Source organism: Sporosarcina pasadenensis (assembly GCF_047228845.1).
In the GTDB taxonomy this organism is placed as follows: domain Bacteria; phylum Bacillota; class Bacilli; order Bacillales_A; family Planococcaceae; genus Sporosarcina.
This window is the reverse complement of the sequence record NZ_JBFEGM010000007.1, coordinates 173,015-220,552: the sequence shown is the minus strand read 5'-3', so window position 1 is coordinate 220,552 and position 47,538 is coordinate 173,015. Positions and strand designations below refer to the sequence as shown.

36 protein-coding genes, 12 tRNA genes, 1 rRNA gene, 1 riboswitch and 1 other annotated feature (1 of these 51 running past the window's edge) are annotated in these 47,538 nt (G+C 42.9%); of the genes, 45 read left to right on the top strand and 4 right to left on the bottom strand.

The annotated features are described in order from the left end of the window. Positions 1-39 precede the first annotated feature (39 nt). The 29 genes from rrf (at position 40) to AB1K89_RS11715 (ending at position 22,126) form a co-directional block, all read left to right on the top strand. Positions 40-155, top strand: a 5S ribosomal RNA gene (gene rrf / locus AB1K89_RS11855). 101 nt (positions 156-256) lie between these two features. Continuing rightward, positions 257-332: transfer RNA gene (locus AB1K89_RS11850), tRNA-Val, on the top strand. A 22-nt stretch (positions 333-354) separates the two neighbouring features. Beyond that, a tRNA-Thr gene (locus AB1K89_RS11845) sits at positions 355-430 on the top strand. A 7-nt stretch (positions 431-437) separates the two neighbouring features. Then, positions 438-513, top strand: a tRNA-Lys gene (locus AB1K89_RS11840). A 23-nt stretch (positions 514-536) separates the two neighbouring features. After that, positions 537-629: transfer RNA gene (locus tag AB1K89_RS11835), tRNA-Ser, on the top strand. A gap of 196 nt (positions 630-825) precedes the next feature. Next, positions 826-900 (top strand) — tRNA-Met (locus tag AB1K89_RS11830). A 3-nt stretch (positions 901-903) separates the two neighbouring features. Then, positions 904-979 (top strand) — tRNA-Asp (locus tag AB1K89_RS11825). A gap of 25 nt (positions 980-1,004) precedes the next feature. Then, a tRNA-Phe gene (locus AB1K89_RS11820) sits at positions 1,005-1,080 on the top strand. 6 nt (positions 1,081-1,086) lie between these two features. Next, a tRNA-Gly gene (locus tag AB1K89_RS11815) sits at positions 1,087-1,160 on the top strand. 1 nt (position 1,161) lies between these two features. Further along, positions 1,162-1,238 (top strand) — tRNA-Ile (locus AB1K89_RS11810). A gap of 1 nt (position 1,239) precedes the next feature. Continuing rightward, positions 1,240-1,314, top strand: a tRNA-Asn gene (locus AB1K89_RS11805). A gap of 7 nt (positions 1,315-1,321) precedes the next feature. After that, positions 1,322-1,412: transfer RNA gene (locus tag AB1K89_RS11800), tRNA-Ser, on the top strand. A 7-nt stretch (positions 1,413-1,419) separates the two neighbouring features. After that, positions 1,420-1,491: transfer RNA gene (locus AB1K89_RS11795), tRNA-Glu, on the top strand. A 107-nt stretch (positions 1,492-1,598) separates the two neighbouring features. After that, the gene (locus tag AB1K89_RS11790) at positions 1,599-3,722 is read left to right on the top strand and encodes a transglycosylase domain-containing protein (protein WP_413054925.1); all 2,124 of its coding nucleotides are present in this window, start codon (positions 1,599-1,601) and stop codon (positions 3,720-3,722) included. A gap of 216 nt (positions 3,723-3,938) precedes the next feature. Beyond that, positions 3,939-5,117: an AAA family ATPase gene (locus tag AB1K89_RS11785; protein ID WP_413054919.1), complete on the top strand. Its 1,179-nt coding sequence runs from the start codon at positions 3,939-3,941 to the stop codon at positions 5,115-5,117. 15 nt (positions 5,118-5,132) lie between these two features. Then, positions 5,133-6,572 carry a vWA domain-containing protein gene (locus AB1K89_RS11780; RefSeq protein WP_413054918.1) on the top strand — a complete coding sequence of 480 codons (1,440 nt, stop codon included), beginning with the start codon at positions 5,133-5,135 and terminating at the stop codon, positions 6,570-6,572. Between the two features lie 400 nt (positions 6,573-6,972). Continuing rightward, positions 6,973-8,409 (top strand): M20 family metallopeptidase, encoded by a 1,437-nt coding sequence (locus AB1K89_RS11775; protein WP_413054917.1) that lies wholly within the window; start codon positions 6,973-6,975, stop codon positions 8,407-8,409. Between the two features lie 83 nt (positions 8,410-8,492). Next, complete coding sequence (locus tag AB1K89_RS11770; protein ID WP_413054916.1) at positions 8,493-10,010, top strand: AbgT family transporter; 1,518 nt, start codon at positions 8,493-8,495, stop codon at positions 10,008-10,010. A gap of 70 nt (positions 10,011-10,080) precedes the next feature. Next, entirely contained in the window at positions 10,081-11,379 is a 1,299-nt protein-coding gene (locus AB1K89_RS11765) for an amidohydrolase (RefSeq protein WP_413054915.1), read from the top strand. A 249-nt stretch (positions 11,380-11,628) separates the two neighbouring features. Then, a riboswitch (SAM riboswitch) is annotated at positions 11,629-11,741 on the top strand. A 160-nt stretch (positions 11,742-11,901) separates the two neighbouring features. Then, positions 11,902-12,885 (top strand): aliphatic sulfonate ABC transporter substrate-binding protein, encoded by a 984-nt coding sequence (locus tag AB1K89_RS11760; protein WP_413054914.1) that lies wholly within the window; start codon positions 11,902-11,904, stop codon positions 12,883-12,885. A gap of 16 nt (positions 12,886-12,901) precedes the next feature. Next, entirely contained in the window at positions 12,902-13,741 is an 840-nt protein-coding gene (locus AB1K89_RS11755) for an ABC transporter permease (protein ID WP_413054913.1), read from the top strand. A 13-nt stretch (positions 13,742-13,754) separates the two neighbouring features. Further along, a complete protein-coding gene (locus tag AB1K89_RS11750; RefSeq protein WP_413054912.1) occupies positions 13,755-14,474 on the top strand; it encodes an ABC transporter ATP-binding protein in 720 nt (239 codons plus the stop codon). A gap of 1 nt (position 14,475) precedes the next feature. Beyond that, entirely contained in the window at positions 14,476-16,179 is a 1,704-nt protein-coding gene (acsA, locus tag AB1K89_RS11745) for an acetate--CoA ligase (protein ID WP_413054911.1), read from the top strand. A gap of 45 nt (positions 16,180-16,224) precedes the next feature. Next, a complete protein-coding gene (locus tag AB1K89_RS11740; protein WP_413054910.1) occupies positions 16,225-16,881 on the top strand; it encodes a carboxymuconolactone decarboxylase family protein in 657 nt (218 codons plus the stop codon). A 138-nt stretch (positions 16,882-17,019) separates the two neighbouring features. Beyond that, positions 17,020-18,291: a sensor histidine kinase gene (locus tag AB1K89_RS11735; RefSeq protein ID WP_413054909.1), complete on the top strand. Its 1,272-nt coding sequence runs from the start codon at positions 17,020-17,022 to the stop codon at positions 18,289-18,291. Between the two features lie 6 nt (positions 18,292-18,297). Beyond that, positions 18,298-19,182, top strand: a complete 885-nt coding sequence (locus AB1K89_RS11730) for a response regulator (protein ID WP_413054908.1) — start codon at positions 18,298-18,300, stop codon at positions 19,180-19,182. A 142-nt stretch (positions 19,183-19,324) separates the two neighbouring features. Further along, positions 19,325-20,602 carry a cation:dicarboxylate symporter family transporter gene (locus AB1K89_RS11725; RefSeq protein ID WP_413054907.1) on the top strand — a complete coding sequence of 426 codons (1,278 nt, stop codon included), beginning with the start codon at positions 19,325-19,327 and terminating at the stop codon, positions 20,600-20,602. Between the two features lie 177 nt (positions 20,603-20,779). Then, positions 20,780-21,130, top strand: a complete 351-nt coding sequence (locus AB1K89_RS11720; protein WP_413054906.1) for a VOC family protein — start codon at positions 20,780-20,782, stop codon at positions 21,128-21,130. Positions 21,131-21,286: 156 nt separating this feature from the next. After that, complete coding sequence (locus AB1K89_RS11715) at positions 21,287-22,126, top strand: DUF2935 domain-containing protein (RefSeq protein WP_413054905.1); 840 nt, start codon at positions 21,287-21,289, stop codon at positions 22,124-22,126. Positions 22,127-22,471: 345 nt separating this feature from the next. Here the strand turns inward: AB1K89_RS11715 and AB1K89_RS11710 are convergent, their stop codons facing one another. Further along, positions 22,472-23,317 (bottom strand): carbonic anhydrase, encoded by an 846-nt coding sequence (locus AB1K89_RS11710; protein WP_413054904.1) that lies wholly within the window; start codon positions 23,315-23,317, stop codon positions 22,472-22,474. Between the two features lie 358 nt (positions 23,318-23,675). Between AB1K89_RS11710 and AB1K89_RS11705 the strand changes: the two genes are divergently transcribed. The 12 genes from AB1K89_RS11705 (at position 23,676) to AB1K89_RS11650 (ending at position 37,820) form a co-directional block, all read left to right on the top strand. Continuing rightward, on the top strand, positions 23,676-24,653 hold the full coding sequence (locus AB1K89_RS11705) for a DUF3196 family protein (RefSeq protein ID WP_413054903.1): 978 nt from the start codon (positions 23,676-23,678) through the stop codon (positions 24,651-24,653). A 110-nt stretch (positions 24,654-24,763) separates the two neighbouring features. Further along, complete coding sequence (gene tig / locus AB1K89_RS11700; protein WP_413054902.1) at positions 24,764-26,050, top strand: trigger factor; 1,287 nt, start codon at positions 24,764-24,766, stop codon at positions 26,048-26,050. A gap of 148 nt (positions 26,051-26,198) precedes the next feature. Beyond that, positions 26,199-27,467: an ATP-dependent protease ATP-binding subunit ClpX gene (gene clpX / locus AB1K89_RS11695; RefSeq protein WP_252502802.1), complete on the top strand. Its 1,269-nt coding sequence runs from the start codon at positions 26,199-26,201 to the stop codon at positions 27,465-27,467. A 120-nt stretch (positions 27,468-27,587) separates the two neighbouring features. Continuing rightward, the gene (gene lon / locus AB1K89_RS11690; protein ID WP_413054901.1) at positions 27,588-29,912 is read left to right on the top strand and encodes an endopeptidase La; all 2,325 of its coding nucleotides are present in this window, start codon (positions 27,588-27,590) and stop codon (positions 29,910-29,912) included. Next, complete coding sequence (yihA, locus tag AB1K89_RS11685) at positions 29,909-30,490, top strand: ribosome biogenesis GTP-binding protein YihA/YsxC (RefSeq protein WP_413054900.1); 582 nt, start codon at positions 29,909-29,911, stop codon at positions 30,488-30,490. Before lon ends, yihA begins: the two co-directional genes overlap by 4 nt. A gap of 193 nt (positions 30,491-30,683) precedes the next feature. After that, positions 30,684-32,024, top strand: coding sequence for a glutamyl-tRNA reductase (hemA, locus tag AB1K89_RS11680; RefSeq protein WP_413054899.1), 1,341 nt, complete (start codon positions 30,684-30,686; stop codon positions 32,022-32,024). Positions 32,025-32,064: 40 nt separating this feature from the next. Continuing rightward, positions 32,065-32,895, top strand: coding sequence for a cytochrome c biogenesis protein CcsA (ccsA, locus tag AB1K89_RS11675; protein WP_413054898.1), 831 nt, complete (start codon positions 32,065-32,067; stop codon positions 32,893-32,895). A 36-nt stretch (positions 32,896-32,931) separates the two neighbouring features. After that, positions 32,932-33,861, top strand: coding sequence for a hydroxymethylbilane synthase (gene hemC, locus AB1K89_RS11670; protein WP_413054897.1), 930 nt, complete (start codon positions 32,932-32,934; stop codon positions 33,859-33,861). Beyond that, entirely contained in the window at positions 33,854-34,618 is a 765-nt protein-coding gene (locus AB1K89_RS11665) for a uroporphyrinogen-III synthase (protein ID WP_413054896.1), read from the top strand. The genes hemC and AB1K89_RS11665 overlap by 8 nt, the downstream gene beginning before the upstream one ends. Beyond that, on the top strand, positions 34,615-35,595 hold the full coding sequence (gene hemB, locus AB1K89_RS11660; protein WP_413054895.1) for a porphobilinogen synthase: 981 nt from the start codon (positions 34,615-34,617) through the stop codon (positions 35,593-35,595). The genes AB1K89_RS11665 and hemB overlap by 4 nt, the downstream gene beginning before the upstream one ends. Next, positions 35,596-36,888, top strand: a complete 1,293-nt coding sequence (gene hemL / locus AB1K89_RS11655; RefSeq protein WP_413054894.1) for a glutamate-1-semialdehyde 2,1-aminomutase — start codon at positions 35,596-35,598, stop codon at positions 36,886-36,888. Between the two features lie 107 nt (positions 36,889-36,995). Continuing rightward, positions 36,996-37,820, top strand: a complete 825-nt coding sequence (locus AB1K89_RS11650) for a hypothetical protein (protein WP_413054893.1) — start codon at positions 36,996-36,998, stop codon at positions 37,818-37,820. On the opposite strand, the gene AB1K89_RS11645 is transcribed toward AB1K89_RS11650, so the two are convergent. Then, a complete protein-coding gene (locus AB1K89_RS11645) occupies positions 37,788-37,979 on the bottom strand; it encodes a hypothetical protein (RefSeq protein WP_252502812.1) in 192 nt (63 codons plus the stop codon). The genes AB1K89_RS11650 and AB1K89_RS11645 overlap by 33 nt on opposite strands. A gap of 68 nt (positions 37,980-38,047) precedes the next feature. Continuing rightward, positions 38,048-38,269 (top strand) — a binding site (T-box leader). A gap of 69 nt (positions 38,270-38,338) precedes the next feature. On the opposite strand from AB1K89_RS11645, the gene AB1K89_RS11640 reads away from it, so the two are divergent. Beyond that, positions 38,339-40,984, top strand: a complete 2,646-nt coding sequence (locus AB1K89_RS11640; RefSeq protein ID WP_413054892.1) for a valine--tRNA ligase — start codon at positions 38,339-38,341, stop codon at positions 40,982-40,984. A 214-nt stretch (positions 40,985-41,198) separates the two neighbouring features. Here the strand turns inward: AB1K89_RS11640 and AB1K89_RS11635 are convergent, their stop codons facing one another. Then, entirely contained in the window at positions 41,199-41,993 is a 795-nt protein-coding gene (locus AB1K89_RS11635; RefSeq protein ID WP_413054891.1) for an ATP-grasp domain-containing protein, read from the bottom strand. Beyond that, entirely contained in the window at positions 41,990-42,856 is an 867-nt protein-coding gene (locus AB1K89_RS11630; protein ID WP_413054890.1) for an ATP-grasp domain-containing protein, read from the bottom strand. The genes AB1K89_RS11635 and AB1K89_RS11630 overlap by 4 nt, the downstream gene beginning before the upstream one ends. 62 nt (positions 42,857-42,918) lie before the next feature. On the opposite strand from AB1K89_RS11630, the gene AB1K89_RS11625 reads away from it, so the two are divergent. From AB1K89_RS11625 to AB1K89_RS11615, 3 genes are all read left to right on the top strand, one after another. After that, complete coding sequence (locus tag AB1K89_RS11625) at positions 42,919-44,127, top strand: bifunctional folylpolyglutamate synthase/dihydrofolate synthase (RefSeq protein ID WP_413054889.1); 1,209 nt, start codon at positions 42,919-42,921, stop codon at positions 44,125-44,127. A 91-nt stretch (positions 44,128-44,218) separates the two neighbouring features. Further along, the gene (locus tag AB1K89_RS11620) at positions 44,219-45,922 is read left to right on the top strand and encodes a sensor domain-containing diguanylate cyclase (protein ID WP_413054888.1); all 1,704 of its coding nucleotides are present in this window, start codon (positions 44,219-44,221) and stop codon (positions 45,920-45,922) included. Positions 45,923-45,943: 21 nt separating this feature from the next. Beyond that, positions 45,944-47,538 carry the 5' portion of a sensor domain-containing diguanylate cyclase gene (locus tag AB1K89_RS11615; protein WP_413054887.1) on the top strand. The gene runs 133 nt beyond the window's last position, so 1,595 of the gene's 1,728 nt are visible here — the first part of the coding sequence; its start codon is at positions 45,944-45,946; its stop codon lies beyond the right edge, outside the window.

The window sequence follows — 47,538 nt, the reverse complement described above, 5'->3', positions numbered from 1 at the left end:
TTATCCGGTTTTGAACGAACAAGCATCGTTCATACATAGTCTGGTGACGAAGGCGAAGAGGTCACACCCGTTCCCATACCGAACACGGAAGTTAAGCTCTTCAGCGCCGATGGTAGTAGGGGGCTTCCCCCTGTGAGAGTAGGACGTCGCCGGGCCAGCCATTTTCATTACATAAGAAAGAAGCGTTCAAGCATACGTGACTGACTGAACTAGTGAAGATGACACAGTAGTGCGAAGTCTATTGCATTTTTAACATGGAGGATTAGCTCAGCTGGGAGAGCACCTGCCTTACAAGCAGGGGGTCGGCGGTTCGAACCCGTCATCCTCCACCATACATACTAATACTAATGATTTGCCGGTGTAGCTCAGTTGGTAGAGCAACTGACTTGTAATCAGTAGGTCGTGGGTTCGACTCCTATCGCCGGCACCATTTTTATGAGCCATTAGCTCAGTCGGTAGAGCATCTGACTTTTAATCAGAGGGTCGCAGGTTCGAATCCTGCATGGCTCACCATTACCAGTAACTATGTTTTTCGTGGAGGAATACCCAAGCCTGGCTGAAGGGATCGGTCTTGAAAACCGACAGGGGTGTTAAAGCCCGCGGGGGTTCGAATCCCTCTTCCTCCGCCATTTTTTTGAAAAACAACAATAATGGTATGAAAACTGATTATGTAGGATTTAGAGTTCCTACTACTAACATTATCGCGGGGTGGAGCAAATCACATCACACCGAATGTGATTTGTGTAATTTCCTAAAAGGAAATTACAACAAAGTCCCACAGCAAACTGAATGCGTAGGATTTAAAATTCCTACTACTAACATTATCGCGGGGTGGAGCAGTGGTAGCTCGTCGGGCTCATAACCCGAAGGTCGCAGGTTCAAATCCTGCCCCCGCAACCAAATGGTCCCGTGGTGTAGCGGTTAACATGCCTGCCTGTCACGCAGGAGATCGCCGGTTCGATCCCGGTCGGGACCGCCATTTCTTAACTATTACATATATATGTGGCTCAGTAGCTCAGTCGGTAGAGCAAAGGACTGAAAATCCTTGTGTCGGCGGTTCGATTCCGTCCTGAGCCACCATTCTTTGCGGGTGTAGTTTAGTGGTAAAACCTCAGCCTTCCAAGCTGATGATGAGGGTTCGATTCCCTTCACCCGCTCCATGGGCCTATAGCTCAGCTGGTTAGAGCGCACGCCTGATAAGCGTGAGGTCGGTGGTTCGAGTCCACTTAGGCCCACCATTCCGCAGTAGCTCAGTGGTAGAGCAATCGGCTGTTAACCGATCGGTCGTAGGTTCGAATCCTACCTGCGGAGCCAATAACTTGGGGAAGTACTCAAGTGGCTCAAGAGGTGCCCCTGCTAAGGGCATAGATCGCGTAAGCGGTGCGAGGGTTCGAATCCCTCCTTCTCCGCCATAAGTTCGGCCCCTTGGTCAAGCGGTTAAGACACCGCCCTTTCACGGCGGTAACACGGGTTCGAATCCCGTAGGGGTCATACAAGAAAAAAATCCTATCAAGTTATTTATAAACTTGATAGGATTTTTTCTGTTTTATTAAACTCTGTAATCTGTGATTGAAGAAGGTGGGATTCATTTGAGTAGAATGGAACGTAGGAAGCAGCAAAAACAATTAAATAGAGGGAAGAAATGGTTTGCCTTAAAAAAACCTATCCGAATCCTATTATTCGGAATGGTAGTAGTGGCGATTTGTGGTTTGGTCATGGTGAATTTATTAATTTCCTCAAGTGATGTTAGTAAACTAGAAGAACCTGAACCGAGACCGACGTTAATTTACGATCAAAACGGAGAGATTGTTAGTAAAATTTCGAATTCCAATATTGAAGGTGTACGTTTAGACCAAATCCCAAAAGAGCTAATTGAAGCAGTAATCTCTGTTGAGGATCAACAGTTTTACAAACATGGTGGGATTAATTATTTCGGGATTGCGCGGGCATTTACTCAAAACACGTTAAAAGGTGAAGTTGTTGCTGGGGGAAGTACAATCACTCAACAGCTTTCAAAAAATGTATTTTTAACGCAGGAACGTACATACTCTCGTAAATTCAAGGAATTGCTTATCGCGAAGAAAATTGAGCGAACGTATTCAAAAGATGACATTATGGAACGCTACCTGAATCAAATCTATTTTGGCGAAGGGGCATGGGGTGTTCAACGAGCCGCGGAAGTCTATTTTGGCAAAGATGTAAGTGAATTAACGTTAAGCGAATCTGCTACATTAGCAGGATTGATTAAAGCACCTACTCATTTATCTCCTTATAAAAACTTGGAGAAGTCGGTGGAACGACGCAACATTGTTTTATCATTAATGAAAAATGAAGAGTATATAAGTCAAGCGGAGTTCGAGGAAGCGATCGGACAAGAAATTGTGTTAGCCGATTCAACAATGCCGAATTATAAAGGCAAATATCCATATTATATTGACTACATTATCGACGAGGCTGTCAACAAGTACGATCTAACGAAAAATGAAGTGCTATCTGGGGGACTCCATATTTATACAGAGTTAAATCCCGTCATCCAAGATGCCCTTGAAGAAGTCTATCAAGATGATCGCTATTTTCCAGAGAGTAAGCCCAATCAACTCATTCAAAGCGGTTCGGTCTTCTTGAATCCTAAAACGGGTGGGATTAGTGCCTTGGTTGGGGGCAGGGGAGAATATACGTATGGACGTTTTAATAATGCGACCCAGCTCGTCAGACAACCGGGATCGACCTTGAAACCACTTGTATACACTGCAGCGCTCGAGCAAGGTTATCAAATTTCGGATATGCTCGTTGACGAACCGATTAACATTAATGGATATTCACCGAAAAATTTCGATCATAAATTCAGAGGGCAAGTGACAATGTACGATGCAGTCACTCAATCGTATAATATCCCTCCCGTCTGGCTCTTGAATAACATCGGAATTGAAACTGGAGTGCGTACGGTAGAGCGGTTCGGCATCCAATTGGAAGAACAAGACCATAATCTTGGCCTGGCACTAGGAGGCTTGCACAAAGGTACTTCACCCCTGCGAATGGCTCAAGCTTTTTCCGCATTTGCGAATGATGGGGTCATGATGGAAGCCCATGCTATTGTAGAAATAAAGGATTCAGAAGGCGAAGTCATTGGAAAATGGCGTGAACAATCCGTAGAAGTTACAGAAGCGGAAGTTGCCCAGCAAATGACCTATATGCTGCAAGGTGCAGTCGAAGTTGGTACTGCTCAGAAAGCTCAAATATCAGGGATGGAAGTTGCCGGTAAAACAGGCACCACTCAGCTGCCAATCACTGGTGTCGATGGATCAAAGGATCATTGGTTTGTTGGATATACTCCAGACATCGTGGGGGCAGTTTGGTTAGGCTATGATAAAACGGATTCCGAACATTACTTAACATCGACTAGTAGTTTCACAGTGCCGCCAATTTTCGGGCAAGTCCTATCAAAATCGATCAGTGAATTACCTACGAAGAAATTTGATTTACCATTAATCGCGAAAAAGCAAAAAGAGCTAGAGGAACAGAAAGAAAAGTTGAAGAAGAAAGAGCAAAAACAAGAAAAAGAGAAAAGGAACCAGGAGAAGAAAAAAGAGAAAGAACGGAAAAAAAGAGAGAAGAAAGACGAGAAGGAAAGAGAGAAGAGAGAGAAGAAAAAAGAGAAAGATAAGAAGAAAAGAGAAAAAGAAAAAGAGAAAAAACATAAGTGGAAAGAACATGATGATTGAACGGTCGATTTAAGACTTTCTTAAAGAAAAAGCGCTTAAACGTTATTATACCAACGTTTAAGCGCTTTTTTTATGCTGTCTATGATGAAAATTTTGTCGTCGACAGATTAAAATGACCCAGTATCCTTCAAACTGTAATGTAAAGAAATTATCTTTCTGAGGAGAATAGGAAATTTCCTTTATTTTATTACATTACAAAGTAAGGAGTTATATACAATGACCATTGCTCATTTGACAAAGTTAGAGGAAATTAGACTGGCACTCAATGCGAAGTATTTTGAACGGGAGAACGAGGTTGAGGGGATTCTTGTCGCTCTGCTCTCGAGACAACATATGCTCATGATTGGACCTGCCGGAACTGCGAAATCTGCATTGGCAATTGAGTTAGCTAAAATCGTACAAGGAACAGAATACTTCCAATGGTTATTAACGAGGTTCAGTACACCAGAAGAAGTGTTTGGACCGTTGTCATTAAAAGACCTTGAAAAAGGAATATACAAGCGAAACACAAGAACTAAAATGCCAGAAGCGAATCTTGTTTTCCTGGATGAGATATTTAAAGCGAATTCGGCAATCTTGAATAGTTTACTGACACTTATAAACGAACGGATCTTTTATAATAACGGAACGCCAGTAAAAGCTCCTTTACTATCGGTTATTGGAGCTTCAAACGAATATCCTGAAGAAGGGGAAGGGCTGGAAGCTCTTTTCGACAGGTTCTTACTTCGGTTCGAGCTAGATTACATTGCCGATGAAACAAATTTTATTTCCATGATGAAGGGAACCGCTCAGGGTCTCGTCATGCCTTCCATGACGATGGAAGAATTACTTCAACTTCAGTTTTTAACGGACATTGTACCAATTCCGGACGACGTGTATGAAAAACTTTCGGAAATCCGCAATGAATTACGTGACGAAGGGATACGCCCTTCTGATAGGCGGTTTAAACAGTCTCTATCGATACTACAAGCGAAGGCGTTACTAAGCCAAAGGCAGGATGTGAAGGTATCTGATATTGTCATCCTTGAAAATGTGCTTTGGGAAACGGTGGACCAAAAAGATGCTGTATCTTCCATTATTCGCAATCATGCACAAGATGCTGTTACGCAAATTCTCTCTTCCATACAAAATGAAGCAAATGAAGTGTTCTACTCCATACTGCAGGACCAAACACCTGAGGCTGGAATGGAGGCGACTCAAAAAATGAAAGCCTTAGTGGCTGATTTGAACAAGCTCAAAAGTGACTATCATAGTCGGAATGCTGATATTGACACCTTACTTGATAAAGTGACCTCGATGGAACATGAGATCTTGAATAAAATATTAGAGCCGTGGTATTTTGAATCTCGAACTGAAAAGAAGGGATCCAACACTAGCACCTTTTTTAAAATGTGACAGGGAGTGTTCTTTGTGAAGAGACGTAAAAGTCACAATGCCAATCGATCAGTATTGAATACTGACGCATTCGATAAAAGACGTTTCAGAGAAATTTTTGAAATGTCATCGGGTCTACAAAGATTAAGAGGCGAAGGTGAGCTGCCGATGTTCGAGTCATTGCTCGCTGACATCTGGGCATCCTTATATAAGATGAAACCTGAAATTACCGGACAAGTAGACATTGATCTAGAGGTTAATAAGTCACTGATGGAAAGAATCATGGCGGAAGAAAGCTTTGTAACCTTTCGCAGCTTCACTCGTTTAGATGATTTGTCGTCAGCTATCGGCACGGTGAAGTTCGGAGAGAAGACGAACCAATGGCTCGCTGAGCAAAAAAAGGACGATGAAGACTTACAAAAGCAGTTAGAGGGAATTCTCGAAATGCATAGGCAACTTCGAAGGCACGATTGGCAAGAAGAGACTAGAAGTGAAAGCCACGAAACTGATGAGAATTTTACAGAATTGATGACTAAACTTGATGAGAAATTGCAACAGATACTTCGTATCAACAGTGAGAGTTTTTCGCAAGCAATGGTACAAGCCATTCAGGAAACAAAGCAGGTGAAGGATGGTCTCATATCGTTACTTGGCGGCATTAGATCGGGCAGAGGAGATGGAGACCTGAAAAAGGTTCCTTTACGAGACCAAATCTCATTAGCGGAAAAAATTGCTTCTAATAAAAAGATGAAAGAAATTGCGGAATGGGCAGGTCGGTTCAAACAGGTAGCCCGTAAAAAGCAGAAGACGAAATATAATGAGGCAGTCAATAGAAGTGGAGTCACAATTGGCACCGATATTGAACGGCTGTTGCCAATAGAGCTAGGATTGTACACGCATCCAACAACTAAGAACGACTTTCTCCGTAGGTTTATTGAAGGACAGACAATGATGTATGTACAGGAGGGAAGGGAGGTACTTGGGAAAGGACCAATCATTCTTTGCTTGGATCAGTCAAGTAGTATGCGAAGCCACGATACTCAAGCTAAAGGGTTTACATTAGCCCTTATGTCGATTGCTAGAAGACAGAGAAGGGATTTTTGTTTGATCTTATTTTCAACTCATATACAAGTCTTTAAATATGAAAAAGGAAAAGTAAAGAGCTCGGATTTGGTGAATTTGGCACAAATATTCCTAAGTGGTGGAACGAATTTTGCCCTACCTCTAAGTAGATCACTAAGCGTAATTAATGAAAGCCGTTTTAAAGAAGCGGATGTTATATTTGTTACAGACGGTGAGGACGAGATAAATGATTCATTTCTTGAAGAGTTCAATAAGAAGAAAAAAGAGAAAGCCTTTAATGTCCTGTCCTTTATTTTAGGTGGCCACGTAAATACAGTGGAATTGTTTTCGGATAAAGTTGTCATTATGAAAGATTTCGAAGACGAGAGTAGTTATGCTGCATTTGAAATTTAACTTAGAAGATGACCTTAAATGTTGTAATTCAACGTTTACGGTCATCTTTTTTTGGGGGGTGAAGAGTGTAAACTCTATTCATTCTGAATATAGAATTAAATTAATAATAAATTACTAGGGAAAAAAAGTTATTTTCACCAATATATTATTGTACTAGGCAGTAATAATAAAATCATGTATACTCCTATTATCGTTCTATTCAATGGGTTCACTATAACAAGTTAATATAGAGATATTGGAAGAAAAGTGGAGAAGGATAGAAACAATTATCATCATATTTACAAGAAAATTTATTAGTACTAAATGTAACAACAATTATTAATCAGCCGGTTGGGTTTACACGTTTAAGTTTTTAAACGAGGAAAAGAAAGCGCATACATTGTTTTAGGAGGTAATCATCTTGTCAACGGTAAGTAAATTTACGAAGGATTACTTGGTGAAAAATAAAACGAAATTTGAAGAGGTGAGTGAATATATTTTCAATCACCCGGAAACAAGGTTTGAAGAATACGCCTCATCCGAATTTCTAGCAAATGCATGTGAAAAAGAAGGGTTCACCGTGGAACGTGGCGTTGCTGGTATCGAAACAGCATGTGTGGCTACTTTTGGAAGTGGGAAACCAGTCATTGGTTTCTTAGGAGAATTTGATGCGCTTTCGGGATTAAGTCAAGAACCGAACAAGACAGCTTATGAACCATGGGAAACTAGCAATGGACATGGATGCGGACACAATTTACTTGGAACAGGTGCATTTGCAGCCGCATGTGCAACAAAGCGGTACCTCGAAGAGAACGGAATATCCGGTACTGTAAAGTTTTTCGGCTGTCCTGGAGAAGAGGGCGGCTCAGGGAAAACCTTTATGGTTCGGGAAGGTGTTTTTGAAGGTGTGGATACTGCACTGACTTGGCATCCATCCCCAGGCAACAGTATTATGGGCTTTTCAAGTTTGGCAAACTACCAAGTGTCTTTTCACTTTAAAGGGATATCTTCCCATGCCGCTAATTCTCCACATCTAGGCAGAAGTGCATTGGACGCTGTCGAATTGATGAACGTGGGTGTTAACTACCTTCGGGAACATGTCATTCCGGAAGCAAGGATACATTATGCGGTAACAAACACAGGGGGAACCTCACCTAATGTTGTCCAAGCGGAAGCAGAGGTGCTCTACTTAATTCGCTCGCCAAAAGTTAACGAAGTAGATGATATTTATAAAAGGGTATGCAAAATTGCTAAAGGCGCCGCGATGATGACAGAAACAGAAGTGACGATCAAATTCGATAAAGCATGTTCTAATTATATTCCAAATCGTAGTTTAGAAAAAATACTGCATAAAAATTTACTAGAAGCTGGTATCGAAGCGCCTACAGACGAAGAAGTAGCTTATGCTGAAAAGATCTGGAATTCATTAACACAAGGTGAGAAAGAGAATTATTTAGATCTACTGAAAGGGTTCGGGTATTCCGGAGATGGAAGTGAATTTGAAGGGAAATATTTATCTGAATCAATCTCACCGTACAGCGAAAGAGATGGCTTGCTTTCAGGATCGACGGATGTTTCTGACGTTAGCTGGGTCGTTCCAACTGCTCAGTTGACAGCATCTACATCTGCATTAGGAACACCGTTGCATACATGGCAAATGACGACACAAGGGATTAGCAGCTATGCGCATAAAGGGATGCTTCGTGCGGCGGAAGCGATGGCGTTAACTGCCATACAGCTGATCAATCATCCGGAAGATCTAGAAAAAGTGAAGCAGGAATTTCGAGCATTTCAAGCAAAGAATCCTTATACATGTCCGATTCCAAAGGATGTCAAACCAACAAAACTAAATCAATAAGATACATGCAAGTGGAGAGGGAATCGGCATTGCCGATTTCATTACTCCTTAAAAAATGGAAAGAATAGATTAGGGGGTAAAATATGAATGCACAAACGAAGAAGAAAAGTGTTTTTGGTAAACTTTTAAATGGGATTGAAATCTTAGGGAATAGACTACCTGATCCCTTTATTCTATTTGCAGTTTTAGCGGTTGTTGTTATTGTATTATCATTTATTCTAAGCTCATTTGGTATTTCTGTTGTCCATCCTGGAAGCGGTGAAGTAGTTCCAATTAAAAATCTGGCTTCTGGTGAAGGATTAGAATATATCTTAACTTCCATGCTTAGTAACTTCACTGGATTCGCTCCATTAGGCTTAGTATTAGCTATGATGCTCGGTGTTGGACTAGCTGAAAAAGTAGGGTTGTTGGATTATGCGATTCGTAAAACGATTCTAAAGGCCCCTCGTGCATTAGTAACGTATGCAGTTGTTTTTGTGGGAATCATGGGTAACTTGGCGTCAGATGCAGCGATGATTTTAATTCCCCCATTGGCCGCAATGGTCTTCTACAAAATGGGGCGTAATCCGATTGCAGGTTTAGTGGCTGGATTTGCTTCTGCAGGTGCAGGGTTTACAGCGAACCTATTGATTGTTGGAACTGACGCTCTTTTAGCGGGTATTTCTACTGAAGCTGCTAAAATTATGGATGAAACATTAGTCGTTACACCAGTGGATAACTGGTATTTCAATATCATTTCTGTTTTTGTATTAACGGTAGTTGGTGCATTGATAACAGAAAAAATCATCGAACCAAGGCTTGGTAAATATCAAGGAGAAGCAGTAGTCGTAGATGTCGAAGAAAATCCAAGAGCTGGAAAAGCATTTAGAAATGCCGTCATTGCCGGATTAGTGTATTTAGCAATCCTCATCGTTGCAATTAATGTGCCAAATAGTGCTTTGAGAAGTGAAGATGGTGGATTGATACCATCGCCATTCTTATCAGGTATCGTTCCTATTATTCTGTTTTGGTTCTTAACGATTGGTGTTACGTATGGAATAACATTAGGGAAAATTAAGACGTCAAAAGACGTAAGTAAATATATGGCTGAATCGATCAAAGACTTATCAGGTTATATCGTTTTAATATTTGCAATCTCCCAATTTATCGCTTACTTCAACTGGTCAAATATTGGGATTTGGATAGCAGTGAATGGGGCGGAATTCCTTACTGAAATTAATTTTACAGGAATGTGGCTAATAATCGGCTATATACTTCTAACTGCAATATTAGAGTTTTTTATTACTTCAGGTTCTGCAAAATGGGCACTGGAAGCACCGATATTCGTACCGATGTTTATGAAGCTAGGATATCATCCTGCGTTCACACAATTAGGTTATCGTGTAGCTGACTCATCTTTTAATATCATGACGCCATTAAATCCATATCTTGTCGTGATTCTATCGTTTATGCAAAAATACGATAAAAAGGCTGGCATTGGGACATTGATGTCACTGATGATACCGTATTCACTTATATTTTTAGGTGTTTGGATCATTTTAATTGCAATCTTTTACACTTTCAATTTACCACTCGGACCGGGAGTTACACCATTTCTATAAGATAAATGCTAACATGAATGTAGCAAGTTAGGCAGATGCATGTCTTATAAACGATAAGGGAGATTGATACATGATGGTCTTAGATCTTAATTCCGATTTATCGAAAAAAGTAATTGCTTGGAGACGGGATTTTCACCAATTTCCGGAAACAGGGTTTCTTGAAATGCGAACGGCTTCGATTGTAGCGTCTATCCTAGATGAACTAGGGTTTGAATTATCAATGGGGAAATCTGTAATGTCGGTAGATCATTGCATGGGGAAACCGGATGATCAGGCTACGAATGCACATTATCAATGGGCAATCAAGAATGGAGCTAAGCAAGGCTATGTTGCAAACTTTTCCGATGGATATACTGGTATAGTTGCAACACTGGATACCGGTATAGAAGGACCAACAACCGCCTATCGATTTGATATGGATGCCCTTGATATTAACGAATCGGAGTTGGACAGTCATTTCCCTAAGCAAGAGGGATTCAGATCAAAGCTTCCCCATAAAATGCATGCGTGCGGTCATGATGCCCATACAGCAATTGGATTAGGTTTGGCGACAGTTATTGCTAACAATAAAGAAGCCTTAAAAGGGAGAATCAAATTGATCTTTCAACCTGCTGAGGAGGGAACACGCGGCGCGAAATCAATGGCGAGTGCTGGAATCGTAGATGATGTAGACTATTTCATCGCCTCGCATGTTGGGACAGGGGTCCCCCATCAACATTTCGTTGCTTCGAATAACGGTTTCTTGGCCACATCGAAACTGGATATCACTTTCAAAGGTAAGGCATCCCATGCAGGAGCACAACCTGAAGAAGGAAATAATGCATTGTTAGCTGCTGCCAATGCGGCATTAAATATTCACGCAATCTCTAGGAATTCAAAAGGGATTTCAAGAATTAATGTCGGTGAATTACATGCTGGTTCAGGAAGAAATATAATCGCAGATTATGCGTTTCTAAAAGCAGAAACACGCGGGGAAAATTCTGAAGTGAATCAATTTATAAAAAGTCAGTTAGAAGCGATTATTAAAGGTGCAGCACAAATGTATCAAGTCGATTATCAAATTGATACAGTCGGTGAAGCACTTAGTAGTCAAGGATCGAAAGAGTTGGCAGTGATTCTCCAGGGATGTGCAGAAGAGTCAGCCATGTTAAAAGAAACAGCTTTGGAATCAAATGACGCGGCTGGTTCCGAAGATGCAACTTATTTCATGGAACGAGTGAAACAAAATGGTGGACTCGCAACATATTGTATTTTTGGCACAGACCTTCCTGCCGGACACCATAATGAACAATTTGACATCAATGAAGAAACGATGCTTGCAGCCGTAGATGTCTTATTTAAATCAGCTATACAATTAAACAGTCTTTAAGATCAGTAGTAAAAAAGGGAATCCTCGGGATTCCCTTTTTATGTTCCATCGAAAATTTATAAGTAATTATGAATAAAAATAAATAAATATAATATACTGTGTAATCCCTGTCGTAGCAGTCAATGAAACTGAATTAGCATGCACTATATTTTAAAATAATGAAAATATGAGTTGACAATTTATTTTTATCTGTTTATACTAATTTTCAATCAGTTAGATTTTGAAAATGATTTTGACAATTACATACATCTCTTATTAAGAGTGGCGGAGGGAATAGGCCCGATGAAGCCCGGCAACCAACAGATGAATTGATCTGAAAAGGTGCTACATCCTACAGGTGTTTTTAGCCTGGAAGATAAGAGGAGGAATTTTGCAGCCCTCTTCTTATTGAAGAGGGTTTTTTATAATCATTAAGTTAAAACCGGATTTGTGCATAGATAAATCCGACTATGCCAATAGGAACAGTTAATGATTGGGTTAAATTGATTTTCCATATAAAAATGAGTTTAGGAGGAAATGAACATGAAAAAATGGATTGCATTAATATTAACGGTTATCAGTATAACGATTCTGATGTCAGCTTGCTCATCCAGTGAAGGCAAGGAAAAGGTGGAGTTGAAAAAAGTTGTGTTGGATTATGCATATTACTCGCCAACTAGCCTAGCGTTGAAGGAATTTGGTTGGGCAGAGGAGGCGTTTGTGGAACAAGGGATTGAAGTGGAGTGGGTACTCAGCCACGGAAGCAATAAAGCACTTGAATTTCTAAATTCAAAAAGTGTCGACTTCGGTTCGACAGCTGGGGCTGCAGCATTAATCGCCAAGTCGAATGGTTCACCCATTGAATCGGTCTATATTTATTCGAAGCCGGAATGGACTGCGCTTGTTGCCACAGGCGATTCGGACATCACATCAGTAGAACAATTGAAAGGTAAGAAAGTGGCTGCAACGCTAGGGACGGATCCATATATATTTCTTCTCCGCTCGTTACAAGAAGTTGGGTTGTCGTCCAAAGACTTGGAAATTGTAAATTTACAACACTCAGATGGCGCTAACGCTCTTTTGACAGGTCAAGTAGAAGCGTGGGCAGGGTTAGATCCACATATGGCAAAAGTTGAAGTCGATTCTGGTGCAAAGTTATTTTTACGTGATCATGAAAAAAATACGTACGGAACACTGAATGTCAGATCTGAATTTGCTGAACAACATCCTGAAGTAGTTGAAACAGTGATTGAAGTGTATGAGAAAGCACGGAAGTGGGTTTTGGAAAATCCGGATGAGGCAGCCGACATACTTGCAAAAGAAGCTGAGATGCAATTGGAAGTAGCGAAAAAGAGTTTAGAGCGTAATGACTTCTCGGATCCAATCCCTGGACAGAAACAAATCGATGAACTGACTGCAGCGGGTGAAGTGTTGCAATCAGAAAATGTAATTAAAGGGAATGTGGATATCCGAACGATTGTAGGAGAATTGATTACTGATCAATTTGCAAAAAAAGTTATCGAATGAAATAGGGGGAATAGACATGACGGTCAATATTGACGAAAAAGAATTGTTTAAAGTAAAAGCAAAAAGATCGGTCAAAATTAACTTTGAAAATAAGGTGAGAGGTTTAGCTCTTGGCTTGATCATTCCATTCATTCTATTAGTCGTTTGGGAAGCGGCTGTCCGTTTCAATTGGCTCGATGCCTATGTCTTTCCGGCTCCGACAACTATTTTGCAAAAAATTATTGAGTTAGCCCAAGAAGGGACACTTTGGGGACATGTGGGAATTACGTTCTTTCGGGTTATGATCGGATTTCTAGCAGGAACAATTGCCGCGGTTATATTGGGATCCATCGTCGGTTATTTTAAATGGTTTGAGCAGTTGATGGATCCATTAATTCAAGCGTTTCGCTCAATTCCATCTCTAGCCTGGGTTCCGTTGTTTATCTTATGGATGGGTATTGGAGAGTCGTCAAAAGTGATGTTAATCGCTGTCGGTGTGTTCTTCCCGATCTATCTGAACATCGTCTCAGGTATTCAAGGTGTAGACCGTAAGTTAATTGAAGTCGGTAAGATCTATCATTTTACTCCGTTGCAAATTGTTCGTCGTATCATCTTGCCCGCTTCACTTCCTTCGTTTCTCGTCGGTCTACGTAGTGGTGTCGGATTAGGCTGGATGTTCGTCGTAGCTGCGGAGCTAATGGGAGCAAGTCAAGGGCTTGGGTATTTGCTAGTCGTTGGTCAGAATACGTATTCGCCCGAGCTTATTATCGCAAGCATTATTTTATTTGCATTGTTAGGGAAAGCAACCGATTCGTTGTTGAAGTCATTGGAAGCACGTGCATTGAAGTGGCAAGACAATCTACAAAACCAACTATGATGGAGGGATGACGATGCTGAAGGTGGAACATGCATCAAGGACGTTCAATAACGGACTTGCAGGATTCAAAGATATTTCATTTTCCATTAAGGAAGGGGAGACTGTTGGGATCTTAGGAACGAGTGGATGCGGAAAAAGTACATTATTACGCGTTTTGTCCGGACTCGATCAAAACTATGAGGGGGAAATCGAATTTCTGGGTGAGGGGGAACAGCCAATTGGGATGATCTTTCAAGAACCGAGACTAATGCCTTGGCTTACCGTAAAAGAGAATATTTTATTCGGTGCGAAAGATGAGAAGGAGAAACAGGCAACGGTACATGAGTATTTGAATCTTGTCGGTTTGTCTGATTTTGATGCTCATTATCCGAAAGATTTGTCTGGAGGAATGGCGCAACGAACCGCAATTGCCCGGGCACTAATTGGCGAGCCGGATGTCTTGCTTCTAGATGAACCTTTTAGTGCATTGGACGCTTTCACTAAAATGCAATTGCAGGATTTATTGTTAAAAATTCAACAGAACCGTTTAACAACGATGGTAGTCGTTACGCATGACATCGATGAAGCACTTTACTTATGCGATCGAATATTCATCCTCGGAGGTCAACCCGGCACATTGCAGGCGGAGTTGTCGATTGACGTAGTGAAACCGAGAAATCGGGGCGATTCGTTCTTGGCTGCTAAAAAAGCGGAAATCCTTGAGCTTTTACATATCGAAAAGGAGGTTGTCTAACATGGCTAATGAGGAAGTGATTTATCCATCTGAAGGGAATTACAACATTACAGCTGAACTCCCTTCAAGAAACGATTTCACATGGAAAAGTATCGAATCAAATTTTAGTTGGTCTTCTACTGGAAAGGTGAATATGGCCTATGAATGTGTCGACCGCCATGTCGTGGAAGGGTTTGGAGAGAAAGTCGCTTTACATTATTTTGGTGAAAAAGAAGAGTCTACACTAACGTATCGCGAACTGAAAGAGAAAACAGATCTATGGGCTACTGTATTAAAAAAGAAAGGAGTGAAAAAAGGGGACTTCGTCTTTATCTTTTTACCGAAGCATCCTGATTGTCATATCGCAATGCTTGCTGCAATTAAGCTTGGTGCTATTGTTGGGCCGCTATTTGAAGCGTTTATGGAAGATGCAGTAAAGGAGCGGATTGCAGATTGTGAGGGCGCTTATTTAATCGCTTCGCCTGAGTTGATCAAACGCGTGCCGCGTGCAGAATTGCCATCACTGAAAACGGTGTGGATAACGGCGGAGCCCGAACAATGCAAGGGTGATGAAATTTCATTGTTTGAGGAAGCACGAGCTGTTAAGGCTGAAAAAAACATCATCGAGTGGGTGGATTTGGACCATGCGCTTAATATTCATTATACGAGCGGGTCGACAGGTCGGCCGAAAGGAATTATCCATGCTCACCGAGTGATGATCCAACAATACATTACAGGTAGATGGGTATTGGATTTGAAAGAAGATGATGTTTATTGGTGCACGGCACATCCGGGCTGGGTAACAGGAACGGTGTACGGAGTTTTCGCTCCATTGCTTAACCGGACAACGATTGTCATTCACGGTGGCAGATTTAATGCCGATGAATGGTATTCCGTGTTAGAAAGATCCGGTACAACAGTTTGGTATAGTGCGCCGACAGCTTTCAGAATGTTGATGGCGGAAGGGGATGATAAGACAGCGAATTATGATTTGTCGAAGATCCGGCATATCTTAAGCGTTGGCGAGCCGTTAAATCCGGAAGTGATTCGTTGGGGGATTAAAACATTGTCCAACCGTATTCATGATACATGGTGGATGACAGAAACAGGGGCTCAACTCATTGTGAATCTGCCGTCCGATAAGATTATTCCGGGTTCGATGGGTAGACCTTTTCCGGGGATTGAAGCGGCGATTTTAGGAGATGATGGCGAAACGCTTGCACCTGGCGAAGTGGGTCATTTAGCTTTAAAAGCAAATTGGCCAGCATTAATGAGGGAAGTGTGGAACGACCCTGCTAAGTATTCGACATACTTCCCGTTCGAAGGATGGTATGTATCCGGTGATTTGGCGACAATCGATGACAACGGCTATATCTTCTTCCAAGGCCGGAGCGATGATATGATCAATTCCTCTGGCGAGCGAATTGGACCGTTCGAAGTGGAGAGTAAACTGATCGAACATCCAGCTGTTGCAGAGGTGGGTGTCATTGGGAAACCAGATGCGGTAAGAGGAGAAATCGTCAAAGCGTTTATCGCCTTACGGGATGGATTTGAAGCAAGTGATGCGCTGCTACAAGAATTACGTCTTTTTGTACGAAGTGGGCTTGCTGCTCATGCTGCGCCGAGGGAAATTGAATTTCTTGAGGAATTGCCGAAGACACCGATTAGCGGGAAAATCCTTCGACGGGAATTGAAGGCAAGGGAACTTCAAAAAGTAAATGTCTAACCCGCAAATAACAAACTAAAAGATAGTACTGAGGAGGAAATAATGATGAGTAAAGAAGAATTGTATAGGAAATCATATTTTAATCGTCTTGGAGAATTAAGTGATCTAGCACCTGATGCTTTTAAGGCATTTGTCCAGTTTGACAAACTTGCCTTAGCAGAAGGAAAACTATCTAAGAAATTAAAAGAATTGATTGCCATTGCTGTTGCCCATACAACAGGTTGTCCGTATTGTATCGATATTCATGTGAAAGCAGCGAAAGCAGAAGATGTTACGAAAGAAGAAATGGCGGAAGCGATCTTGGTCGCTACGGCCTTAAAGGCAGGCTCGGCTCTTGCTCACGGAGTGAATGCATTAAATGCATACGATCAAAATGGCGAGGATGAATTATATAAAGCATCTTATTTCAATAGATTAAAGGAATTCTCAACACTAAATGGAGATGTCTTTAAGTCGTTTGTTGATTTTGATGCAAAAACAATGAAAGAAAGTATATTAAGTGTAAAAGAAAAGGAATTGATTGCTGTCGCTGTTGCCCATACAACAGGTTGCCCGTACTGTATTGACATTCATACAAAGGGTGCAAAGAAAGCAAACGCAACGAAGGAAGAACTAGCAGAATCGATACTGGTGGCAACTGCATTAAAAGCGGGTTCAGCTCTGGCTCACAGTGTGAATGCATTAAATGCATATGATGCTTAAAGAAGAGAAAAGCGATACAAACATTGCTACGAATGTTTGTATCGCTTTTTCTGATTGAATGTTACGTTAATCAACGATTAAATACTTGCCATGATATAATTCCCCTAGATGATTATTTCTAATAATAGGAGATATTATATGTTAAACAAGCATTTGACCCAAAAAGAACATAAAATAGACATGACGGTCTTGTTATTGACAGCTTTATTGACGGCGGTTGCGGGAGAGTTTAAAATTATTCCGTTCAATGGAGAGTCGTTTCGTTTTAGTTTAGGGAGCATTACTTTTTTTCTCCTCCTCCTCATCCGTCCGGCTGGATCTCTTCCGTTGACGGGGCTTGTGACGGGCTTGACTGTCGTTATTTTCAGAACTTGTGTTGAAATGATGACAACGTCTGTTTCATTAATGGATAGTTTCCAGCATCATCTGTCTATCTTAATGTATTATGTTGTTTTTGCGATAGGTTTTCATATCATTTGTATTGACAAGTATCGAGCAGCTCCGCTTTTGTTGGGCTCATGGGCAGCTCTATTTGAGTTTGTCGGGAACGGTGCGGAAAACATAATGCGTTTTTTCATGCAAAACAGCTACGACTTGATGTGGAAAGACTGGGCGTTAATCGGCGGTGTGGCGACATTTCGTAGTTTCTTCGTTGTAGGGCTGTATAGTTCAATAATGTTGTCTGAGCAGAAAAAGCGTGTGCAGGAAATGCTTGGGATCGGTTCGAATTTGTATGCGGAGTCACTTTATTTACAGAAGTCGATGAACCATATCGAGCAAGTGACTGCCTCAAGCCATGATTTATACCGGAAGTTAAAACAAGAAAATCTGCATGAATTGAGTGTACAGGCGCTAGCGATCGCCCAAGAAATTCATGAAGTGAAAAAAGACTCCCAGCGTATACTGTCAGGGTTGTCTAATATTACTAAAGAAAAGAGCGCTGATCTCTTTCGATTATCTGATCTGTTTGACTTTGTTATTACGTCGAATAGGAAATATAGTGACATGTTAAACCGGACAGTTGATTTCCGGCTAACGATGACAGTCGATTATGAAACGGATCAGCATATCCCGTTATTGGCTTTATTAAATAATGTGACGGCCAATGCGGTTGAGTCGATTGATCATACAGGCACTGTTTCCATTGAAGTGTCCGAAGAAGCGGATAATCTTTATATCGCAATTCAGGACACAGGCAAAGGCATTCGAAAAGAAGATATCCCCATTTTGTTTGAGCCGGGCTTCACAACGAAGTTTAATGAACAAGGAGTGGCGGCAACAGGCATTGGTCTTTCCCATGTCCAGCAGATTACTGAAATGCTGCAAGGAGAGGTCCATATTGAAACAGAAGAAACGGGAACGGTTTTCCATATTCGGATTCCTTCCTATACTATACGAAAAATTAGGTGATGAATCGTGCGTTATTTTATCGTAGATGATGATTCGGCATGCCGGAAAATGCTTGAACATGTTATAAAAGAGGACGGGCTTGGATATGTGGCCGGTGAGGCTGAGAACGGGGTGAAGGCACTGGCGCCCATATTGTCCTCTCAGCCCGACATTGTACTTATCGACTTTCTTATGCCAGCGCTAGATGGGATCGAAACGATGGAACAATTGAAAAAGCAAGGATTCCAAGGGAAGTTCATTATGATTTCCCAAGTCGTCAATAAGGAAATGGTCGGCGAAGCGTATGAAAAAGGTGTAGAGTTCTTTATTCATAAGCCAATTAATCGCGTGGAAGTGCGAAGCGTTCTAACGAAAACCAAGGAGAGCTATCAACTTCAACAGTCTTTACAAATCATTCGGAAATCGTTGGCAAATATTGATGTATCTGGAGAACAAACAAAGCGACAAAGTGTGAGTGATATTGTCCGATTCATTTTAAATGATATGGGGATTATTGGTGAAGTGGGCAGTGATGACATCGTTGCCATCATCGAGAAGCTTATGAACCGGCAAGATCGGTCGCCGCAATTGCCTCCGTTGAAAGAATTGTACGAGGGAGTTGCTAGGGGAATGGAAGATGTCGATGTAGCGAAAGAGAGTAAAGCGATTGAACAGCGGATTCGCCGTACTATTGCAGCCGCTATAAACAACCTCGCCTCGATGGGTGTGGTCGATTACACTTCCCCTCAATTCGAATATTATGCTCCACGCTATTTCGACTTTCAGGACATTCGTCTTCGCATGAAACAAATCGAATCAGACCTTCCGACACCATCACGTGTAAAAGTTAATATAAAAAAATTCCTTCAAGTGCTTTATATTGAAACGGAAGAAAAATATAAGAATCTTTGAAGAGCACCTGATTTATTTAGAACATTTTTCCTTTAAATTAATTAATTTTATGTTTGTCGGATTTTGTCGGATTTGATAAGTCTCTCTTACACTATTGAAAGTGAGAAAACGCTTTCAATGGCAAAAGAGGGAGGTCATTTTGATGAAAAAGAAATTTAAATTTCCATTAGCATATCAAATACTTGTCGGTTTAATAGCAGGAATCATCGTAGGGGCGATCTTTTATGGAAACCCCGCAATAGAAACTTATTTGCAGCCACTTGGTACAATCTTTATTAATATGATTAAAATGATTGTCGTACCGATCATCGTCTCAACTTTGATTGTCGGTGTTGCAGGAACTGGTGATTTGAAGCAATTAGGTAAACTTGGCGGAAAGACAATGATTTATTTCCAAATCATTTCGTTAGTCGCGATTATCGTTGGGTTGTCCGCAGCGAATATTTTCAAGCCGGGTGAAGGCATTGACATGTCGACTTTGGCAAAAGGCGATATCGACTCATATGTCCAAACGACCGAAAGTGTGCAGAACGAAAACTTCATGGACGTTCTTGTTGGCATCGTGCCGAGCAATGTTATTCAAGCGATGGCTTCAGCCGATATGCTTGCAGTTATTTTCTTCTCCGTATTGTTCGGGCTAGGTGTCGCTTCAATTGGTGAACGCGGAAAACCGGTGCTTGCCTTTTTCCAAGGCACAGCAGACGCCATGTTCTGGGTAACGAACTTAATAATGAAATTTGCACCAATTGGCGTATTCGGTTTGATCGGTGTGACAGTATCGAAATTCGGACTCGAATCGTTAGTGCCGCTCGGTAAATTAATGATTCTTGTTTATGCGACAATGATTTTCTTCGTGATTGTTGTTCTTGGCGGAATAGCGAAGATGATCGGTTCGAGCATCTTCGGCATTATCAAACTATTAAAAGATGAACTCATTTTGGCTTACTCTACGTCGAGCTCTGAAACTGTATTACCGAAGCTTATGGAAAAGATGGAGAAATTCGGCTCTCCGCGAGATATCGTGTCATTTGTAATTCCAACGGGCTATTCCTTTAACTTGGACGGCTCGACGTTGTACCAAGCACTTGCGGCGATCTTCATCGCACAAATGTATGGCATAGACTTGAGTATCATGGAGCAAGTTACATTAGTATTGGTTCTTATGATCACTTCTAACGGGATTGCGGGTGTACCAGGCGTTTCTTTCGTCGTATTACTCGCAACGCTTGGCACTGTCGGTATTCCATTGGAAGGACTTGCGTTCATCGCAGGTGTCGACCGACTGCTCGACATGGGTCGTACGGTCGTCAACGTACTTGGAAATGCTTTGGCTACGGTTGTTATGGCTAAATGGGAAGGCCGCTTCCGAACAGACAATAGCAAACATACACCGGTTAAACCGGTTAGTGAAACAATATAAAATGTAAACGGACAGGCAGTTTTGTTACCCGGAATGGGTAGCAAAGCTGCCTGTTTTAATGATTACTTTAAGAATAAATTCAACTTCTACAATTTCTATAGAAGGTTTAATGTTGGATATGTAGAAGTAATCTATATTGTAATGGAAGTTTGTAAAAAATGACTGGGGGAAAGAATTGTGAAAATTAAAGGTTTTGGTGGAGTTTTTTTAAGATCGAAGGATATTGAAAAACTGAAAAATTGGTATGAAGAAACTTTACGTATTTCAATGGGGGATTGGAATGGTGCAATTATCAAACCGGATGCAGATAATGAGACGGTCTTTTCCCTTTTTAAAGAAGGAAGTAGTTATTTTCCGGTAGAACAGCCTGTTATGTTAAATTTCCAAGTGGAAGACATAGAAGGATGGATAGAGCACTTCGAGAAAATTGGTGTGCCTCTACTAAAAGAACCTGAAAAGACTGAGTATGGGACCTTTGTTTGGATTTCCGATCCAGAAGGAAGATGGATTGAACTTTATGAGAAGTGATGATAAAACGACCCTATTGAGAAGAAATATATTCTCGTAAAAGAATCTTCACTATGTGCATGCTGAAAATTAGTCAATCGAAAGAATTTTGGAATAGGGACAACTTGACTCCGAATAGATTGATTCAGTACGTATGCATACAAGGGGGAGATTCGTATGTATTGGAATGAAGAGTATCAAAATGGTAGTCCGAACATATCACCTACGGAATTTGTGGAAAAGTCATTAGAGGAAATTCGGTTTTGGTCAAGAATCATGAAGGAGCACTCCTTATTTCTGAGGTTAGGGTTTAGATGTGAAGATACACAACTAATCGCAGAAGCGAATCAATTCTATCATATATTTGAACGGATTGAACAACAGTCCCATGCTTTTACGAATCAAACAGACCCGATGACTATTAGAATGTTCAATTCGGAAGTTCAGATGGCAGCAACGAATATTTACGCTTTTAAACGGAAAGTGTTAGGGTTGATCCTAACTTGCCAGTTGCCCGGCGGAAACAATTTCCCTCTATTGGTAGACCATATTAGTAGGGAAGCCAATTATTTCAGAAAGCGACTCATTGAGTTGAATGAAGGTAAATTACAACCGCTTGCAGATGCGATCATTAAAGAGAATGTGTTCTTTTTACGGATCATGGCTGATCATGCCAAGTTCATCGGACATTTGCTGGACCCTTCAGAAAGAAAGTTAGTCGATATGGCAAGGAATTTTAGTAATGACTTTGATGAATTGCTGTTCCAGGCAAGAGATCTGGATGGAATGAGACCGTATTCACAAACAGTTCCGATGTTGGATCAATTCCTTGATCAAAATCGCGTGTCGGTCGTTTCCCTCCGTGACTTTAAAAAGACGGCAAGAGAGCTGATCGAAGAATGCAGGATTAAGAGTATTATCCATCCATTACTAGCAGACCATGTTTATCGCGAAGCGGATCATTTCCTCACGATTATTGATATGTTCGATGCCCATCTAACGGAAGCAAATTCATAAAAGTATAAAAAAGGATGGCATTAAACTTTGAAAAGTCAAAGGTTAGTGCCATCTTTATTTTTGGTCACCAATAAACTTGATTGCGTCCATAAGTAACTGAATATCGGACGATATTGCGGTTCTTAAGCTATCTGGACATCTATTTATCTCATTCTGCAATTTTTGAATTTCGTTCTGAATAAAATATAATTCATTAATTGTACTCACCTCTCCATGACAATTATACCCAGTATTCATAAGGGTCAAACAGACTATAGGGTATAAAGTGAACAGGAAGGCCCTTCATCAATCCAGAGAATTGATGAAGGGCCATTTTTTGTTGCAACACTTGAAAATTCAAGTGAATTAATCTACTTCAATGATTTCACGTTCGTTCAAAGGTTGAACAGGACGTTGGTTTTCAGGGAAAATTTGCTGATAGGCTTGAATTTGTTCTTTTGACATTTCAATCGGTTCTTCAAAAACAATCCATTTCACTTTTTCTGAACAAGGCGGTGTCGTCAGTGAGCCGTTGTAATAGTAAGTTGTTTGATCTGAAGGAAGTAAATCATGTAAATCAATAGTTTTATTTAAGTCATTATCATTTTCTGTTTCATTCAACGGTAATACATCCCAAATAGGTGCAAGTTTTTCGTTTTCTTTTCCTTCTTTAATCATTAGACCAAGTACTGCTAGCCCACCGTCCGCATCTTGGTGTACAAGATGGAGTTCCATATCCATGTTCTGACCGTTGATCTGGTGCTCGCTTGGTGTATGGAAATGGAATTGAGCAAGTTTGTATTCTGTTCCTTCAACGACGATGCTATTGTTTGGTGTTGCTGGATTAGCCTGTACGGAATGTCCGTTATTTACAATTGAAAATTGTGTCGGCTCGTATTGAATTTTAAAGTTATCTAGTTCTTCACTCGTTTTAACTTGTGAGAATTCGATATTGATTGGTGATTGCTCATTTCCTTCTGTACAGGCTGAGTATGTAGGATCCAATTCCCCCCAATTGTCCGGACCTGTTTCTTCATCATAAGACCATTGCATGTTGGGAGCGTCTTTTGACTTTGTTGTTTCGTTTTCTTTTGTGACAGTTACAGTTTCTTCATTTTCTGATGTAGTTGTTTCTGTTGCCTGTTCTGAGCAAGCTCCCAATAACAAACTTAACAAAACAACTATTAACGGATACAAAAATACTTTTCTCATCTCTGAAAAATCCCCTTCTTCCTTATTTTTTTCTGTGCTATTGCACAAGGAATACTATACTAAATAAATTCGCCTAAACAAGACAATAATTACCAAAACGAAGCAAATTCCACAATACAGTTAATAGATACTACACGTTTGCAAATTAACAGGAATAGACGTGTGATTTAACCCTTGGTGCTTACTGACTAAGATCCATTTTATGGGCGTGAAGAAAAGCACATATAGTGGTTGAGTTGGATGAAATATGTATATAACAAATTTCAGATATGAACATATATAAATTAGGAGTGAATAATTCATTTCCGGTTGGAAAATGCTATATGGTATAGTGGATGGATGAAAGAAGGTGAATCCAGTGAGACATAGATATGGAAGGCTCATTAAAAAGGATAACATCGTCGTGTTTCCTGGCGCCTTGGAACGCCTGATTGAAAAAGGGTTGGATGCTGTCGAAGATACAGACTACGCAGAAGCTGTAGAGGCTTTCGGACAGGCGTATCATTTTGATCCTGACAACACTCGGATATTGGCGCCTTACGCAGTTTCTTTATATGAAACAAAAGACTTTGAATTGGCAAAAGAAGTGGCAACAAAATTATTACATAGCGGGACAACCGACTATCTTGACGCCATGGAATTATATTTGGCAATCAGCATCCAATTACAGGATTATGAAGAAGTTGAAATGACGATAGAAACTCTTTTTGACGAAGATATCATACCGCCGGACATGGTGAAGAAATTCAACTATTTACGTGATCTGAACAAAAGACTTTCCTATAGATATGTGCGTGATGAGGTGGAAATCGAAAAACGGGATCTTTTCACTTTAGAGGAATTCTTGAGTAGTTCTACTGAAGCGCAACAGAAGATCCTGGCGTTTTTTGAGAACAGTGAATTGGATGAGGCAACCAAAAATCTACTGGTGCAAATTGTCGAAAAGGAAAGCTTGCACCCGGTCGTCATAACGTATGCGCTCGTACTTCTGCGCGAATCAGAATTCGAAAAGGAAGTAACGGTCCGGAAGTTTGGACGTGCAAAACGAGTCATTCCTTCAGACCTCGAACTACCAAGTCAAGATGAACGTTCCGTCGAGGTGATCGATCAACTAGCCAGTTTATTTGAAAAGGATCCCTCCCGATTGCAAATGGCAATTGACGCAAGTCTTCGTTACGGTATCCTTGCATATCCATTTTGCTGGGACGGATTTTCAACTTTCGAAGTTGCGGATGCATATAAGCAATACATAGAAAGCATGTTCACAGGAGATCTGGTGACAGAAACGGAATTGATTTCCTGGATCAAATCTGTCGATGAACAGACAGATAGGTGATATGCAGTAAATCTGTTGAAAGATCGAAAGACTATGATATACTGTAATGGTTGTAAATAGCGTATAAACGTGAGAAAATATACTGGTGATAATGATTCGGAGGTATTTACATGTCTGTTAAATGGGAAAAAGAAGAAGGCAATAAAGGGACGCTTACAGTTGAAGTTCCTGCAGAAACAGTTGACGCAGCAATCGACGAAGCTTTCAAGAAAGTAGTAAAGAAAGTGCAAGCGCCTGGGTTCCGTAAAGGAAAAATGCCACGCAAAATGTTCGAAAGAATGTACGGCGTAGAGTCGCTTTATAATGACGCGCTTGACATCATCCTTCCGGAAGCATATTCAAATGCGCTTGACGAAGCGGAAGTTGAGCCGATCGCTCAACCTGAAATCGAAATCGATGAAATGGAAAAAGGCAAAGCGCTCGTATTCAAAGCGCATGTTACGTTGAAGCCTGAAGTGAAGCTTGGCGACTATAAAGGTCTCGAAGTGACACGCCAGGAAACTGAAGTGACAGACGAGGAAATCGAGCAACAATTGAAAGATCGTCAAACAACATTGGCTGAAATGGTCGTGAAGGAAGACGGCGCTGTTGAAAATGGCGACACTGTCAACCTTGACTTTGAAGGGTTCGTTGATGGCGAAGCTTTCGAGGGTGGAAAAGCAGAAGGGTACGACCTTGAAATCGGTTCCGGTTCATTCATTCCAGGTTTCGAAGAGCAAGTTGTCGGCATGAAACAAGGCGAAGAAAAAGACGTCGAAGTGTCATTCCCAGAAGAGTACCATGCAGCTGAATTGGCTGGAAAACCAGCTGTATTCAAAGTGAAAGTGCATGAGATCAAGTCGAAGGAAGTTCCTGAGCTTGACGATGAGCTTGCAAAGGAAATCGATGAGAGCGTCGAGAGCCTTGAAGAGCTTCGTACAAAAATGAAAGAACAGACAGCAGAAGAAAAGAAGAGCGCAGCTGAAACAGCAATGCGTGATGATCTTGTAGAAGCTGCAGCAAGAAACGCTGAAGTCGATATTCCTGAAGTGATGATCGATTCAGAAGTGGACCGCATGATGGACGAATTCGGTCAACGCCTTCAAATGCAAGGCATGAACCTTGACTTGTACTTCCAATTCTCAGGTCAGGATGAAGCAGCATTGCGTGCTCAAATGAGAGACGATGCAATTAGCCGTGTGCGTGTTTCCTTGACGCTTGAAGCAATTGGCGTTGCTGAGGATATCAAAGTGACCGAAGAGGAAATCAATGCTGAGCTTGAAAAAATGTCTGAACAATTCGGTATGGAAGTTGACCAAATCAAACAGACATTAGGCGGAACAAAAATGCTTGAAAACGACTTACGCTTCAACAAGACTGTAGAATTCCTTGTTGAGAATGCAAAAGTCGCTGAATAATAGGTAATGAAAAATACAAGGTACGGGGGTTCCGTACCTTGTTTTTCATAGGTAGGAATTTTTGAAGCAGCTCTGGCGGTGAAGTTCTAAATAGTTGATAAAACCGGGGGAATCTTGTAAGATTGTCACTTGAATAGGGGTGAGCTTGATGTTCAAATTTAATGACGAAAAAGATAATTTAAGTTGTTCTTTTTGTGGTAAAACCCAAGACCAGGTGAGAAAACTCGTTGCAGGTCAGGGTGTCTATATTTGTGATGAGTGTGTTGAACTATGTGCGGAAATCGTCGAGGAGGAAGTGGGTCTTGATGAGCACTTCGAGCTGAAAGATGTTCCGAAACCACGTGAAATCCAAGGCATCTTAGATGAATATATTATCGGCCAGGACCGTGCTAAAAAATCGTTAGCCGTTGCGGTTTACAACCATTACAAACGAATCAATACGAACAGCAAGGTAGACGATGTTGAAATTGCAAAATCGAATATCGTTCTAATTGGTCCTACAGGTAGCGGTAAAACGTTGTTGGCACAAACATTGGCGAGAATTCTAGATGTTCCTTTCGCGATAGCGGATGCAACTTCATTGACTGAAGCTGGATATGTTGGTGAAGATGTGGAAAATATTCTTTTGAAGCTGATTCAAGCGGCAGATTTTGATATTGAACGTGCTGAAAAGGGTATCATCTATATTGATGAAATCGATAAAGTTGCTCGCAAATCGGAAAACGCATCGATTACGCGTGACGTATCGGGTGAAGGCGTACAGCAAGCCCTCTTGAAGATTCTTGAAGGCACAGTTGCAAGCGTTCCACCACAGGGCGGTCGTAAGCATCCACACCAGGAATTTTTGCAGATTGATACGACTAACATCCTTTTCATCGTCGGCGGAGCATTTGATGGCATGGAAGAAATCATCAAACGCCGTACCGGACAAAAAGTGATCGGCTTCGGCACGAATGTTGATGAGGAATCTAAAGAGGAAGCTTCTTTGCTTTCAAAATTGATCCCGGAAGATTTACAACGTTTCGGACTGATTCCTGAATTTATTGGCCGTTTGCCAGTCATTGCGACGTTGGAGCAGCTGAATGAAGATACTCTATACCAAATCCTTACAGTTCCGAAAAATGCAATTGTAAAGCAATACCAGAAGATGGTTGAATTGGATGGCGTTGCATTGCGATTCGAAGAGGATGCACTTCTTGAGATTGCCAAGGAAGCGATTGAACGGAAGACGGGTGCTCGTGGGTTACGTTCCATTATCGAAAACATCATGTTGGATATCATGTATGAACTGCCATCACTAGATGAAGTGACCGAGTGCATTATTACGAAAGATTCCGTCCTGAAAAAGTCAAGTCCAATCCTTTATCGAGAAGATGGTACACAGTTTGATCTCGATCAAGAGAAGAATACGGCTTGAGAATTGGAGGACTAAAGCTGACTCCGACGAAGCGAACCTTCGCTCATCGGTTGTCGGCTTTTTCCACCTTATATGAAATGTACATATTGGATATACATAACTTATGGAGGTGACTTCCGCATGCCAAATGAAAAAAAGCTGAACGTGCCTTTATTGCCTTTACGCGGGATGTTGGTTTATCCGACGATGGTTTTACATATTGACGTCGGGAGGGAACGCTCCGTATTTGCTGTTGAACATGCAATTGCGAACGGCAATTACATCATGCTCGCCTCACAGAAGGACACGAGCGTTGAAAATCCGGAAGCCGAAGATTTATATCAGGTCGGTCTTTTAGCTTATGTGAAGTCATTGACTGAACTGAACAACGGGACATACCGCCTACACATTGAAGGCATTGAGCGGGCGGAGTGGTCAAACTACGAAGAAGCAGATCTCTATCCGGTGGTAGATGTGGAAAGAATTCCTGACGACACGGAAGTGGATGCGGAAATTACCGCCCTCATGCGAATTCTACTTCCTTATTTCGAGAACTACACAAACTATTCAGCGAAGGTTTCTCAAGAGACATTCGATTCCATTGCATCAATCGAAGAGCCTGGAAGGTTTGCGGATATGATTGCTTCCCATCTGCCGTTGAAATTGTCTGCTAAACAGGAAATCCTGGAAATAACCGACGTTAAGAAGAGATTGGAATTTTTGATTAACAAACTCCATGATGAGCAGGCAATCCTCGCATTGGAACGAAAAATCAACGCACGTGTTAAAGAAGCGATGGAACGCACTCAGAAAGAATTTTATTTGCGCGAGCAGATGAAAGCCATCCAAAAAGAGCTAGGCGACAAAGACGGGAAAAGCATCGAAGTCGTCGAGTTGACAAAAGAGATAGAAGAAGCGGGCATGCCAGAAAATGTGAAACAGGCTGCATTGAGGGAGCTGGACCGGTACGAAAAAGTTCATTCCGCATCAGCTGAAAGCGGAGTGATACGGAATTATATCGACTGGCTCATCGCTTTGCCGTGGTCTGCTGCTTCGAAGGATCAATTGGATATTAAACGATCCGAGGAAATTCTGAACCGTGACCATGAAGGCCTCGATTCGGTCAAGGAGCGAATTTTAGAATATCTTGCAGTCCGTCAAATGACGAATTCATTGCGAGGTCCGATCCTTTGCCTCGATGGACCACCAGGAGTCGGGAAAACTTCTTTGGCTCGCTCCATTGCGGAGTCGTTGGGACGTAAATTTGTCCGGATCTCCCTTGGTGGAGTGCGGGATGAATCCGAAATTAGAGGGCATCGCCGTACATATGTCGGTGCAATGCCGGGTCGGATAATTCAAGGCATGAAAAAAGCGGGTAAGATCAATCCCGTATTCTTGCTTGATGAAATCGATAAGATGTCAAATGACTTTAGAGGAGATCCATCATCTGCCATGTTGGAGGTCCTAGACCCTGAACAAAACGCGACGTTCAGCGATCACTATATTGAAGAGCCGTATGATTTATCGAATGTGCTATTTGTCGCGACTTCAAATGATTTAAGTTCCATTCCCGGTCCTTTAAGGGATCGTATGGAGGTCATCTCCATTCCGGGATATACGGAACTTGAAAAACGATCCATTGCGAAAAACCATCTCATTCCGAAACAGCTCAAGGAGCACGGTTTAACAAAGTCGCAAGTCCGTTTCAGTGACGAAGCGATCCGTGACATCGTCCGTTATTACACGCGTGAAGCGGGCGTCCGCGGGTTGGAGAGGGAAATAGCAAGGATCTGCAGGAGAGCGGCTAAGCAAATCGTAACCGGGGAAAAGAAAAGCGTTACGGTCAGCGTGAATACGCTTGAAACGCTTTTAGGCAAGAAAAAGCATATGTATGGACAAGCTGAAACAAAAAACCAGATCGGGGTGGCAACCGGTCTGGCTTATACGACTGTTGGGGGAGATACACTCCAAATCGAGGTTTCATTGTCTCCTGGCAAAGGTAAACTCATACTGACGGGCAAGTTGGGGGATGTCATGAAGGAATCAGCGCAAACCGCGTTATCTTATGTCAGATCCAGGGCTGTGGATTTTCATATCAACCCTAACTTCCATGAATCCAGCGACATCCATATCCACGTTCCTGAAGGTGCCGTCCCGAAAGATGGCCCGTCCGCAGGCGTAACGATCGCAACGGCACTCGTTTCGGCTTTGACGAAACGACCGATTCGCAGAGAGGTCGGAATGACGGGTGAAATTACGCTTCGTGGAAGGGTGCTGCCAATCGGGGGCGTGAAGGAAAAGTCTTTAAGTGCGCATCGAGCGGGCTTGACGACGATTATTTTACCAATTGCCAATGAGCGGGATATTGAAGATATACCAGAAAGTGTGCGTAGAGAGCTGACATTCAAGCTTGTCTCGGATGCTGAAGAAGTATTGGCGTACGCATTAGAGGAGGCTTCAGAATGAAAGTCAATCAAGTTGAAATGATTATGAGTGCGGTTAAACCTGAGCAATATCCGGATGATGGTTTTCCGGAATTTGCACTTGCGGGACGTTCGAATGTAGGCAAATCTTCGTTCATCAATAAAATGATCGGACGAAAGAGTTTGGCCCGTACATCCTCGAAGCCCGGAAAGACCCAGACTCTGAACTTTTACAAAATTGAAGAAAAATTGTTTTTCGTTGATGTTCCCGGTTATGGGTACGCGAAAGTGTCAAAATCCGAACGGGAAGCATGGGGGAAAATGATCGAGAGGTATTTGACAGGTCGGGAACAGCTACGTGCTGTTGTCCTGATTGTGGATCTCCGACATCCTCCAAGTGTTGACGATTGCATTATGTATGACTTTTTAGGTCATTACGATATTCCTACAATTGTTATTGCGACGAAAGCGGATAAAATCCCGAAAGGTAAATGGGAAAAACATAAAAAAATGGTTAGAAACGAATTAAACATGCGAGCGGGAGATCCTTTAGTATTATTCTCTTCTGAAAAAGGGATAGGTATGGATGAGGCTTGGCGTGAAATAGAGAATAGAATGTAATTGCAATCCGGATGAAGAGAATATTCATCCGGATTTTCGATTATGCATACCAGAGATACATTAGAATTAATACAAAAACAGGGAACGAACCGTTGATGGTTCAAGAGTTAGTCACAAAATGGGCCGTTAATAACCGTGTAATATGTTATAATCGTATATGTTAATATAAGAACGGGAGAGGTGTGAACACCTTATGTATACAATCGTGGTCGGTGTCAACCACCGAACAGCTCCAGTAGAAATCAGGGAAAAATTATCTTTTGTAGAGGCTGAGCTGCCAAAGGCGATGCAAGCTCTGCAAAAAGAGAAAAGCATTTTGGAGAACGTAATTATTTCTACGTGCAATCGAACTGAAATATATGCTGTAGCTGATCAGATCCATACTGGCCGGTATTATGTGAAACGATTCTTGGCGAACTGGTTTGATATGGAGCTTGAGGAATTGTCCCCGCATTTGCTTATATATGAAAATGATGCAGCGATTGAACATTTGATGCGTGTATCAGCGGGAATTGATTCGATGGTGCTTGGTGAAACGCAAATTTTAGGACAAGTCCGTACTAGTTTCCTGGAAGGGCAAAAAATCGGGACGACAGGTACAGTCTTTAATGAGTTATTCAAAAAGTCGATTACGCTTGCGAAGCGAGCACATTCAGAAACAGCGATTGCAGACAATGCTGTTTCAGTATCTTACGCTGCAGTTGAGCTTGGAAAAAAGATTTTCGGTTCATTGGATGGGAAGCATATTGCCATTTTGGGAGCAGGGAAGATGGGAGAGTTGGCCATCAAGAACTTGCATGGCAGCGGAGCGGGTAAGGTGACGGTCGTCAATCGTACGCTGTCGAAAGCTGAAGAGATGGCAGAGCAATTCGGAGGCGTCGCTAAACCGATGCAGGAGTTGCAATGCACATTGTTGGAAGCGGATGTCTTAATCAGCTCTACGGGTGCAACCGATTTTGTCATTGACTTCGAACTGATGCAATATGTCGAGAAACTGCGTAAAGGAAAGCCGATTTTTATGGTCGATATAGCTGTACCACGTGATCTGGATCCGAGAATCGGTGATTTGCCGAATGTCTTCCTCTACGATATTGATGATTTGCAAGGAATCGTCGAAGCGAATTTGGCGGAGCGTAAACGTGCCGCTGAAGAGATCGGTTTGATGATTGAAGGGGAAATTGTCGAGTTCAAGGAATGGATTGCGACGCTAGGTGTCGTACCAGTCATTTCTGCATTACGGGAAAAAGCGCTCAATATCCAAGCGGAGACAATGGCGAGCATTGAAAATAAAATGCCGAACTTGACCAACCGTGAAAAGAAATTATTGAATAAGCACACGAAATCAATCATTAACCAAATGCTGAAGGAACCTATCCTGCAAGCTAAAGAGTTGGCATTGGATGATCAGGCGGTAGAAAAGCTGGCTTTATTCAAGCAAATATTCGGATTGGTTGAAGATGACGAGGAAGAAGAAATCGTCCGTGCGGAAACCAAATCCCTTGGTAATGCTATACACAAATTAGCTGAGGCGTAATCCGAGGCTTTAGATCCATGCGAAAGGCAGAGGTTGCATCATGGCCGAAATGACTATGGCGAGATTCCACGAAGTGATCGTCGTCCTGTATGCGGTGAGCCTCGTATTTTACTTCATTGATTATTTGAACAATAATAAAATCGCCCATCGCAGCGCTTTTTGGATTTTGTCAATTGTCTATTTGTTGCAAAGCGGCTTCCTAATTGCGCGGGTGATAGATACACAGCGATTCCCGGTCCTTTCCCTTTACGAAGGGATCTACTTCTATGCTTGGCTGCTCATTTCGTTATCGATGATCCTCCAAGCGTTTTCAAAGGTCGGGTTCGCTGTCTTCTTTTTAAATGTCATCGGTTTCATATTCATGACGATCCATACATTCACTCCGACACAGATTGAGAAATCCCCGGTTGGTGAATCGCTTATTTCGGAATTGCTTTTCATACATATCACATTTGCCATTTTATCGTATGCGGCATTCGCGATGTCATTCGTATTCGCCATCCTTTATTTGCTCGTCTATAAAGTGTTGAAGAAGAAAAAGTGGACAAAGCAGTTCGGACGTCTTCCGTCCCTCCAACAATCTTTGTCAGGGATGAAAGCATCGATCTATACGGGCATTCCAGTGCTTTTCATCAGCCTCGTGCTCGGAATTCAATGGGCGACGGTCGCGTTGGATGAATGGACGATTTCCGACGTGAAGATCATCGGGTCTTTCCTCGTTATTATCCTTTATAGTTTAGTATTGTTTTTGCAAAGAAGAGGTAGACTGACAGCGAACGATTTTGCGTGGGCGAACGTCTTCGCTTTTCTTTTTGTCATCATCAATTTTTTTCTGGGAAGCAGATTATCGCAATTCCATTTTTGGATTTGACGTTTTGAGAGTAATTCAATTGGGAGGAAGATCATATTGAGAAAAATCATCGTAGGCTCAAGAAGGAGCAAGCTTGCTTTAACACAGACGAATTGGTTCATCGACCAGATGAAAGCAGCAGGCGCGCCTTTTGAATTTGAAGTGAAGGAGATTGTCACAAAAGGAGACAGAATCCTTGATGTGATGCTTTCTAAAGTGGGAGGTAAAGGATTATTCGTCAAGGAGATCCAACAAGCCCTTTTCGATAAAGAAATCGACTTTGCTGTCCATAGCATGAAAGATATGCCTGCCGTATTGCCTGAAGGGCTTACGATTGGCTGCATTCCGCCGCGGGTCGATGCCCGTGACGCTTTCATTTCCAAAGGGCATGTGAAATTCATGGATCTTCCGGTCGGCGCAATTGTCGGCACGTCGAGCTTACGCCGTAGTTCCCAGTTGCTTATGCTCCGTCCAGATATTGAAATTAAATGGATCCGCGGAAATATCGATACGCGGCTGAAGAAAATGCAGGATGGTGAATATGATGCCATTCTTCTCGCAGCAGCAGGATTGAAACGGATGGGCTGGAGCGACGATGTCGTTACAGAATATATGTCGATAGAAGACTGCATTCCTGCTATCGGCCAAGGGGCGCTCGCGATTGAATGCCGAAGTGACGATGAGGAACTGCTCGCTGAACTGAAGAAAGTATCCGATGAGAAGACATGGTTGGAAGTAGATACGGAGCGGACATTCCTAGCTGAAATGGACGGCTCTTGCCAAGTGCCGATTGCCGGAATCGCGGAATATGACGGCAAGGAGATCGAATTTACAGGATTCGTAGCTTCTCCGGATGCAAAGCAAGTCTTCAAGAAGACTGTTCGAGGTTCTGATCCGGTTGCTGTCGGCAAATCTGTAGCATCCACTTTGCGTGCTGAAGGGGCTTCAGAAGTGATCGAGAAAGTGAAGGCGGAAATGGATGCCTGAATTGGGTCCGTTGAAAGGGGAAACTGTCATTTTCACAGGGACGCCGAAATCGCTTGAAGTTTTCGATCTCGTCACGCAATACGGTGGTACCCCTTACTCCATGCCGCTTATTCAAGTGAATGAAATTGTGGATCCGACAGATGAAAAAGAATTGAAACGATGTACAGATTTTGATTGGTTGATTTTTACAAGCCAAAGCGCTGTGAAAGCATTCCAGTCCAAAATGGACCGTTTTAACATGACATCGGGACAAATTCCATCCAAAATAGCTGCAGTCGGTACACAGACCGCCGCAGCGTTGGAGAAAATCGGTTTCGCAGTCGAATTCATACCATCCATTTTCAGCGCAGATGTTTTTGTAAAACAATTCAAGCCGACGGAAGACCGTAGACTTCGTGTCCTGTTTATAAAAGGGAACCTTGCCGGCAGTATTATCCGTGAGGAGTTGCCCTTTCAAGTGGAGGAATGGACAGTCTATGAAACAGGTGCAAAAACGGATTCAGTACACTCGATTATTGAGAAGCTGAAAACCGTGAAAAACTGCGCCGTCTTATTCGCCAGCCCTTCAGCTGTCCGCGTCTTCGAGGAAGGCGTAGTTCCGGTTGTTGGGTGGAAGGGTTTTACAATCGGCGCAATCGGACATGTCACTGAAAGGGCGTTGCTTCAGGCAGGCGCCGAAGTGGATGTGAAGCCTGAAGTTTATACTCTTAAGGAACTCGTCATTGCTTTGGCGAGACGAAAGGAAGATATCCAATGACTCAACTACAATTCAGACGTAATCGTCGTCTGCGCAACTCAGCAACAATGCGCTCGATGGTAAGGGAAACAATTTTGCGTAAAGAGGATTTTATTTATCCGATGTTCATTATTGAAGGCGAAAATGTGAAAAATGAAATCAGCTCGATGCCGGGCATTTACCAATTGTCACTTGATCGTCTACTGGAGGAAGTGGAGGAAGTCGTTTCATTAGGCATCCCTTCCGTTATCCTGTTCGGTATCCCATCAGAGAAAGATGCGACTGGAACCGGGGCTTTTGATGATGAAGGTATTGTCCAACGCGCGACGCGTCTCATTAAGGAGAAGCATCCGGAGCTCGTCGTCATTGCTGACACTTGCCTATGTGAGTATACGGACCATGGTCATTGCGGTGTTGTTCATGGATCCGATGTATTGAATGATCCATCACTCGAACTGTTGGCAAAAACCGCAGTTAGCCAAGCAAAAGCGGGTGCTGATATCATTGCACCATCCAATATGATGGACGGCTTCGTCGTTGCTATCAGGCAGGCGCTTGATGAAAAGGGTTTTGAAAATGTTCCGATCATGTCCTACGCGGTGAAATATGCTTCCGCCTACTACGGTCCCTTCCGCGACGCTGCTGAATCGGCTCCGCAGTTTGGAGATCGGAAGACGTATCAGATGGACCCTGCCAATCGGATGGAAGCGCTTCGCGAAGCGGAGTCCGATGTCATGGAAGGCGCAGATTTCCTGATCGTCAAGCCGGCATTGTCCTATTTGGATATTATGCGTGATGTGAAAAACAACGTCCTTCTACCTGTCGTCGCCTATAATGTGAGCGGTGAATATTCGATGGTGAAGGCAGCTGCACAAAACGGCTGGATTAATGAAAAAGAAATCGTGTTGGAAACGTTGACAAGTATGAAACGCGCTGGTGCGGATCTTATTATGACATACCATGCAAAAGACGCAGCGCGTTGGCTGGAGGGAAAATAATTGAATAAAAGTTACGAAAAATCCAAGCAAGCGTTTACGGAAGCAGTGAAGTTAATGCCAGGCGGCGTAAACTCTCCTGTCCGCGCTTTCAAATCGGTCAATATGGATCCGATTTTCATCGAAAGTGGAAAAGGTCCAATCGTTAAAGACATCGATGGCAATGAATACATCGACTATGTCCTTTCATGGGGACCCCTGATTTTAGGCCATGCAGATCCTGATGTCGTAGAAGGCATTAAGAAAGTTGCCGAAACAGGTACAAGCTTCGGAGCACCGACTTTGCTGGAAAATGAACTTGCGAAAATCGTTATTGATCGAGTGCCTTCCATCGAGGTTGTCCGGATGGTTTCATCTGGGACTGAAGCGACAATGAGCGCTTTGCGTTTGGCTCGCGGATATACAGGCCGGAACAAGATTTTGAAATTCGAAGGCTGCTACCATGGCCATGGCGATTCACTTCTTATTAAAGCTGGTTCTGGCGTCGCTACGCTAGGCTTGCCTGATAGCCCTGGTGTTCCCGAAGGAATCGCGAAGAACACGATAACAGTGGCATACAATGATATGGATGGCGTCCGCGCTGCATTCGAGCAGTTCGGCGACGATTTGGCGGGTGTCATCGTAGAACCGGTTGCCGGCAACATGGGAGTAGTCCCGCCGGAGCCAGGTTTCCTTGAGGGATTGCGTGAAATGACCGAGAAAAACGGCACATTGCTCATTTTTGATGAAGTGATGACTGGATTCCGTGTCGATTACAACTGTGCGCAGGGCTATTTTGGAATCACTCCGGACCTCACTTGCCTCGGCAAAGTGATTGGCGGAGGGGTCCCTGTCGGAGCGTACGGCGGAAAACGTGAAATCATGGAAAATGTAGCGCCGGCCGGAACCGTTTACCAGGCGGGTACATTATCCGGAAATCCGCTCGCGATGACAGCAGGGATTGAAACTTTGAAAAAGTTGACTCCAGCTTCTTATGATCATTTCCAGAAGCTCGGTGACCTGCTTGAGGCTGGTTTCCGTGAAGCGGCGACGAAATACAATATCCCGCATACTGTGAACCGTGCCGGCTCCATGATTGGTTTCTTCTTCACAAATGAAAAAGTGTATAATTACGACCAAGCGAAGACGTCCGACTTGGAACTGTTTGCAGAGTACTTCCGCTTGATGGCAGAAGAAGGCATCTTCCTGCCACCATCCCAATTCGAAGGCATGTTCCTTTCCTCTTCCCATACGGAAGAGCATATCGAACAGACGGTACAAGCATTCCACCGTGTCTTCGAAAAATTGGCACGTTAATTTTGGACCACCCATTGTCATTCAATCGACAATGGGTGGTTTTTCTTCTACCTGCTTCACTTCCTGCATATAATGGCAAGTGAATGAAACAGGGGAGGGAAAATGGAATGAAAAAGTTACAGTGGAATATGAAAGAGGTCTTTTATTTCCCGGAGAATGTTGGGGTCCCAAAGGAAGCACGTCTAGTCAAAGTGAAAGCGGGATTCACCGAAAAACGGTCTGAAGATGCGGTCCGGCTTTCAGGAATTTATCATATCGCCGCCAAAGTCGACTTTACAGAGGGGCAACGAAGTGAGTCAATCCCCGCAGATGCAGTCTTTGTCGACGATGTGGAAATGGAAGGGGAAACGGGTTATTTCGAATACGCAGTGCCGTTATATATCGATCTGCCTCCTGAAGTAGAGAATCCATTGCATATCGAAGCGAAAGACATTAAATCCACCTTTGACGGACAAGGATCCTTCACGGTCTCTTGGAATGTGAATTGCATGCATGGGCAGGCATCTGCCGATGAAAATGCCAGTAATGTAAGTGCCAGTAATGAAACTGCAGAGAATGCGACTACAAGTAAAGAAACCTCCAGTAATGAGCCGGAAAGCAAAGAGACAGCTACTCTCGTAGCAAATAAGGAATCGGAAATCGCTAATAAGAAAGTAGAGACAGTAGCAGTTCAAGCTGAGCCAAAAGAAGATGCGCTCGCGGGAAAGCAAGAGCAAGCACAAATGGAGCAAGTCACCGAACCCCGACAGTCTTCCATTGCACAAAAACGAACAGCTGCTTTGCCTGTCCAAGAGCCGCAAGCAACTGCAATGAATGACAGCAGCACATTGATTGGCCAGGATGATATACTGTCATACATTGCATCGTTGCCGGATGAGTGGACGACGACGCGGTTCCGTTCAAATGATATCTTTGTAAAGGAGGAAAGCTAAACCTCCGAGAGCGCATAATAGGAGGAAGTCACCGGTCGTAGGGACGATCAAAAGTCTGATCAGCTGGAAAGCGGCAATAGGGATGATGATGCCTTTGCAATAAAACCTTGTCTTCCGTAACCAAGGGGGCAATAAATAAGGATTATATCCCTTTCTCATCAATACCATCCTTTCATAATATACTTGACGAAATCTCCTCTAATCGAATATAATATTCATAACTGTATAATGATGCATTGATCGGGAAAGTAAGCAGTTTTCATTTATCCAAGAGAGGGCGCCGTCGGTGGGAGGGCCTATAAATGAATTTGCGGAAAGTCACCCGGGAGCAGTTTCCGTGAATTCGAGTAGCGGAAGCCGGTTTGAAACCGTTATTTATTATTGAGGCGCAAATGTTTCTCGTTTGCGTGAATAAAGGTGGTACCACGGATAACTCCTTCGTCCTTTTTGACGAACGGAGTTTTTTTGTATTCACTTTTATTCACAGCTGTATGTGCAAGTAAAGAGGAGGAGTTCATATGTCAACAGAAAACTTGTCAATGCCAACAAAATATGAGCCACAGTCAACTGAAGCGGGCCGTTACGAATGGTGGCTGAAAGGGAAATACTTCGAAGCGCAGCCAGAGAGCGGTAAAGAGCCGTATACTATCGTCATTCCGCCGCCAAACGTCACAGGGAAGCTTCATTTAGGGCATGCTTGGGATACGACATTGCAAGACATTCTTATTCGAATGAAACGGATGCAAGGCTACGACGCCTTATGGCTCCCAGGAATGGACCATGCGGGTATTGCAACACAGGCAAGGGTTGAGGAAAAGCTTCGTGAAGAAGGGAAATCCCGCTACGATCTTGGCCGTGAAAAATTCCTGGAAGAGACGTGGAAGTGGAAAGATGAATACGCTGGCCATATCCGGGAGCAATGGGCGAAACTAGGTCTTGCTCTTGATTACTCAAGAGAGCGTTTCACGTTGGATGAAGGGTTGTCAAAAGCGGTCCGCGAAGTGTTCGTCAAGATGTATGAAAAAGGCTATATTTACCGCGGAGAATATATTATTAACTGGGATCCGGCTACGAAAACGGCGTTATCGGATATCGAAGTTATCCATAAGGATGTTCAGGGTGCATTCTATCATATGCGCTATCCACTAGCAGACGGAACGGGCAGCATTGAAATTGCAACGACACGTCCTGAAACGATGCTCGGAGATACCGCGGTTGCCGTTCACCCGGAAGACGAACGTTATAAGCATTTAATCGGTAAAATGGTTAAGTTGCCGATTGTTGGACGTGAAATTCCGATTGTTGCAGACGATTATGTTGATATGGAATTCGGAAGCGGTGCAGTGAAAATCACGCCAGCACATGACCCGAATGACTTTGAAATCGGTAATCGTCACGACTTGCCTCGTGTACTTGTCATGAATGAAGACGGCAGCATGAACCAACTAGCAGGCAAATACGAAGGGATGGACCGCTTCGAATGCCGGAAAGCGATCGTCAAAGACTTGCAGGAGCTAGGTGTTTTATTCAAAATCGAGGACCACTTGCACTCTGTCGGCCATTCGGAACGGAGTGGAGCCGTTGTTGAGCCGTACTTGTCAACACAATGGTTCGTTAAAATGGCGCCGCTAGCAGAAGAGGCGATCAAACTTCAGCAAACGGAAGGCAAAGTGAACTTTGTACCAGAACGCTTTGAAAAGACGTATTTGAACTGGATGGAAAATATCCATGACTGGTGCATTTCTCGTCAGCTTTGGTGGGGACACCGCATTCCTGCCTGGTACCATAAAGAAACCGGCGAAATCTACGTAGGACACGAAGCACCTCAAGATATCGAAAATTGGAATCAAGAGGAAGATGTACTTGATACATGGTTCTCCTCTGCATTATGGCCGTTTTCGACGATGGGTTGGCCGGATGTTGATAATGAAGAGTTCAAGCGCTATTACCCGACGGATGCACTCGTAACTGGTTACGATATCATATTCTTCTGGGTATCCCGGATGATTTTCCAAGGACTCGAATTCACTGATCAGCGTCCGTTCAAAGATGTGCTCATCCATGGTCTTGTCCGTGCAGAAGATGGACGGAAGATGTCGAAATCACTTGGTAACGGAATAGACCCGATGGAAGTTATCGATAAATACGGTGCAGACGCATTGCGCTACTTCCTAGCAACTGGTTCTTCACCAGGTCAGGACCTTCGTTATTCTACGGAAAAAGTCGAAGCGATTTGGAACTTTGCGAACAAAATTTGGAACGCCTCCCGATTCGCTTTGATGAATATGAATGGAATGACATACGATGAAATCGATCTTACAGGTGAAAAGTCTGTAGCAGATGCATGGATCCTCACACGATTGAATGAAACGATCGAACAAGTGACGAAGCTTGCCGAGAAATATGAATTCGGTGAAGTTGGCCGTGCGCTATACAATTTCATTTGGGATGACTTCTGTGACTGGTATATCGAAATGGCGAAATTGCCGTTGTACGGAGAAGATGAAGCGGCGAAGAAAACGACACGTTCAGTACTCGCTTACGTACTCGACAATACGATGCGTCTCTTGCACCCGTTAATGCCTTTCATTACGGAGGAAATTTGGCAGAACCTTCCGCATGAAGGGGAGTCAATCACAGTGGCGGCATGGCCAGTAGCTGATGCGTCGTTGACGGATACGGCAAAAGCATCTGATATGAAGCTGCTCGTTGACCTCATCCATGCGGTACGTAACATCCGTGCAGAAGTGAATACGCCGATGAGCAAAAAAGTTCCGCTTTACATTGCAGCGAAAGATGAAGCGACTGTTGCCGTGTTGGAATCGAACCGCAACTATATCGAACGTTTCTGTAACCCTGAAACACTCGAAATCGGAGTCGGCATATCGGCACCGGGCAAATCGATGTCAGCTGTCATTACAGGAGCAGAACTATTCCTTCCGCTTGAAGGATTGCTCAATCTTGACGAAGAGATCGAGCGGTTGAAAAAGGAATTGGCGAAATGGGAAGGCGAAGTGAAACGCGTCCAAGGTAAGCTATCGAACGAGCGATTCGTTTCGAAAGCGCCAGAAGCTGTTGTAGAAGAAGAGCGCGCGAAAGAGAAGGATTACTTGGAGAAAAAAGCGGCAGTCGAACGCCGGATTGAGGAATTGAAAGAGATTTAATGCAAACGTGAAAAAGAGTTGGTCCTCCGAAATTGGAGTCGACCAACTCTTTTTTTTATTATTGATGGCAACGCTCATAAATTAGTGCAAGTGATCATAAATTCGCGCAAGTGATCATAAAGCTGTGCAAGTGATCATAAATCCGTGCAAGTGATCATAAACTCGAGTGAGTGATCATAAATTCGTACAAGTGATCATAAACTCGCACAAGTGATTATAAACCCTTCACTTTCTTCTTTACATACTCCATCAATCTCTCAGCAACCGAAAAATCATGCGTCGCATAAAGTGATCTGGCGCCGACCGGGTCTTCGATTTCATTTAAAATCCACCCGCCATCCGGTAATAATAGAAAATCAATGCCGACATAGTCGCTTTTTAAAGCTTTTGCGATTCTCCGTACCTCATTTTCCTGCCATGAGGAAAGTGTATACTTCTCCACTGAGCCGCCGAGCGTATAATTCGATTTGAAGGAGTCGCTTCCCGTCCGTTTAACAGCACCCAACACTTCTTCGCCGAGCATGAACACCCGGACATCCGTTGCTCCCGATTCGATATATGGTTGTGCAATTGTCCGCCTTCCGGAAAACCGGGATAAAAACTCCTCAACATCATCCTTAGTATGACAAAGAAACACTTCGTCGCCGCCATGACCATCAATAGTTTTCAAAACAGCGGGCAGGGGAGGAAGATCTGCTAACGATCGAAAATTTTTCGTAGGAATGGCAGAAACTCCTAACAGAGTCGCAACCTCGAATGTCCGTAACTTATCATTTGCGATTTTGTTCACTTCAGATCGGTTAATTAATCGGAAACCTGCTTTTTCCCATTTTGAACTTAGCTCTGCATTCCGATCGCGGAATAAAATGAAATCTGCGTCATCCGGTTCTTCCTCATCAACTAGCAACGACAATGCAATATCTAGCCTTAAAGCATGCTTCATCAAATCATCAATGAATCCGCGATTGCGCTCGGCTTCCGCTGATGAATAATATATGTATCCTTTCATGCTAACTTACCTAAAATGTATTCAATCATCCTGTCTGCGACATTGATACCCGTCACATTGTAAATATTGCGGATATGCGCTGCGGCATTCACTTCACAGACGAGCGGCGCTTCATTTTCTCCAAACAACAGATCGACACCCGCAAATTCGGCGCCGACCGCTTCGGCCGCACGGATTGCCAGTTCCTTCTGCTCGGGAGTCAGTTCGATAACGCTTGCCACCCCGCCATTCGTAATGTTCGCCCGGAAATCCGTTTCGGAAGAGCGGTACATTGCTGCGACAACTTTACCGCCGACGATATTGACACGGATATCCCGGCCTCTACTCGTTGCAATGAACTGTTGAAACACATAATCGACGCCACGTAGTTCATCGACCTTCGCAAAGAACTCCTCTTCCGTTTCAATTAAATACACTTTCATCCCGAAGGAACCGTGGCCTTCTTTAATAATCATAGGCAAGCCCAGTTTCTCAAGGACCTTTTCATAATAACCCGATCCTTCAATCGTGAAATTAGGATAAACTTTCGGTGCAATGATCGTTTCCGGCATCGCAATCTTATTCTTTGCCAGCTGTATGTATTGCTTCGCTTTGTTATCACATATCTCGATCACTTCGGGGTCATTGAAAACAGGGATACCTACATTTTTTAAAAATGTTGCCAGAAGGATATCCTTGTCCAGAAAGACGACAAAATCAGGGCAATCCTCCAGCTTTTCATTCAAGGCCATTTGCACTTCATAGTTTTTCTTCAACGTTGCCCTGACGCCCGCACGTTCAGCAGCCTCCTTCAATAACTCCGCCTGATCTCGGAATTTATCGCTCGTCAAACTGCCATTATAGATGACCCAACATTTTTTCATATCGTTCCCTCCGGCCGTGATATACTTACCCTATGCTGATTTTACCATAAGGGGCGAGTGTATTGATTCCAAAATTTGATGAATATAAAGAGCGATTTGAAGTGCTTAGTGATGATGTAATAAAGCCGGGACTCGATAGTATACGAACCGCGCTTGTGAAAGTCGGGAATCCTGAAAAAGGACTCCGCGTCATCCATGTGGCGGGGACGAACGGGAAAGGTTCCACCATCGCTTTCATGGAATCCATTTTGCAAGAGCACGGGTTTTCGACAGGCGTATTTTCATCTCCAGCGTTAGTCGATGTACATGACCAAATACGCATCAACGGTAAGCCAATCAGTCCGGAAGAAATGGACAAGACCTTCATGGTAATTAAAGAAGCGGGCCTTAGCGGCACGTTGACGGATTTTGAATTGTTGACAGTTGCGGCCTTCGTTACATTTGAAAGGCTAGCTCCGGATTATATCCTTCTGGAATGCGGCATGGGGGGCAGTTTGGATAGTACGAATGTCGTTACGCCGCTCGTCTCTGTCATCACATCGATCGCGTTGGATCATGTCGGTTTTCTTGGAGGGACGGTTGGGGAGATTGCAGGGCATAAGGCGGGGATCATTAAAGAAGAAACTCCTGTAGTCGTCGGGACGCTGCCAAACGAGGCGATGGAAGTGATTCGGGCGAAGGCGCATGAGATGAAAAGCGAATTGCTTACATATGGAAATGACTTTTCAATCATACATGATGAGTTCGTTGGAGAATTAATCCGGGTGCCAATCCCAAAACGTAAGGTGAGAGGTCCTCATCAAGCAGTCAATGCGGCAATTGCAATCGAGGCGATGCTGCAAGCGGGAGTAGTAGTAGATGTGGAGTCCATTACTAGAGGGGTGGCGGAAGCTTCTTTGCCTTATCGATTCCAGGAAATCTCTGAAGGCGTCTTTATCGACGGGGCGCATAACCCAGCTGCTGCCAAAATGCTTACCGAGACAATCAAATCTGAATTCCCTGGTGAAAAAGTCGATTTTGTCATCGGGATGCTGAAAACAAAAGACATAAAAAAAACGCTGGATGAGTTAATTCCAGTAGCTGCTTCCTTTACATTCGTCACCTTTCCACACCCACAAGCTGCTACTGCGGAGGAATTATTAGCTAGTTGTCAGTATAATAAAAAAAAGGTGACAAAACTCGTAAGTGATACTATAATACTAAGAAAGGAAGACGATAGGAAGAAAATAGTCGCAGGGTCACTTTATCTGATTAGTAGTCTTTTGAACTAACCTCGACTACCAATACCTGATCGCTTTCAATAAAGACTACACCATATCATTTCGTAGATTGTATATATATTCTTTAAGGGGTGCATGAGGGGTGTCTGAAAAAAAGTGGTCTACAATGGGCCTTTTCATTATTTGGTTTCTCATCGTTCCGACCGGAATTATTTATCTCTTACAAACTCAGATGCCCGAAAGCATCAATCCTGTCTACTTGATGTTTTTTATTATTTTTGGTGTGCTGACAGTTCTATTTCCAATTAAGCGGAATGGAAAACCGGTCTCTATAGTCATGTGGGTCACTTTGCCGGCCTTCCTCATGTATGGCATTGCAATTGAAATGATTGTCATGCAACTATCGATTCTAGCAGCCTTTTTTGTGATGAAAAGAAACGAAAAAAACCTTCATCGACTTTTTCTAAACTCCATTCTGATGTTCTTGTTATCAATGGCCGCGGCAGGCGCATTCTTCGTAGTTGGCGGAAAAATTGGATCGGCGGATTTTTGGACTCTTTTCATTGGAGTGGCCGTATACCGGCTTGTCCATACATCAACGAATATAGGTTTAATGAATACATATTTTGAATTAAGAAAAGCGAAAAGTCCATTTACAACAAAGGATGTTGTCTTTGAATATTCGACTCTCATTCTCATTTTGCCATTAGCTTTGACATTCTATTTAATGTTGAAAATGGTTGGCATAGGTTCTTTTTTACTAATTGGATTTCCTTTTTTCATGACAATATCGATAATCCGCCTATACGGTCGTTCTGAAAAAATCAATGAATATATTAAAAGAGCAGGAAGAATCGGAAGTGAACTTTCCGTCATGACGGATGAAGAGTCTGTCACGACACAGTTCATTATCAAAACGAGCGAATTATTCAAAGCCGATTACGTATTTCTATTTACGAATCATGATCAATGGCTGGAGCTAGAAAAACGGTATGAGAGACGGCGTTTTATCAACCTGCCGTTCCAAACTGTCCAGATCGGAGAAGGGATAGCAGGGAAGGTATTGGAGATGAAGGAACCTGTCATCTATTCGAAAAGAAAAGACTGGGAGCAGTATGCTACAGTTTCAACACTTGAGGAATTGGAAAGTGTTCTTTGCATCCCGCTCACACATAACAATAAAACGAACGGCATCCTTCTATTAGGGTCCAACCGGAGAGCCGCTTTCGGTGATCACCAGCTGAAAATATTGGACTTGCTAGGTTCGTATTACATTGTGTCGTTAGAGAAGGCTAGATATGTGCAAGAAGCACTGCAACGGAGTGAAAGATGCGCGCTGACAAATCTGTATAATTATCGGTATTTGGAGGAAAAACTTCACGAAGAAATGGACCGGATGAACATGGGGGATATTGATGACTTATCTGTCGTCATGCTCGATATCGACCACTTCAAAAAAGTGAATGATACATTTGGACATCAAAGCGGGAACGACATTTTATATGGTCTTGCAAGAATTTTGGAGAAAGCATTGCCGGACAATGGAACGATCGGCCGATATGGAGGCGAAGAATTCGTCTATTTATTGCCTGGCTATTCCAAGGAAGAAGCCGTCGGTTTTGCGGAGCAGCTTCGATTGCTCATTAGACAGCATATATTTACGATTATTCCGGATTTGGGCGAGGACAAGTACCCGGTGAAAGTATCCATTACTTCCAGTGTCGGTGTCGCAAGTGCGCCAACCGATACGGATGAAGCGATGAATTTATTGCGCAACGCCGATCGCGCTCTATATATTGGGGCCAAGCAGGCCGGAAGAGACCGGGTGGCCGAATACGTTAGATAACGAAGGGGGGAGGGATAGGAAATGATAGTGACAGCCAAACAAAAAAGAACGATATATATCCTGTGGCTTCTCGTCGTTCCTTTCATGTTTTACATAGCCCTCAACTTTTTCCCGGCTGCACCTTACGATTATTTGAACTTGGCTATCTATATGGCAATCCTCCTAGTTGCATTAATAACTACGATATCGTTCGATAGGGTGAGCATCACTCTGGAGAGATGGGTCATTTTCTCACTATTTTTCCAATACGGCATTGTAGCTGAAATGATTTTCATGCAAATTGCGAGTTTGTTACTTCTTTTTATTCAAAAGTCTTCGACGCCGAACGCTTTCCGATTTGCTGTCAATTCAATCGAATCTACTATTGTTTCTGTAATAAGCGCGGCAATCTTTTATGCACTCGGCGGTTCGCTAGGGCAAATGTCTGTAAGTTCATTTTTGATTGCGGGATTCATTTTTGCATCCGTCTATTCATTGCTTAATAGCGCCATCATCTATTCGCTTTTCAAATGGGTAAAGACAAGCACATCCGGTATGAAAAAAGCCATTTGGTGGGATTATGTTTCTACGATTCTCCTTTTGCCATTTGCGATTACATTCTGCCTTCTTATAAAGGAATATGGAATTGGAGCATTTTTGCTAATAGGTGTTCCATTTCTTATTGTTTTAATCGTGGCGAGTAATTACATGGAATCGAATAACTTGAATGATGTACTGTCATCTTCGACGGTCATCGGCCATCAGCTAGCGGATAGCTTACGCGTGGAAGATGTTCTTCTCACATTCATCGATAAGATCAAAGGCGTAATTACCTATGATAACGCTTATATCGTCGATTTCAGGACGGGGGGAAATCTCGTCATGCTTGCCCATAAAGAAGGGGAATTCCGAAGCGGCATGGCGAACAAACTTTCACTTCCCCAGAAGAGATCGGCTGGTGACGGGTTGGATGTGGAAGCAACGAAGTTATTTTTAAATAAAAAAAGCATTTCCTCCCTCAAGGGATATACGTTCGACCCTTCTGTGGAAAGCGTCATGACAGCCCCGATAAAGAGAAATCAAAAGACGGAAGGATTCCTTATTCTCACATCGAATCAGCGATATGCGTTTGAAGAAGTCCATGTGAAGATTGTGGATCTTTTGACGGGGTACCTTGCAATTGCAGTCGAAAAGGCGAGGTATTATGAGCGAACAGTGGAGAAGAGTGTGAGATGCGGATTGACAGGTCTTTATAATTACCGTTATTTAGAATCAAAACTCGATGAAGAGATGGTCCGTTTTCATACCGGTGAAATAATGACACTTTCTACGATTATACTCGATATCGATCGCTTCAAATCCATCAACGACACATACGGACACCAAAGCGGGAATGATCTGCTCTGCGCATTCGCCGCTTTATTAAGGAAATACCAAACGTCTGATATGACATTAGCTAGGTATGGCGGCGAAGAGTTCGTAATGATACTGCCGAATTACGAGAAAGAGGATGCAATCAAGCTTGCTGAAACAATCCGAAAGGAAATGGAAGAATCCAGTTTCCAAATCATCCCGGATCTTTTGGAAGACCGAGAGCCGACAATCGTTAATATGACAGTGAGCATCGGCGTTGCAAC

Excerpts from the sequence above, each read along its gene's own strand:
- AB1K89_RS11790 (WP_413054925.1), top strand. The coding sequence starts at position 1,599 with ATGGAACGTAGGAAGCAGCAAAAACAATTAAATAGAGGGAAGAAATGG.
- AB1K89_RS11785 (WP_413054919.1), top strand. The coding sequence starts at position 3,939 with ATGACCATTGCTCATTTGACAAAGTTAGAGGAAATTAGACTGGCACTC.
- AB1K89_RS11770 (WP_413054916.1), top strand. The coding sequence starts at position 8,493 with ATGAATGCACAAACGAAGAAGAAAAGTGTTTTTGGTAAACTTTTAAAT.
- AB1K89_RS11765 (WP_413054915.1), top strand. The coding sequence starts at position 10,081 with ATGATGGTCTTAGATCTTAATTCCGATTTATCGAAAAAAGTAATTGCT.
- AB1K89_RS11760 (WP_413054914.1), top strand. The coding sequence starts at position 11,902 with ATGAAAAAATGGATTGCATTAATATTAACGGTTATCAGTATAACGATT.
- AB1K89_RS11755 (WP_413054913.1), top strand. The coding sequence starts at position 12,902 with ATGACGGTCAATATTGACGAAAAAGAATTGTTTAAAGTAAAAGCAAAA.
- AB1K89_RS11750 (WP_413054912.1), top strand. The coding sequence starts at position 13,755 with ATGCTGAAGGTGGAACATGCATCAAGGACGTTCAATAACGGACTTGCA.
- acsA (WP_413054911.1), top strand. The coding sequence starts at position 14,476 with ATGGCTAATGAGGAAGTGATTTATCCATCTGAAGGGAATTACAACATT.
- AB1K89_RS11740 (WP_413054910.1), top strand. The coding sequence starts at position 16,225 with ATGAGTAAAGAAGAATTGTATAGGAAATCATATTTTAATCGTCTTGGA.
- AB1K89_RS11735 (WP_413054909.1), top strand. The coding sequence starts at position 17,020 with ATGTTAAACAAGCATTTGACCCAAAAAGAACATAAAATAGACATGACG.
- AB1K89_RS11725 (WP_413054907.1), top strand. The coding sequence starts at position 19,325 with ATGAAAAAGAAATTTAAATTTCCATTAGCATATCAAATACTTGTCGGT.
- AB1K89_RS11715 (WP_413054905.1), top strand. The coding sequence starts at position 21,287 with ATGTATTGGAATGAAGAGTATCAAAATGGTAGTCCGAACATATCACCT.
- AB1K89_RS11710 (WP_413054904.1), bottom strand. The coding sequence starts at position 23,317 with ATGAGAAAAGTATTTTTGTATCCGTTAATAGTTGTTTTGTTAAGTTTG.
- tig (WP_413054902.1), top strand. The coding sequence starts at position 24,764 with ATGTCTGTTAAATGGGAAAAAGAAGAAGGCAATAAAGGGACGCTTACA.
- clpX (WP_252502802.1), top strand. The coding sequence starts at position 26,199 with ATGTTCAAATTTAATGACGAAAAAGATAATTTAAGTTGTTCTTTTTGT.
- lon (WP_413054901.1), top strand. The coding sequence starts at position 27,588 with ATGCCAAATGAAAAAAAGCTGAACGTGCCTTTATTGCCTTTACGCGGG.
- yihA (WP_413054900.1), top strand. The coding sequence starts at position 29,909 with ATGAAAGTCAATCAAGTTGAAATGATTATGAGTGCGGTTAAACCTGAG.
- hemA (WP_413054899.1), top strand. The coding sequence starts at position 30,684 with ATGTATACAATCGTGGTCGGTGTCAACCACCGAACAGCTCCAGTAGAA.
- ccsA (WP_413054898.1), top strand. The coding sequence starts at position 32,065 with ATGGCCGAAATGACTATGGCGAGATTCCACGAAGTGATCGTCGTCCTG.
- AB1K89_RS11665 (WP_413054896.1), top strand. The coding sequence starts at position 33,854 with ATGCCTGAATTGGGTCCGTTGAAAGGGGAAACTGTCATTTTCACAGGG.
- hemB (WP_413054895.1), top strand. The coding sequence starts at position 34,615 with ATGACTCAACTACAATTCAGACGTAATCGTCGTCTGCGCAACTCAGCA.
- AB1K89_RS11650 (WP_413054893.1), top strand. The coding sequence starts at position 36,996 with ATGAAAAAGTTACAGTGGAATATGAAAGAGGTCTTTTATTTCCCGGAG.
- AB1K89_RS11645 (WP_252502812.1), bottom strand. The coding sequence starts at position 37,979 with ATGAGAAAGGGATATAATCCTTATTTATTGCCCCCTTGGTTACGGAAG.
- AB1K89_RS11640 (WP_413054892.1), top strand. The coding sequence starts at position 38,339 with ATGTCAACAGAAAACTTGTCAATGCCAACAAAATATGAGCCACAGTCA.
- AB1K89_RS11635 (WP_413054891.1), bottom strand. The coding sequence starts at position 41,993 with ATGAAAGGATACATATATTATTCATCAGCGGAAGCCGAGCGCAATCGC.
- AB1K89_RS11630 (WP_413054890.1), bottom strand. The coding sequence starts at position 42,856 with ATGAAAAAATGTTGGGTCATCTATAATGGCAGTTTGACGAGCGATAAA.